Genomic DNA, 54,954 nt, shown 5'->3' with positions numbered 1-54,954 from the left:
GAGGGGCCATCTGCTGGGCCGGATCGGGCGCCGGCCAGCCCTGGCTGCCGTAGAAGTGATAGTGATAATGCACCCCGCCGTTATCCTTGCTCGACATGCTCACCCCTCCTGACCGGGCTTGTGAAAGACGTGCGAGACGACCTCGCGCAGTTCCGGCTTGCGGGCCAGGACCACCACGCCGGCGCCGATGGCCGCGCCGAGCCAGAATTTCGAGCCGCTGGCCCGCGCGATCCGGCCGAGGTTCGACAGGCTGAGCCCGTCCTGCATCACCCCCTCCAGCACGTCCAGCAGATCGACCCGGCGCGGACCCGGTCCCGGACCCAAACCATAGCCATAGGGCCCGCCCTGCGGCCCCTGGCCATAGCCCCAGCCGTGGGGCTGGCCGGGGCCGGATTGATAATCGTTGCTCATGGGATGCTCCTTTGCGACTGGTGCGGGGACGCGCCGTCCCCAAGCTGGCGGTTCAGGGCCGCGGCGATCTCCGCGGCCCCTCCGTTCAAGATGACCTGCCAATCCGCCGCGCCGATCACCTGCGGATCGTATTCCACCACCACCGACAGCGCCGCCGGGTTGAGCCGCGCGATCCGCACCGGCAGGCGGTGCAGCAGGTCGAGGAACGGCGCCGGATCGGCCGAGGGCATGTCCCTGAGCGCCGCGGGCGCCAGCTTCAGCCGGATGCGGCCGGCAACGTGATGGGCCACGGTGACATGGCGGCGCAGGTGCAGGAAAGGGGCCAGATCGGGCATGGGATCAGCCATGGGGCACCTCGCGCGGGATCCATTCCCAGACCTCGGGCAGCATCTCGGCCACCGGGCAGGTGCAGCATACCGGCCCCTTGCCGCAGGAACCGCAAGCATCGGCCACCAGCCGGGCACGGCCCTTGGCGGCCCAGATCTGCATCATCGCATGGGCGTTGTCGCGGCTGGTCTCCAGCGCGATGGACAGGTCGGTCAGGCTGGCGCGATGCGCGCGCTCCATATAGTCGCGAAGGGCGGTCAGCGTGGTCATGCAGCACCTCCGATCCGGCCCGGCAGCGGGGGGCGCTCGGGCAGCCGCCTGCGCGCGACCGAATGGCCCACCGCCCAAAGCGCGGCCATCGACCCGGCCAGCAGCGCCAGGCAAAAGGCGATCCAGAGCGTCGCCTGCGCCGGGTCGCGGCCGAAGCGCGCGCCCTGGTAGAACAGCGTCGCCGCCGTCCAGCCCAGACCCGTGGTCCAGCCGGCCGAGAACGCGGTCCAGCGCCAGCCGACCTCGTGCCAGATCGCGCCCACCGCGGCCACGCAGGGCATGTAGAGCAGGATCATCAGCAGATAGGCGAAGGCGCCGGCCTGCCCGTCGAAACGCGCCTCCATCGCGCGGAAGGCGGCGGGGGCGACCTCAAGCTCCTCGGCCACCGCATCCTCGCCCTCGGCCGTATAGGAGACGTCGATCCCCAGCGGATCGCCGGCCGAGCCGAAGGCATCGGCCAGGTTCGCGGGAATTGTGGCAAGGGCGGTCGCGATCTGTTCGCCGATGCCGGGCGCCTCTTCCTCGGCCGCCTCGCCGCCGGCTTCCGCGACGCCAAGCTGGGTGTAAAGCGCGTTCAGCGTGCCGATCACCGCCTCTTTCGCCAGGATGCCGGTAAAGACGCCCACGGCGGCGGGCCAGTTGTCGTCGGTCATGCCCATGGGGCGGAACACCGGCACGATGCCGCGCCCGATGGCGGACAGGACCGAATCCGTCTCGTCCTGGTGGCCGAAGCTGCCGTCGGTGCCGACCGAATTGAGGAAGTTCAGCACCACGACCACCGGCACGATCACCCGCCCGGCCTTGACGATGAAGGCCTTGAGCCGGTCCCAGGCGCGCAGGATCACCGTGGTGAAGGTCGGCAGGTGATAGGGCGGCAGTTCCATGATGAAGGGCGAGGCATCGCCTTTCAGCACCGTGTTCTTCAGCAGAAGCCCGGTCAGCACCGCCGCGGCGATGCCGATGACGTAAAGCAGGAAGACCAGATTCTGCCCGGTTTCGGGAAAGAAGGCGGCGGCGAACAGCGCATAGACCGGCAGCCGCGCCCCGCAGGACATGAAGGGCGCCATCATCACCGTCAGCAGCCGGTCGCGACGGCTTTCCAGCGTGCGCGTGGCCATGATCGCGGGCACGTTGCAGCCGAAGCCGACGATCAGCGGCACGAAGCTTTTTCCCGGCAGGCCGATGAAGCGCATCGCCCGGTCCATGACGAAGGCCGCCCGCGCCATGTAGCCCGAATCCTCCAGCACCGACAGGAACAGGTAGAGAAAGGCGATGATCGGGATGAAGGTCGCCACCGTCTGGATGCCGCCGCCCACCCCGTCGGCCAGCAGCACCACCAGCCATTCCGGCAGGCCGATCGAGGACAGAGCCCGGCCGAAGCCGTCGACCGCCACCGCGCCCACCGCGATGTCGAAGAAGTCGATGAAGGCGCCGCCGATGGAAATGGTGAAGAAGAACATCAGATACATCATCGCCAGGAAGATCGGGATCCCCAGCCAGCGGTTCAGCACCACCCGGTCGATCCGGTCCGACATGGTGCGCGAGACGTCATGCGGCCGGGTCAGCACCGCAGAGACGATCCCGGTCACGAAGCCGAAGCGGGCATCGGCGATCAGGATGTCGCTGTCCTCGCCCAGCGCGCGCTCCAGCCCGTCGCGGGCGGCGGCGATCTGGGCTTCCAGCTCGCCCCCGGTCCCGGCCAGCGTCGGCGGATCGCCCTCGATCAGCTTCAGCGCCCGCCAGCGGCTGCCGGCATGGGGCATCAGCGCGGCGACGGCGGCCTCGATCTCGGGCGCATAGCGCGGCTGGGTGCCGGGGCCGGGGGCGGCGGTGATCGCGCGCTTCAGCGCCTCGATGCCGGTCCCGCGCGAGGCCACGACCTCGATCACCGGGCAGCCGAGCGCGCGCTCCAGCCCCGCCCGGTCGATGGCCAGCCCCCGCCGCGCCGCGATGTCGACCATGTTCAGCGCGACCACGATGGGCACCTGCATCTCCAGCAGCTGTGTGGTGAGGTAGAGGTTGCGTTCAAGGTTCGAGGCATCGACGATATTGACGATCACCTGCGCCGCGCCCGACAGCACGAAGTCGCGCGCGACGCGCTCGTCCTCGGACACCTGCACGGTCGCGCCCAGCGAATAGACGCCGGGCAGGTCGACCAGCTCATAGACCCGGTTCTGGTGGCGGAAGCGGCCGGTCTTTTTCTCGACCGTCACGCCGGGCCAGTTGCCCACCTCCTGCCGCGCGCCGGTCAGGATGTTGAAAAGCGTGCTCTTGCCGCAATTGGGGTTGCCGACGACGCCGATGACGATGGTCATTGCAGCTTCTCCACCGACAGAAGGGCGGCCTCGGCCTTGCGCAGGCTCATGGCAAAGCCGCGCAGGCTGATCTCGACCGGATCGCCAAGGGGCGCGACGCGGGTGATGGCGAATTCGACGCCGGGCGTCAGGCCCATGGACATCAGCCGCTGGCGATAGCCTGCGGCGCCATGGCCCAGCCCGAGGATCCGCGCCCTGTCCCCCGGCACCAGGTCGGAAAGCGTCAGCGCCGGCATCGCCGGCTCCAGCAGCCGCACCTTGACCCGCCGCGCGGTGTCGAGGCCCAGCGTCAGCCGCGCATCCTCGTTGATGGACACCAGCAGCCCTGCCCCGCTGCGCTGCACCACGCGCAGGCGGCAGCCGACATGCAGGCCAAGATCGGACAGGCGAAGCTGTTCTTCGGGCGGGGCCTCGATGGCGCGCACCCCAAGCGCGCCGTCCGGGGCTTCGTCAAGGGATACCGCGCACATGGATGACCTCGTTGGCAAGGAGGAAACGAGCTGGCGGCGGCTTGCCCGGATCGTTTGATCCTAGCCCGATTCGCCCTTGCCGTCCTTGATCCGCATCAATCCAGGCGCGCCGTGCCCGGCCCGGCCGGGCCAAAGGGGTCTGTCCCGCGCCGCGCGGCTCAGCCGTTTCCGGGTGGCGGCGCCATGCCCATGCCGCGCCTGGCGGCGAAATCGACCGGGATCGCCAGCCTTCCCGCATAGCCGCCCGCGGGATTGCCGCTCGGCACCACGGTCTGCCGCCCGCGGCGAGCCGTTCCTCTGCACCCGTCCCCGCGCCTGAGCCGACGGATCGCATCGCCGAGACCGCGTTTCCCAACAGCCCCCAGATGCCGCCCCGCGCCGCAGGCGAGAAACCGCGACCGGCCTTTCCTCTGAACCCGTCCCGGTGCCGAAGCCGACGGATCGCCGCCAAGGCACCGTTTCCCAGCAGCCCCCTTGGGACACCGACCTCCGCCTCACGCACCGAGGCGAGATGCGGCTTCTCGTCAACGATCCGGCCGCCCTGCGCGAATAGCAGGACGATCGAGATCGTCGCAGGCAATCGCAAGCCGGCTTGGCCCGACACTCGACACCGACGGGGCCAAGGGCCCTGCCCGCCCTTATCCCGCGGTTCCCGCCTGGCTCGCCTGCAACTCCCCGATCAGCGCCTCGATCCTGCGCTTTCGCTGCCGCGCCTCGGCGATCAGCGCGTCCACCGCCTCGCGCTTTGCGCTCAGCAGGCGGATCGCCTCGGCACAGGAGATCGGATGCGGGCCAGGGCTGACCTCGACACTGGCGATCTCGCGCAGGGTGAAGCCCAGCCCCTGCGCCTGCTCGATGAAACGCAAAAGCGCAACCAGTTCCTCGGGGTAGTCCCGATAGCCGTTCGGCCCGCGTGCGGCAGGCGCGACGATGCCGCGCTTTTCGTAGAAGCGGATGTGCGAGGTCGTCACGCCTGCTGCTTTCGCGATCTCACCGATCTTCATTCTGGCCCCTTGACCTTAAACCTAGGTTCAAACCCTATATCCCGATGCGACACGACAAGAAAGGATCGCGCCGCATGCCGGATATGTCCCAATCCCCGCTGTTCCAGCCGCTTCAGCTGCCCAGCGGCCAGACCATCCCCAACCGCATCGCCAAAGCGGCGATGGAGGAGAACATGGCCGACCTGCGCCACCTGCCGGGGGAACGCCTGGGCCGGCTTTACCGGCAATGGGCCGAGGGTGGCGCCGGGCTGATCGTCACCGGCAATGTCATGGTCGCGCCCGATGCGGTGACGGGGCCTGCCGGGGTTATCCTCGACGCAAGCCAGCCGCTGGCGCCGTTCAAGGACTGGGCGGCGGCGGGGCGCGTGAACGGGGCGCGGCTCTGGATGCAGATCAACCATCCCGGCCGCCAGGTCTTTGCCCGCACCACGCCCGAGGCCATCGCGCCCTCAGCGGTGCCGATGCGGATGGAGGGCGCCTCGCGCCTGTTCGCCAAGCCCCGCGCCATGACCGGGGCCGAGATCGCCGAGGTGATCCGCCGCTTTGCCGAGACCGCCGCGCTGGCCGAACAGGCGGGCTTCGACGGGGTGCAGATCCATGCCGCACATGGCTATCTGCTGAGCCAGTTCCTGTCGCCGCTGGCCAACCTGCGGACCGACGAATGGGGCGGCAGCCTGGAGAACCGCGCCCGGCTGCTGGTCGAGATCGTCCGGGCGGTGCGCGCGCGGGTCTCGCCCGGCTTCGGACTGGGGGTCAAGCTGAACTCCTCGGATTTCCAGAAGGGCGGGTTCGGGGCCGAGGATGCGGTCGCCGTGGTGCGGATGCTGAACGACCTACCCGTTGACCTGGTCGAGCTGTCGGGCGGCAGCTACGAAAGCCCGGCCATGCATGGCCGGCCCGCCGCCGCCAGCACCGTGGCGCGCGAGGCCTATTTCGTCGATTTCGCCCGCGACGTGGTGGCGGTGGCGCATATGCCGGTGCTGGTCACGGGCGGGATCCGCCGCCGCGCCACGGCCGAGGCCGCGCTGGCCCCCGATGACAGCCGCCCCGGCGTGGCCATGGTCGGCCTTGCGCAGGCGCTGGCCTGGGCGCCCGACCTGCCGAACCGCTGGCGCGCGGGAGAGGCGGTGGCCGAGGTGCCAGGGGTGCGCTGGAAAAGCCGCCCGCTGGCGAGCCTCGCCACCATGGCGCTGGCCAAGCTGCAACTGCGCCGCATGGGTGCGGGCAAGGCACCGACGCCCCGCGCCTGGGCGCCCGGCGTGGCGGTCCTCGACCAGGTCAGGACCGCCTGGCGCAGCCGCCGCTATCGCGCCTGGTTGCAGGCCCGCCGTCAGGCGTGAGAGGATCGGCCATGAAACGCATCCTGCATGTCATGACCAATGTCGCGCATTACGACGACCCGAGCCACCCCACCGGGCTGTGGCTGTCGGAACTGACCCATGCCTGGGACATCTTTGCCGCCCAGGGCCATGCCCAGCACCTGGTCAGCCCGCAGGGCGGCCGCGCGCCGCTGGAACCGCGGGCGCTGAGATGGCCGCTGCTGGACGCCTCGGCACGGGCCTGGCGGGACGATCCGACCCGGATGGCGCTGCTGGAAGAGACCGCCGCGCCCGACCGGATCGACCCGGCCGATTACGACGCCATCTATTTCACCGGCGGGCATGGCGTGATGTGGGATTTCCCCGACAGCGCCGGATTGCAGCGCATCACCCGCGAAATCTGGGAGCGGGGCGGCATCGTCGGCGCGGTCTGCCACGGCTATTGCGGGCTCTTGAACACCCGGCTTTCGGACGGCCGGCTTCTGGTGGCGGGCCGCCGCGTCACCGGGTTTTCATGGCGCGAGGAGATCCTCGCCGGGGTGGCCAAGGCGATGCCCTTCGATGCCGAGGCCGAGATGGCCCGGCGGGGCGCGCTCTACCGCAAGGCACTGCTGCCCTTCGTCCCGCATGTCGTCGCCGACGGGCAGCTGGTGACGGGCCAGAACCCCGCCTCGGCCAAGGCCACTGCCCGGCACATCGCTCGGCTGCTGCGGGAATGATTGGGGAAGCGCCACGCTATGCCGCTGGGCCGGTGGGTCATGGCGAATGTCCTGCGGCCTTCATTCCGCCGCAGCGGCGTGGCGAGGCTGTCCTGCGGAAGCCAGGCGCTTCAGCGCCTCGGCCAAGGCCATGGCGAAACGGATCGCCCGGATGCTGCGCGGCTGATTGGGGAAGCGCCACACCATGCCGCTGGGTCGGTCATGGCGAATGTCCCGCGACCCTCATTCCGCCGCGGCGGCGCGGCGGGGCTGTCCTGCAAAAGCCAGGCGCTTCAGCGCCTCGGCCAAGGCCATGGCGAAACGGATCGCCCGGATGCTGCGCGGCTGATTGGGGAGGCGTCACACCATGCCGCTGGGCCGGTGGGTCATGGCGAATGTCCTGCGGCCCTCATTCCGCCGCAGCGGCGTGGCGGGGCTGTCCTGCGGAAGCCAGGCGCTTCAGCGCCTCGGCCAAGGCCATGGCGAAACGGATCGCCCGGATGCTGCGCGGCTGATTGGGGAAGCGCCACACCATGCCGCTGGGTCGGTCATGGCGAATGTCCCGCGACCCTCATTCCGCCGCGGCGGCGCGGCGGGGCTGTCCTGCAAAAGCCAGGCGCTTCAGCGCCTCGGACACCTCCACCCGGCGATAGGTCTCGGTCGCCAGCCCCTCGGGCGAGCGCAGGGCCTGCCGGGTCTGCAGCGCCCTTTCCCGCTCTTCGGGGGCGATCTCGGCGTCGCAGGCGACCAGCCAATGCGCATAATCGTCATCGGCTTCCTTGATCGGGATGCCGCTGCTCGAGACCGCGCCGGGCGCACGGCGCATCGCGACGATCTCGGAAACCGGGCGCAGCACCTGCGCAGGATTGAACTCGGTGCGCCTGTCGGTTCCCGCGATCTCGACATCGCCACCCGTCACCCGCCCCGAGGCGTCATAGACGAAGGCAGAGGCGATGCGGTCGAGCGCCGCCTCGACCTCTTTCGGGCGATGCACCACCTCGCGCAAGGGGCGGTCGGGAACGGCGAGGCGGGTGATGCCGCGGTCGTTGATCGCATCCAGCACCTCGCGGTGATCGTCGGTACGCAGGATCACCTCGCGCCGGGCGGGCCAGAAATCATAGGGCGCATGGGCGCCGTGGCACTTGCCGATATGGAAGGCATAGATCTCGGGATAGACGGCACGGCTGCTGCGACGCGAGGGCTTCGCGTCGTAATAGGCCATCATCGCGGATTGCAGCAGGTGGGTGGCGCCGACCCCGCCCACGGGCTCGTCGATCACCAGGCCGAAACGGTCAAGCTCGGTCCAGCCGGGGAAAAGCTCGTCCAGCCCTGCGGGCCTGCCGCCGATGCGGATCGCGAACATGTCGGTGCGAAGCAGCGATACAACATGCATGATTCATCCTCCTGCATTGCGCTGGACCACTATAGGCGGCGCGAGCGGCCTGTCATCGGGCAATGAGGTTGCACGGGGCAAGACCGCGAGAGCCAGCTCAGCCCGCGAAACCGCCAGCGGGAGCGGATCGCATGGTCCCGATCGGCGCTCGCGCGGTTCACGGTCCCCGTCTGGGCGACCTGTCACCGGGCGATGAGGCCGCACGGGGCACGAGCGCGACCGGCCCGCGAAACCGCCAGCGGGAGCCGGATCGCTATCCCGATCCTGCACTCGCGCAGCTTGCGGCCGGGCGGCCGGTCATTCCTCCAGATGGCCGCGCAGGGTGTCGGCCGAGTATCGCGGCCGAAACAGCCCCTCCTGCACCAGCCGCGGGATCAGCGCCTCCAGCAGCAGGTCCAGCGAGCGGATCGAGCCGCCCGGCACGGCGATGAAGCCGTCGATGGCGCCGGCGCGGAACCAGGCGGCGATCTCCTGGACCGCATCCTCGACCGTGCCGATCACCTGCCAATGCACCGAGGCCAGGATCTCGGGCCGGGCCAGCAGGTCGGCGGGCGTCGGACGCTGGTCGCGCACGATGCGGCGCAGCGCCTCGCAATGGCTGGCGCAGCGGGACGAGCGGTGGTCGGCCGGCAGGTCCGCCGGGGTGATCGGCCGGTCCTCGGGCCAGTCCCGCAGGTCGAGGCCCAGGAATTCCTGGGCCAGCCGCATGCGCTGGCGGCGGTCGATCCGGGCATGGGTGGCCAGGAACAGCGCCCGCGCCTCGTCCCGCGTCTCGCCCAGGTAAAGGCTCAGGCCCGGCAGCAGCCGCACGTCGCGCGGCTGGCGGCCATGGGCCAGCGCGCGTTCGGACAATTGCCGCCGCATCTCCAGCGCGGTCGGCATGTCGGGCGTCATGCCGAAGACCATGTCGGCGACCTGCCCGGCGAAATCCACCCCCAGGCTTGATCCGCCGGCCTGCATCAGCGGAATGTCCGGGCCGGGATATTGCGGCAGGTTCATCGGCCCGCTGACCTGGAACTGCGGGCCGTGGTGGTCGATGGGCAGGATCAGGTCGGTATCGGCATAGCGGCCGTTCTCGCGGTCGACCAGCAGCGCCTCGGCCGGGAAGCTGGCCCAGAGCCGGCGCACCACCTCGGTGAACTCGGCCGCGCGGGCATAGCGCGCCTCGGACGAGGGCATCTCGGGCAGGCCGAAATTCTCGTTGCCCTGCAAGGCGGTGACGACGTTCCACCCCGCCCGGCCCCGGCTGAGCCAATGCAGCGACATCAGCTGGCGCGCGGCGTGATAGGGATGGCCGAAGGTGGTCGAGATGGTCGTGACCAGCCCGATCCGGCGGGTTTCGCGCGCGATCGAGGCCAGAAGCAAGGTCGGGTCCAGGCTGGAAAAGCCGAAGGACTGCGCCATCACCGGCAGGGGCAGGAAACTGGCGTCGGGGCGAAAGACGAAATCCATATGCGCCGCCTCGGCCCGCCGGGCCACGTCCAGCGCCAGGTCACTGGAATAAAGCCCCTCGATGCCGCTGTCCCTGTGCCGCCAGCCTTCGCCGCTGAGCCATGTGGGCGCAACGGACATGCCGATGCAAAGTCTTGGTCGGAGCATCATTCGCCCTGCCTGCCTGTCAAAGAAGACCGGCGCCACGGGGGCGCCGGCCGGAATTGCGCGGTGCAGCCGCCTAGAAGGTGCCGCGGATGCCGATGCCGACCATGCGCGGCGAGGTCATGCTGCCCTGGGTAAAGACCACATTCCCCCGCGCCGCTTCAAGCAGCGTCGGCGTGCGTTCGTCCAGAAGGTTGTTGACATAGCCGTAAAGCTCGACCCGGTCGTTGACGCGGTAGCTGGCATTGACGTCGACCAGGGTAAAGCCGTCCACCGCATAGGCCGGGGTGTTGGCGGTGTTGGAATAATAGCCGTCGATATAGCGCAGCTGCCCGCCCAGGTTCAGCCGGTCGGTCGCATCCCAGCTGGCGCCCAGCGTCAGCATCTTGCCGGGGGCGCGGGCGAATTCGTTGCCCTCGTAGGCGGGCATCTGGTCAAAGCGCTCGAACTTGGTATGCAGCAGGCCCATGCTGCCGCGCAGGGTCAGCGCATCGGTCGCGCGCCAGTCCGCGGCCAGCTCCAGCCCGTAGGCGCGGGCATCCTGGGCGTTCACGGTCTGCAGATAGGTCACGCCATTGACCAGATGCGCGATATTGTGCTGCGCATCGCTGTAATCCATGTAGAACAGGTTGCCGGTCAGCATCAGCCGCCCTTCCAGCAGTTCGGCGCGGGTGAACAGCTCGTAGTTCCAGACGGTCTCGGCGTCGAACTCGGTCCATTCCTTGGAATAGCCGAAGTCCAGCGAGATGCCGCCGGGGTTGTAGCCCTTGCTGACCAGCGCGCCGACGCTCCAGTCCGGCGTCGCCTGATAGGCCAGCGTCAGCCTGGGCAGCAGCGCGTCGAAGGTGTGGTCGTAATCCACGTCGCTGTTGGCGAACAGCGGCGAGACGTCGCCCTGCCGGCGGATGTGGTCGCGCTGATAGCGCAGGCCCGCCGACAGCGTCCAACGCTCGTCCATGCGCCAGTTCACCTCGCTGTAAAGGCCCAGGTTCGACTTCTCGTCGCGGAAGGTCGAGATGCCGCCCTGGTTCAGCCATTCGTCCTGGTCGGTGAAGGCGACATAGATGCCGGCCACGCCGCTAAGCCCGTCGGCCGGCGTGCCGAAGGTCAGCTTGCTTTCGTTCGAGTAGTTGTCCTGCGCGACATTCGCGTCGCCCATGGTCGGCGTGCCGACGCGGCGCTCGACATCCGAGGTCGAATATTGCGTCCTGCTGCTCAGCACCATACCGTTGCCGATGTCGTAATCCACGTCGAGGATCGCGGTGTCGGTGGTCTGGTCCCAGCCCGGCATCCAGGTGGCGATCGATTCCAGCTCGTCATAGGGTTCCGAGGCGCCCTCGGCGCTGGGGCGCTTCATCCGGCTGTGGCTGTAGGTCAGCTTGGCGGACAGGCCCGGCAGTTCGGCCGGCTGCCACAGCAGCTTCAGCCGCGCATTGGCGTTCAGGAAGTCCTGCCCGATCTCGTTCTGGATGAAGTTCGAGCCGACATAGTCGATGAAGGTGTCGCGGGCCGAATAGTCCAGCGAGACCCGCGCGGCCAGTTCCTCGGTGATCGGCCCCGACCACATGAAGGATGCGGCGCGCTGGTTGTAGTTGCCGCCTTCCAGCCGATACGCGCCCTCGGGGGTGAAGCTGGGATCCTTGGTGTTGACGATGATCGCGCCGGCGATGGCGTTCGCGCCCTGCGCGGTGGTCTGCGGGCCGCGGAACACCTCGACGCCGTCCACGTCCCAGGTCGAGGTCGCGCCGAAGTAAAGCTCGTTATAGCTGAGATAATGGCCGTCGAGGTTGATGGTCGCGCGCGGCACCGATCCGGCGAAGAAGGCGTTGGCGCCGGTATGCGGCCCCTGCGCGTCCTGGCCGCGGATGACCGGCGTGCTGACGTTGTCGGTATAGAGCACGTTCGGCGTGCCGGCGATGACGCCGCGGACCTCGGCCTTGCCGGGCTTTTCCTTTTCCAGCTCCTCGGCCGTCACCACGGAAACCGAACTGGGGGTCTCCATCAGGTCGCGGGTGATGGTGTCGCCGGTGATGATGACCGTCTCCAGCGTGATGGCTTCGGCGGGGGCTTCCTGCGCCTGCAGCGGCGCTGCGACCAGAAGCGTGACCAGGCTGACCCCTTGCGTCAGCCGCCTGCGATGATTCTTGGGCATGGGTTCCTCGGGCTTGTCGGCAAAAGCGCGGGCTGGCAGGGGAACCTTGCTGGCGGCATGCGTGCCACATTGCGCAATGCATTCCGCATGTCAATCACATAGCGCGCCCGCCCCTTTGCCATCGCCGCCGCGCCGCGCTAGTGTTGCGCCGCTGCCGCACGCCCGATCCGCGGGCCAGCCGCAAGCGCAGGAGAAACCGCCCATGATGGAGTTCGAGCCCTTCCTTGACGAGGATGCGAAGCTCTCGGGGCAAAAGCGGTCGGGGACGATCCAGTCCATCACCATCGCCATGCGTTTCCTCAACATCCTGGCCGGGGCCGAACGCGCCCTGCCGCTGGCCGAGATCGCGCAGCTGTCGCGCACCGGCCGCTCGACCGCGCATCGCTACATGCAGAGCCTGGTGAAAGAGGGGCTGGCGGTGCAGGATCCCGCCTCCAGCCGCTATGACCTTGGCCCGGCGGCGCTGAGCCTGGGCGTCGCCGCGCTGCGCCGGGTCGATGCGGTCGAGATCTCGGGCACGCAGATGAAGCAGCTGACCGAGAATCACGGGCTCAGCTCCGGCGTCTGCATCTGGACCGAGCGCGGCCCGACCATCGTGCGCTGGTATCGCAGCGCGCATTTCGCCATCACCGCCGTCAGCCTTGGCGACGTGCTGCCGGTGGACAACACCGCCTGCGGCCTGGTCTTCCAGGCCTTCCTGCCCCGCGCGCAGATCGAGGCCGCGCGCCGCCTGCAACCGGCCAGCTTCCGCGGCACGCCACCCGGCAAGGCGGCGATCGACCGCATCCGCGCCGAGGGCTGGGCGGAACTGACCAGCCACCTTCTGTCCAACGTCACCGGCCAGGCCGCGCCGGTCCTGGATGCGCAGGGCGAGCTGGTCTGCGTCGTGACCACGGCCGGCAACCTGGGCAAGCTGGATTCGCCGCAGGCGGGGCTGGCGCTGCGCGACGCGGCGCGGCTGATCAACCGCGCGACCGGCGGGCAAAGCACCTTCGACTGATCAGCCGCCGCCCAATTCGCCGCGCGGACGCGGGATCACCATCGGCCGCCCGGTCAGCGGATCGGGCTGCACCAGCGCATCGAGGCCAAAGACCTGCCGCATCAGCGCATCGGTGACGATCTGGTCGGGCGCGCCCTCGGCCACCACGGCGCCATCGTTCATCGCCACCAGATGCGAGGCATAGCGAAAGGCCAGGTTCAGCTCGTGCAGCACCGCGACCACGGTGCGGCCCTGCGCGTTCAACCCGGACAGAAGCTCAAGCAATTCGACCTGATGCACGATGTCCAGGAAGGTCGTCGGCTCGTCCAGCAGCAGGATGCCGGTTTCCTGCGCCAGCGCCATGGCGATCCAGACGCGCTGGCGCTGGCCGCCCGACAGCTCGGCCACCGGGCGCCCGGCCAGGGACAGCGTGCCGGTGGTTTCCAGCGCCGCGCGCACGGCCCGCTCGTCCTCGGGCGACCATTGCTGCAGGAAGCTTTGGTGCGGAAAGCGGCCGCGGGCCACCAGCTCGGCCACGGTCAGCCCGTCCGGCGCCACCGGCGACTGCGGCAGCAGCCCCAGCCGCCGCGCCACCTCGCGCGAGGGCAGGCCCAGGATCGCCTTGCCGTCCAGCACCACCTGCCCCGCATCGGGCACCAGCAGCCGCGCCAGGGCGCGCAGCAGCGTCGACTTGCCGCAGGCGTTGGGCCCGACGATGGCGGTGAACGACCCGTCCGGTATCGCCAGCGACAGGTTTTCCGACACCACCCGCGCCTGGTAGCGCAGCGTCACCGCATCGGCATGCAGGCGATGGGACATTCCCGTTCCTTCCCTTGGGCCGCCTTTTTCCGGCGGCATGTGTATTGCATTGCGGAATGCGCTCTGCAATATGGTTTCAGCCATTGCGCCGGAGCCCGGTCCGGCGATCAGCCATCCCTGCTTTTCAGACCAGCGCCCGCGACATGCTGCAGGCGGAAAGGATGCCATGGCCAGCCCGAACACGGAATCCGTCGAAGATCCTGACGACCTGCTGTCGCAGCAGGATCACATGCGCGACATGGATCGCGTCCAGCTGGAGGTGGCCGAGATCCGCCGCCCCTTTCCCTCGGTCGCGCAGGTGGTCGGCCGCATCGACGCGGCGGACCCCGCCGCCTGGCTGCCCGCGAACCTGGCCGTCCGCATCGAGGTCGAGACGCCCCAGGGCCAGCGGCCGGTCTCGCGCATCTACACGATCCGCAGCTTCGAGCCCGCCAGCGGCACGGTCGAGATCGACTTCGTGCTCCATGACGACGACAGCCCGGCGATGCGCTGGCTGAAGGCCGCCCGCGCCGGCACCCGCGCCTGGATGATCGGGCCGCGCCAGCACCTGGTCCCCGGCCACGCCCCCGGCAAGCGCGCGGCGATCTTTGCCGACGAAACCGCGATCCCCGCCGTCCACGCCATCCTGGGCGCATGGCCGCAGGACACCCCCGGCAGCCTGTGGATCGAGACCGCCGAGCCCGGCGCATTCGAGGAACTGCCGCGCCTGCCCGGCATTGACTATCACCTGATCCGGCGGGACCGGCCCGCGGGCACCACCGGCGCGCTGCTGGCCGCCGCGCGCAATGCCATCACCACGCCCAAGGGCTGGACGCTCTGGGCCGCCGGCGAGCGCCAGGAAATGCGGGATCTGCGCAGCCATTTCCGCGCCCTCGGCCTGGCCCGAGAGGACGTGCGCGTCTTCGGCTACTGGAAGCACGGCGCCAGCAGCTCCGAGATCGACCGCATCCGGCTGCGCGAATATGCCGAGATCCGCAAGCGCGGGCTGCGGCTGGAAGACCTTGACGACGCCGAACTGCCGATCTGAGGAATGCCCATGCCCACACGCCTCGCTCCGCTGCTCCTTGCGCTGATCCTGCCCGCCGCGGCGCTTGCCGACGAAGGCTGGCCGCGCAGCATTCCCGACGCCCTGGGCGAGGCGAAGGTGGCAGCGCCTCCGCAGCGCATCGTCTCGACCTCGCCCAGCCTGACCGGCATCCTGCTGGCCATCGACGCGCCGCTTGCGGCCACCGCCTCGGCCATGGTCGGGCCGCTGACCGACGACAAGGGCTTCTTCACGCAATGGGCCGCCACCGCCGACCAACGCGGGGTCGAGGTGCTGTATCCGAACCTGAATTTCGACATCGAGGCGCTGATCGTGCAGGAGCCCGACCTCGTCGTCGCCTCCTCCGTCGGCGGCGACAGCATCCTGCCCTATCTCGACCAGCTGCGCGCGCAGGAGGTGCCGGTGATCGTGCTGGACTACGCCAACGACGGCTGGGAGGAACTGGCCCACAGCCTGGGCCGCGCCACCGGGCACGAGGCCGACGCCGCCCGCATGACCCAGGATTTCGCCCGGCGGGCGGCCGAGGCGAAGGCGGGGCTGTCCCTGCCGCCGGGCGATGTCAGCATCGTGTCCTACAATTTCTCGGGCACCTATTCGGTCGGCAAGCCCGAAAGCCCGCAGGCGCGGGTGCTGGCGGCGCTGGGGTTCTCGGTCGCGGGCCTTCCCGACGAGATGCGGGGCGAGGTCTCGCGCTCGGCCGATTTCGATTTCGTCTCGCATGAGAACCTGCCCGCCGCGATCACCGGCGACAGCGTCTTCCTGCTGAACGGGACCGAGCAGACGGTGCGCGAATTCAGCGCCGATCCGGTGCTGGCCAACCTGCCCGCGGTGCGCGAGGGCCGGGTCTATCCGCTGGGGCCGAACTCGTTCCGGGTGGATTACTACTCGGGCCTGCAGATCATCGAGACGGTCGCGCCCTATTTCGCCAAATGACGCCGCTGTTGCGCCCGGCGCCGGCAGGGCGGCAATACGCGGCCGGCGCGGCGGTGCTGGCGCTTCTGGCGCTGGCAAGCCTGGCCGTCGGCTCGCGCCCGGTGCCGCCCTCGCAGGTGCTTTCGGCGCTGTTCGGCTTCGACCCGGCGAACGACCTGCATCTGGTGGTGCGCGCGCTGCGGCTGCCGCGCACGCTGCTGGCGATCTTTGCCGGCGCGGCGCTGGGGCTGGCCGGGGCGGTGATGCAATCGGTGACACGCAACCCGCTGGCCGAACCGGGCCTGCTGGGGGTGAATTCGGGCGCGGCCATCGCGGTCGTCTTGGGGGCCTCGGCCTTCGGGCTGACGCAGATGGCGCAATATGTCTGGTTCGGCTTTCTGGGCGCCGGGCTGGCGGGGGTCGCGGTCTTCCTGCTGGGCCGGGCGCATGAAAGCGGCACCGACCCGGTCCGGCTGGTGCTGGCGGGGGCCGGGATCTCAGTCCTGCTGGGCGCGGCGGCGAGCCTGGTGATCCTGAACTCGGGGCTCGAGGTGCTGGACCTGTTCCGCAACTGGGGCTCGGGCGCGCTCGAGGGGCGCGGGCGGGCCGTGGCGGCGACCATGGGCGTGGCGCTGGCGCTTGGCGGCGGGCTGGCGCTGGCGCTGGCGCCGGGGCTGAACGCCATGGCGCTGGGGCATGACAGCGGCCGGGCGCTGGGGCTGCGGCCGCAGCGGTTCTGGGCGCTCGCCTGCCTGTCGGTGATGATCCTGGCCGGCGCCGCGACGGCCGCGGCCGGGCCGATCGGCTTTGTCGGGCTGGTCGCGCCGCATCTGGCGCGCGCCGTCACCGGGCCGGACAACCGCCGGGTGCTGCCGCTTTCGGCGCTGTTCGCGGCCTCGGTCCTCTTGGGCGCGGACATCATCGGCCGCGTCGTCGCGCCGCCGGCCGAGGTCGCGGCCGGCATCGTCGCGGCGATCCTGGGCGGGCCGTTCTTCGTCCATGTCGTGCGCCGCTTCCGGCTGGCGCGGCTATGATTCTGCCCGAGACCCGCGTCCTGCGACTGGGCCGCGCCTCGCTGCTGTGGCGGCCGCGCGCGCTGGCGGTCTGCCTGGCGCTGCTGCTGCTGTGCCTGGTCCTGGCGCTGCTGCTTCTGGGCACCGGCACGGTGCGGCTGTCGCCGGCGCAGGTGGTCGAGGGGCTGGCCGGCACCTCGGGCGAGACCACGGTGACGCGGGTGCTGCGCGGCATCCGCCTGCCGCGGGTGCTGACGGCGGCGCTGGTCGGCGCCTCGCTGGGCATGGCCGGGGCGGTGTTCCAGTCGCTGTCGCGCAATGCGCTGGGTTCGCCCGACGTGATCGGCTTCACCACCGGGGCGGCGACCGGGGCCATCGTGCAGATCGTCCTGTTCAACGCCGGCACCTTCCAGGTCGCCTCGGCGGCGGTGGTCTCGGGCCTGGCGACGGCGGTGGTGGTGCTGGCGCTGGCGCGACGCCGGGGGACCGAGGGCGGCTATCGCCTGATCCTGGTCGGCATCGGCGTGGGCGCGGTGCTGACCGGGGTCAACAACATGCTGATGGTGATGGGCAACCTCGACCGCGCCATGTCGGCGCAGATCTGGCTGGCCGGATCGCTGAACGCGCGCAGCTGGTCGCATGTCTGGCCGGCCCTGGCGGGGCTGGCGCTGTTCGCGCCGCTGCTGGTGCTGAACGCGCGCCGCCTGGCCGTCCTTGAGCTGGGCGAGGGCATGGCGGCCCAGCTGGGCCTGAACATCGCCCGCACCCGCGTGCTGCTGGTCATCGCCGCCGTCGGGCTGACCGCCGTGGCCACCGCCAGCGCCGGCCCCATCGCCTTCATCGCGCTGGCCGGGCCGCAGATCGCCCGGCGCCTGACCCGCGCGCCGGGGGTGCCGCTGCTTTCCGGCGCATGGACCGGCGCGGCGCTGCTGCTGGCGGCGGACCTGATCTCGCAGCGCGCGCCGCTTGGCCTGCTCTTGCCCATCGGCAGCATGACCGGATTGTGCGGCGGGCTCTACCTGGTCTGGCTGCTGGGACAGGGTGGCGCGGGGGCCGGCAAGCGGTGAACCTTTGTCCGGCCATCCGCAGAAACAGGGGATCTCCTCATGCACGAGGCGCGGGCAACGCGCGCGGCCGTTGCAGCAAGGCTTGACCCTTTCTCGATGATGGACAAGCCTGTGGCGGGCGCCTTGCGCGCCGTTCGATACCGGGAATTTCATGCAAGTTGCTGTTTCCATGGCCGAGTGCCGGCAGACCCTGCTGTCATTTGGCTGGCTGGCGCAAAAGCCGGGCGCGTTCCAGTCCGCCCTTCTCGACGAGGCGAGGCTGCGCCATTACGAGGCCGGCCAGTATACCCATCACATCGGCGACGGCCTGGGCGGATTCTACGGGATCGTCCGGGGCAGCTTTGCCGGGCTTGGCCCGACCCCGGATGCCGGCATCGCCATGGGGCATATCTTCCGGCGCGGCGACTGGGTGGGGGAAGGGCCGATGGTCTCTCGCCAGCCGCGGACCCTATCCTTTCGCGCCATGGAGCCGGCCGCGGTGCTTTACGTCTCGCTTGCGGCCGTGGACAGGATTTGCCGGCGCCTGCCCGAGGCGGCGCTGCATTTCGGCTCTCTTTCGGAATACAACCTCGACATAGCGGTCCGCTGCATGGCCGACCTGCTGATCCGGCGGGCGGATCGCCGGACGGCGGCGGTGCTTTTGCGCGTGGCCGGCACGGGCCCCTGCGAGGACGCGCCCGAGACCTGCCGGCTGACGCAGAACGACCTGGCCGAAATGGCGAACGCCTCGCGCCATATCGTGAACGAGACGCTGAAGAAGCTGGAGGCCCTCGGCTGCATCGAGGTCGGCTATGGCCGGATAACCGTGCTGAGGCCACAGGGCCTGCGCGCCTATGTCACCGGGACCGAGGGCTGATACCCCCGGCCATCCGCTCTCGGGCCGGGCCTTCTCAGGCCCTGTCCTTTCAGGCCACGTCGCGCATTCGCCCGCGCTCCAGGCCCTCGGTGCCGGAAAGGGCGTCCTTGGCCATCTCGGGCGTCACCCGGCCTTCGGCGCGGCCCGCAGCGATCTGGCGCAGCCTTCCCTTGATGGTCTTGATGTCGGCGGGCAGGTCGTCGTGGATAAGCTGCAGCACGACCCATCCGATGGTAAAGGCGATCATGTCGGGATTCCGGGTATGGCGAAGGTTTTTGCTCATAATCGCGCCTGTGCAAATCTGGTGGGGACAAGGGGCGCCCGTGGGCGCCGTCTCCGGGTATAAGCGGACGGCCGATGGCCGGAATGTTGAGAATTCGACATTTCGGAAAATATGCGGCCGCCGCCCTGCCCGGTTCCTGCCCGGCTCCTGCCCCGGCCGCGGGGGATGCGGCCCGCGGAAGCCCGTCCAAACATTGGGGAAAACGCCGCGGCTCATGCAACTGCATGTTGAAAAGGCCGAACGCTCGGGCCATGGTGGTCCCATCTTCCTGCTCCCGGCGATCCTGCGAGGCGTCCATGACCGGCAAGGCCAATCCCGACCTGATAGATTCGCTGGACCGGATCGCGCGGGAGGGGACGGGGCTGTTGGGCGCGGCCGGGGTCGCGCGGGCGGGCGCGCTGCCAGCATGGTTCCTTGGCCCCAAGGCCGAGAACGAAGCGGTGCTGCGCGAACTGGTCGGGATGGCGATTTCCGGCCATGTCGCCGCCCGGCGGGACTATGCGCCGCAGGATCCCCGGCTTGGGCCGGACCGCGTCTTCGAAAGCGACGCCTATCGCGCCACGGTCGAGCGCATGCGCGCCTGTCTTGCCGAGATGATCGGCAAGCTGGCCGGGTCCACGCCGCTTTCCAGCTATCGCAACCAGTCGCACATGTATTGGGACATCACCCTGCCGGGGGTCGCGGGCTATATCGCGGCGCTGCTTTTCAACCAGAACAATGTCGCGGCCGAGGCCTCGCCCGTCACCACCTTGCTGGAGATCACCGTCGGGCGCGAGTTGTGCCGGATGGCCGGCTTTGACGATGCGCAGCGCCCGCCCTGGGGCCATGTCACCTGCGACGGCAGCGTGGCCAATGCCGAGGCGATCTGGGCGGCGCGCAACCTGAAATACCTGCCCTTCGCCGTGGCGGAGGCGCTGCGCGAAGTGCCGGCCCTGGCCGCGGCCCGCGAGCTGGAGGTGCGGACCGGACAGGGGCAGGCCCGGCTGCTGGAGCTGGACGCCTGGGGGCTGATGAACCTGCCGGTGCGGACGGTGCTGGACCTGACCGGCGATCTTGCCCGGTCGGCCGGGGTCGAGCCCGAGGCGGCGGTCGCCGCGCTGGCAGGCCACACCGTGCAGGATCTGGGCCTGGCCGAGATGCACCGCCGCCATGCCCCCGACCTGCCGGTGCCGCTGGTCCTTGCCCCGGCGACGGCGCATTATTCCTGGCCCAAGGGCGCGGCGCTGCTGGGCCTGGGGCGCGCCGCGCTGCGCAGCGTGCCGGTGGACGACAACGGCCGCATGGAGATCCGCGCGCTGGAGCGGATGCTGGCGGAATGCCTGGACCAGCGCCGGCCGGTCATGCTGGCGGTCGCCGTGCTGGGCACCACCGAGGAGGGCGCGGTCGATCCGCTGGACCGCATCGTCTCCCTGCGCGAGGCGTTCGGCGGCCGCGGCCTGGGCTTTGCGCTGCATGCCGACGCCGCCTGGGGCGGCTATTTCATGTCCATGCTGCGCCAGCCGCCGCTGGGCAGTTCAGACCCCAACCACATGCTGGACATCGACGACGACGACGCGCCGCCCGGCATGCACCTGAACCCGCGGGTCGAGGCGCGCCTCGAGGCGGCGCGGCATTGCGAGACGCTGACCGTGGACCCGCACAAGGCGGGGTTCATCCCCTACCCCGCCGGCGCGCTTTGCTATCGCGACGGCGCGATGCGCGATCTGGTCAGCTTTGCCGCGCCGGTGGTCTTTCACGACGGCGTGGTGCCGACGGTCGGCATCTATGGCATCGAGGGCTCGAAGCCCGGCGCCGCGGCGGCCTCGGTCTGGCTGTCGCATCGGGTGATCCCGCCCGACCAGTCGGGCTATGGCCGGTTGCTGGCGAAATGCATCTTTGCCAGCCGCCGCTTCTATGCCGCGCTGCGGGTCGGGTTCCCGGCCGACGGGCCGGTCGCCGTCACCCCCTTCCAGCGCCTGCCGGCCGAGCGCCGCGGCCTCGACCCCCAGGCCGTGGCCGAGCAGGAGCGGCGGCTGCACGACGAGATCGCCTGCCTCGACAACGATGCGCTGGTCGACCGGCTGCTGGCCGATCCGACGCTGATGGCGTTGTTTCGCAGCATCGGCTCGGACACCAGCATCGTGCCCTATGCCTTCAACTTCCGCAGCGAGCGCGGGCTCAACACGGACCTGGGGCTGATGAACCGGCTCAACGACGCCATCTTCCGCGCGCTGAGCCTGGAAGAGGCGCCCGTTTCGGGACCGCCGCCGAAGCCGATGTTCGTCACCGCCTCGGAATTCGATCCCGCCGTCTATGGCGAGGGGTTCGTCGCGCGCTTCGCCCGGCGGGCCGGGGTCGAGCCGCAGCCGGGCATGGGCGTGCGCTTCCTGATCTCGACCCAGCAGAACCCGTTCCTGACCGCGACCGAGGACGGGGATTTCATTCCGCGGCTGATCGCGATCCTGCGCGAAACCGCCACCGAGGCTGCCGGGGAAATCTGCCGGGCCGCCGGATTGCGTCTGAAGAAAGGATGAAGATGGATCATTGCCCCGAACACGATCCGGCCGGGCCGCCGATCAGCAACATGGCGCATCAGCACGCCTTCACCATCGTCGGCGCCCAGACGCTGTTCGGCGTCCACATGACGCAATACCATACCGAGATGCACAAGTATCAGCTGGTGCTGCGCTTTTCGGTCCCGGTCGAGGTCGCCGCCGCCCTGCGCGAGATCCGGGCGCGTTATCCGCGCGACATCTTCGTGCTGGCCAACGACGAAAGCGACGAGTTCAACATCCCCTCGGTCGCGGCCGGGCTGAAGCCCACCTTCACCGGCAACATCTTCCAGGGCATCCCGCCCTTCGGTCCCGAGGACGAGAAGGACCCGCATTTCTTTCCCTGGCAGCTGACGCGGGTGCGCCCGGTCTTCGGCAAGATCCCGGTCACGGTCGAGCGCGTGGTGTATTTCCGGCCCTTCTCCCATGCAGAGCCCCTGCCCGAGGTCGCGCATTACCTGATGTTCGGCCGCGGCGCCGAGGCGCATATGACCGACCTGCAGACCGCGCCCGTCGCCCTGGCCGCGGACGGCGGCATGCTTTTCGGCCCCGGCTACGACCATGTGCTGAGCCTGGCGGGGACGCCCGGCTGGATCGCGCCGGACATGCTGGAGGCGGGGATCGTCGTCACCGTGCCCTCGATCCCCTTGCGCGGCCCGGCCGGCCGGCCGCATATCCCCTGCGCCATCCCCATGGCCGAGGGCGAGGCGGTGGTGCTGGATTATCGCGGCCTGCCGCGCGACCCGCCCCTGACCGCCGTCGCCGGCCCCTCGTTCTTCTGCGCCACCGCGGTCTGCAACAGCGAGGGGCTGGACGTCTGCCCCGAGGATCAGTCGATGCACGCCTCCGAAACCCCCGACGAATACCTGGTCAGGCCCGATGTCCGATAGCGCCTCGCAGCCCGAATTCGGCAACGAGCAGCTTTGGCTGCAGATCTTTCGCGACGGCCACCCGGTGCTGATGGGCAAGCAGCGGCGCTACCGGCGGCTGCCGGGCCTGCCGCGCTGCAAGCTGTGCTTCGCGCCCTTCGGCGGCTGGGGCGGCTGGGTGGCCCGGCGGATCGGCCTGCGCCCGTCGAACCGCAACCCGCGTTTCTGCAACGCCTGCGACAGGTTCATCGAGCAGTTCCCCGGCGGCGCCGAGGTGCCGATCAGCATCCTGTTCTGCGACCTGCGCGGCTCGGTCGCATTGGGCGAAAGGCTGGGCGCGGCCGCCTATGCCGCGACGGTGGCGCGGATGCGCGACACGGTGGTCGCGGCGCTGTGGCAGCATGACGGCTTCGTGCTGGAGTTCCAGGGCGATTCCGTGATCGGCGTCTGGCCGCCCGGCTTTTCCGGCAAGGACCATGCGCTCAAGGCCGTCGCCGCCGCCCGCAGCATGGCCCGGACGCTGGCGCGGCAGGAGGATGCCGGCGACGACCCGATCCGCGCCGGCATCGGCCTGCATACCGGCACGGCCTTCCTGTGCACCTTTTCGGCGGCCAGCGGCCTGCTGCAAGAGGTCGGCGCCTTCGGCCAGGCGATGAACATCGCCGCGCGCCTTTCGGCCCTGGCCGAGCCGGGGCAGATCCTGGCCACCAGGGCCGTCTGCGACGCCGCGCGGCAGGCGCCCCCGCCGCTGCGCCAGGTCACGCTGAAGGGCATCGACGAGCCGGTGGAGATCACGGCTCTGGCCTGATCTGCTCGCCCGTGTCCAGCGCGGCGGCCAGCCTGGCGCGCGAGGGCACGTGCAGGCTGCGGCCCCGCCTTTCCAGCACCCCCAGCCGGGCAAGCCGGCTCATCTCGCGCGAGACCGCCTCGCGATGGGTGGCGATGCGGGCGGCCAGCTCCATATGGCTTGGCGCCGGGTCCAGCAGATGCGGCCCGTCGCCCGGCGCGGCCAGCAGGCGCAGCAATTCGCGCACCAGCCTTTCGCGCACCAGGAGCGTGCCGAATTCATAGACCCGCTCGGACAGGCCGCGGATGAGGCCGACGAAATGCAGGTGGATCGCACCGGCAAAATCCGGCTCTCGCATCAGCCGCTGGAAATCCTGGGGCGAGACCCATGCCGTGCGCCCCGCATCCCGCGCCACCACGCTGGTCGAGCGCGCGCCGCCGTCGATGGCGGCCAGGATGCCGACCAGGTCGCCGGGCACGACGCGGGAAAACAGGACCATGCGCCCCTCGGGCGAATGGGCCAGAACGTCGGCCTCGCCCGCCAGCATCAGGAAGACGCGCCGGTCCCGGTCGGCCTCGCGGATCAGTTCGGCGCCGGCCGGGTGGCTGCGCTGATGCGCGGACGCCATGAACATCGCCCGCGCCTCGCCGCTCAATTGCATCGCCTCTCTCCCATCGCGCGAATGATCCACAACCGGCGCGATTATTCCCCGGCGCTGTGGCAAATGCCACTGCGTCGATTCGCGGAATGCGCGAAACAGGTCTTACCCAAGGCGGCAACGCCGCGGACCATTTCAGACCCGCGATTTCGGAGGAAAATCATGTCTCTGCAGAAAGTCGGCAATTTCAGCCTGCACAATGGCGGCGGCTTCGTCGCCCGGATGAAGTTCGCCTATATCGACGACGAGGGCCAGAAGAAGAGCACGCGGGAAACCGGCGACATCCTTCTGGGCCAGACCAAGACCGCGAAACTGGAAGAGTTCGACATCCCGGACGGCGCGCTCGTCTATCTGCATGTCGACGTGGTCTGGGGCAAGGACAACGAGGCCGCGCGCGCCTTCACCTACGAGCGCGGCAATACCTGCACGGCGGCCTATACGATCACCGGCACGACGCTGTCGAACACGCTGGGGCTGATCGACGTGAACTGCTGAGCCCTTCCTTCAGGAAGATTTTCCATGACGCTGCAATATCTCGACACGCTTGGGCTTGGCGCCATCATCGTGGATGCCTGGCAAAATCACCTTGAAACCGAGAAGGACCCGGCCGGCGGCCAATGGTTCGCCAACGGTCCCGGCAACAACGGCGGGCTGTTCGGCAAGCTGACGGACACGCTGGCATCCGAACTGGTCTTCGACGTGCCGGCGCAGACCTTCAGCGTCTACCAGTCGGCGGCGGCGACCGGGATCGTGGACAACCGCAACGGCCTGACGCCCGAGCAGACGGTCGGCCTGTCCTGCACCTTCCAGGACACGGTGACGACGACGCATTCGGTCAGCAAGGCGGTCAAGACGGGCACCACGGTCTCGATCAAGGGCACCATCGACGCCAAGGTGGTGAAGAAGGAATTCGGCATCAGCTTCACCGCCGAATATTCACATTCCTGGACGGATGCGACCGCCGTGTCGAAATCCGAGTCGCGCAGCTTCAGCGTCTCGGTGCCGGTGCGCAACGTGCCCGCCGGCCGGGTCTGGCAGGTCGTGCTGATGGCCAACAAGAAGGAACTCAGCATGCCCTATCGCGCCGACATCATCCTGAAGGGCAGCACGGTGGCGAATTTCCTGTCGCCGATCCGTGGCCAGAAGATCTGGCAGGCCGATGCCGGCACGCTGTGCGAATGGATCAACCGCCATGGCTCGGCGGGCGACGAGTCCTGGAGCTATGGCCGCGATCCCGCCGATCCCACGCAGGGGCGCATTTCCCTGCTGGGGACGCTGAAGGCGGTCCATACGGTCAATTTCACCGTGCGGACGCTGGATGTGACCGAAAGCTTCCGACCCGATGGCGACGGTGGTCTGGTCCTTGCGACCAACGCCGGGTCGGAAGCGCCTGTTGTTGACGAGGTTCTGGTTACCGAGCTTGCCGCTGCCTGAATCTCCTGGCAGGTTGCGGCGGCCCCGCCCCTTTCCGCAGATGGCAGCTGCGGAAGAGGCGGGGCTTTCCCCTTTCGCCGGGCTCGGGTTTCCCGGCCCGCCGCCTTGCCGCCGGTCACGGTTCGAGCGGAAAGAACATCGGCAGGACGACGATCCCGACCAGCAGAAGCGCCCAGCAGGCGCGCGGGAACCATATGGCCAGCAAGACCCTGCGCCGCGCATCCCTTGCCGGGACCAGGGTCAGCCAAAGCAGGGCCGCGCCAAGCGCATAGGCGGCATGGACCACCCAGTCGCGCACATGGACGACCCGCCCCGCGGGCCAGTTCGCCTCCTGATAGGCGGTCGTATGCGCGACCAGCAGGATGAAGGCCAGCGACCCGAGGCTGTTCATTGCGGCGGCAAGGGGCAAGGCGTCGTCTCCGTTGCAAGGCGATGAGAACCCGGAGCCTTACGGCCTGTGCGCCTGGGGCGCAATCCGCCCGCAGCCGTCGCCGCCTGCGATGCCGATGTAAAGCATACTTGACATCCGCAGCCTGCGGCCCGACTGTAAAGCGTGCTTTACATCGAGGACATGAAATGAGCCGGATAGCCCCATCCTTCATCCTGGGCATGCTGGCCTATATGGTCACGCTGGCAGTCTCGTTGCGCCTTTTGAACGGCAACGACCGGGGCCAGACGATGCAGATCGTCGTTTCGATGGCGCCCATGGTTCCGGCCGTCCTTCTGTGCTGGTCGGTCGTTCGCGCCATCCGCGCACTGGACGAATTGCAAAGGCGCATCCAGTTCGAGGCATTCGCGCTGGCCTTTGCCGGCACGGCATTGCTGACCTTCAGCTACGGGTTCCTGGAAAATGCCGGCATGCCTCGGCTGTCCATGTTCGCGGTCTGGCCGCTGATGTGCGCGCTCTGGATCCTCGGGCTGGTCATCGGCCGGCTGCGCTACAAATGAACAACCGCGTGCAGCAGCTGCGCCAGGAAAAGAGCTGGTCGCAGGCCGAACTTGCCGCGAAACTGAATGTCTCGCGCCAGACCGTCAATGCGATCGAGCGCGAGAGATACGATCCCAGCCTCGAACTTGCCTTCAGGATCGCACGTCTCTTCGACCGGAAGATCGAGGAGATCTTTCTGCCCTGATCCCGGTTCGGCAGGCCACGCGGCCTGATCCAACCGGGCCTGGTGCCTGACCGGATGCCTGGCGGAGCAGGCCGGGGGCGCTGCCGGTCGGCACGCCGCGATGCAGCGGATCACGCGCCCGCCATCCGGTGCCGCCCGATGGGCAGCATCATCGGGCGCCCCGAGGTCGGGTCCGCGATGATCCGGCTGTCCAGCCCGAACACCGCCCGCACATTCGCCGCCGTCAGCACCTCCTCCGGGCTGCCCGACACATGCAGCCGCCCCGCCGCCATCGCCACCAGGTGATCGGCATAGCGCGCGGCAAGGTTGAGGTCGTGCAGAACCATCACGATGGTCGTGCCGCGGCGCTGGTTCAGGTCGCACAGCAGGTCCAGCACCTCGACCTGATGGGCGATGTCCAGGAATGTCGTCGGCTCGTCCAAGAGCAGCAGGTCGGTTTCCTGCGCCAGCGCCATCGCGATCCAGACGCGCTGGCGCTGCCCGCCCGACAGCTCGTCCACGGCGCGCTCGGCCAGGTCGGCGGTGCGCGTGGCCTCCAGCGCGGCGGCGACGGCCTGGTCGTCGCTGCGGCTCCAGCGGGACAGGATGCCGTGATGCGGATGGCGGCCCCGGCTGACCAGATCGGCCACGGTGATCCCCTCGGGCGCCGTGGGCGATTGCGGCAGAAGGCCCAGCACCTGCGCCAGCTTGCGCGGCGCCATGCGATGCACCGCCTTGCCGTCCAGCAGCACCTGCCCGCCACGCGGCGCAAGCAGCCGCGACATCGACCGCAGCAACGTCGATTTCCCGCAGGCATTGGCCCCGACGATCGCCGTCATCCGGCCCGGCAGCACGTCGAGGTCCAGCCCCTCAAGGATCAGCCGGTCGCCATAGCCGGCCGACAGCTGCTGCACGCAAAGGGTATGGGCGGTCACAGCGAGCCTCCGGTGCGGTTGACGCGGATGATGAGATAGATGAGGTAAGGCGCGCCCAGGGCCCCGGTCACGACGCCCACGGGATAGCGCCCCGGCAGCAGGAACTGCCCGGCGTAATCGCCGGCCAGCACCAGCGCCGCGCCCACCAGCGCGGCGGGCAGCAGGGCCGAACCGTTCGGCCCGACGATCCGCGCCGCAATCGGCCCGGCAAGGAAGGCGACGAAGGAGATCGGCCCGACCACCGCCGTCGCCACCGCGATCAGCCCGACCGCCGTGACCACCACGAGGGCGCGTGTCCGTCCGACATCGGTGCCCAGCGCCGAGGCCGCATCATCGCCCAGCCGCAGCGCCTCGAGATCGCGCGTGCGCAAGACCAGCAGCCCGCCGAAGACCAGCAGCGACAGCAGCACCGGCACGGCCTGCGCCAGCTGCGCGCCGTTGAGACTGCCCGCCAGCCAGCGGATCGCCTCTTGCAGATCCCACGAGGGCGCGCGCGACAGCGTGTAGGAGATGAAGCTTTGCATCATCGCCTGCACGCCGATGCCGACCAGGATCAGCCGCGTGCCGGCGACGCCGCCGCGAAAGGACAGCGCATAGATCGCGATCGCCACGCCCAGCCCGGCAAGGACGGCAAAGACCGACACCGCCGCGCCGTCGAGGCCCATCACGACGATGGCAAAGACCGCCGCGGCGCTGGCGCCCGAGCTGATGCCGATGATGTCGGGGCTGGCCAGCGGGTTGCGCAGCATGATCTGGAACGCCGCGCCGCCAAGGCCGAAGGACAGGCCCGCCAGGATCGCCATGACCGCGCGCGGCAGGCGCAACTGCCCGACGGTGAAGGAGGCGCCAGGCACCTCGTGCCCGGCCAGCACCCGCAGCACGTCCTGCGGCGGGGTGAAGCTTTGGCCCAGCATCAGCGTGACGGCGAACCCCGCCGCCAGCAGCACGAGCGCCGTCCAGATCACCCGGCTGCGGTAACGCGCGCGGCGCAGGCGCCCGGCGGTGACGGCATCGGCGATCATAGCTCGCGGACCCTCTGGCGGCGGACGATCCAGATGAAGAAGGGCGCGCCGATGAAGGCGGTGACGATGCCGACGTCCAGCTCTCCGGGGCGGGCGATGATGCGGCCGACCACGTCGGACGCGACCAGCAGCGCCGCCCCGGTCAGGGCCGAGAACGGCAGAAGCCAGCGATGATCGACGCCCACCAGCAGGCGGCACAGATGCGGCACGATCAGCCCGACGAAGCCGATGGGGCCGCAGACCGCGGTTGTCGCCCCGCAAAGCAGGATCGCCGACAGCGCAGCCGTTGCGCGCGCAACCGCGACACGCTCGCCCAGTCCCGCCGCCATCTCATCCCCCAGCGCCAGCGAGTTCAGCTTGCGCGCGGATGCCATCGCCAGCAGCAGCCCGACGGCAAGGAAAGGCAGCACCGGCTGCATCCGCGCGAATGTCGCCCCGCCGACGCCGCCGATCTGCCAGGCCTGCAAGCCCCCGGCGATGTCGCCGCGCGTCAGCATCACCGCCACCACCAGCGAGTAGAAGGCGATCGAGGTCGCCGTCCCCGCCAGCGCCAGCTTCAGCGGCGTCGCGCCGCCTCGGCCGAGCGAGCCGATGGCATAGACGAAGACCGCCGTCGCGCCGGCGCCGCAGATCGCGACCCAGATGAAGCTGTGCGCGGCGCTGATCTGGAACCAGGCGACCGCGATGACCACGGCCAGCGCCGCCCCGGTATTCACCCCCAGGATGCCCGGATCGGCCAGCGGATTGCGCGTCACCCCCTGCATCAACGCGCCCGAAAGCCCAAGCGAGGCCCCGGCCAGCGCCGCAAGCACCGTGCGCGGAATGCGGGCCGAGACGGCGGCCTGGGCAATCGTTCCGACCTCTCCGCGCAGCCCGGCCAGGATGTCGTCAAGCCCCACCTGCCGGGTGCCGATGGCCACCGACAGCGCGCCAAGCAGCAGCAGCGCGGCCAGGACCACCGCCAGCCACAGCAGCCGCGCCCGCGCGGCGCGCCGCGGCAAGATGGTCGCGGGTTCGGTCATTCGGCTTTCTGCGCGGCCTCGGCCAGCATGGCGACGTAATCGTCCAGCACCCATGCGATGCCCAGGGGCGTCGGATTCGCCGCGTTCCCGACCGGATCGTTCTTCAGCATGACGATGCTGCCATGGGCGACGGCGGGCATGTGGCTGACCAGAGGATCGGCCTTCATCGCGGCCAGCAAAAGCAGGTTGCCATAGGTCACGACGATGTCCACATCTTCGAACGCGTCGATATTCTCGGCACTGACCGAGCCCGCGAACTTGCCCGGCTGCGTCGCATCCACGACGCTTTTCGGCATCGACAGGCCAAGATCCTGGAAGAACTTCACCCGCGTATCGTTGGCCGTGTAGAAATTCACGACGCTGAGGTTCGTGGTGTCCAGATGGGTCACGAACATCGCGGTCTTGCCCTGCAGGGCGGGATGCGCGGCAAGCGTGTCGGCGATCTGCGCCTCCATCCTGGCGATCAGCGCATCGCCTTCGGCCCCCATGCCCATGCCGGCGCTGTTCATCTGGATCATCCGCCGCCAATCGGTCGTCCAGGGCGAATCCGGGTAGGCGACGACCGGCGCGATTTGGCTCAGCGTGTCGTAATCGGACTGCGTCAGCCCGGAATAGGCGGCAAGGATCACGTCGGGGTCCACCGCCGCGACGGCCTCGAAATCGATACCGTCGCCTTCGTCGAACAAGGCCGGCGTGTCCGCGCCCAGTTCGGCCAGCTTTTCCTCGACCCAGGGCAGCACGCCGTCGCCGTCGTCGTCGCCGTAATTCGCCGCCGCCATGCCCACCGGCACGACCCCCAGCGCAAGCGGCACCTCGTGATTGCCCGAGGCGACCGTCGCCACGCGGAGCGGCTTTTCCGTGATCGTCGTGGTGCCGAACGCGTGCGGGATGCTGACGGGAAACCCGGCCTCATCCGCAAGGGCGGGGGCGGCGGCCGTCATCAGGACCAGCATCGCAGGGCGCAGAATCCGCATCGTCATGGCCTTTCCTGGCAGGTTCGCCTGCGGATTTCCCGCGCAAGCGGGCATGCGTCAACCCGTGCCGACCAAGGTATCCGCTTTTTCCCAAAGATTCCGACAAAAAAAGTGGGATTCTACAAGACAGGTTCGCGCCATCGGCCCTAGAAGCCCCGCCAGCATGACCGCCACGCCGTCCCTGCCCCAGCCTCGGGCACCGGGGGGCTGCCGTCATTCCAAGACCAGCCAGCCTCGGCCCCTCCTCTGATCCGCAGGCAGCCAGCAGCAACGACAACATCCATGCGGGACCTTGAACCATGGCACATGACATCCGGCGCGGCCCCCGCCGCCACCTTACAGCCCTTCTGCTGGGCTGCACCGCCCTGATCGCATCCCCGGCCCTGGCCCAGGATCCCGCCCCGCCGGATTCCGGGGCGGGAACCGAGGAATCGCCCTATCGCCTTTCCCCGATCATCATCAACGCCAGCGGCCCGTTCGATGACGACGCGAACACGATCGTCGCCAGCGAATTGTGGGTCGGCGGCAAGGTAGCGACCAGCATCCTCGACACCCCGGCCTCGGTTTCGGTGATCACCGAAAAGGAGATGCGCGACCGCAGGGCCACCACGCTGGAAGAGGTGCTGAGCTATTCGGCGGGCATCCACACCGACTATTGGGGGACGGACGACCGCAACGACTATGTTCTGGTCCGCGGATTCCAGGCGACCAGCTATCGGGACGGGCTGACGCTCGGCTCGATGCGCGGGGTGCGCGAGGATCCCTTCATCTACGAGCGCGTCGAGGTGATCCGGGGCGGCAACTCGACCCTGTTCGGCACGGCCGATCCCGGCGGCACGATCAACTTCGTGACCAAGACCCCGAAATTCGAACGCATCGCCGACACGTCGCTGTCCTACGATTCGAACAACACCGCCACCCTCGGGCTGGATTTCGGCAATGCCCTGAATACCGAGCAGACCCTGGCCTGGCGCTTTGCCGCCAAGGTGCAGGACGGCGAGCGCGAGTATTCGCCCTCCAAGGACGATGCGCAGATCTACATCGGCGGCCTGACCTGGGAGCCGGACGACGCCACCCGGCTCAGCGTCGTGGTGGACTATCTAAACCGCGATGCCAGCCCCAACAGCGGCGGCTATCCGAAGGATCGCGAATACGATCGCGCGGATTTCTTCGGCGTCGCCGACTATAACTACCAGGATGTCGAACGCAGCAGCATCACCGGCCTCTTCTCGCATGATTTCGGCGGCGGGCTGCGGCTGAGCGCGAATTTGCGCTACAGCGACCTCAAGGACAATTACGGCTATATCTATCTGAACGACTCGGTGGACCGGGTCGGCACCGTCGTCGGCCGCAGCTATATTCAAAGCGAGGGCACTGCGAAGGAACTGATCGGCAACGTCATCCTGCAATATGACGCGAGATTCGGCCGCTTCGACAGCAGCACCCTTGCCGGGCTGGAGTTCCGCGACGCCGAGACGACGACGCTTTCGGCGTTCGACGCGGATGCCGGCACCATCGACCTGAGCAATCTGGATCTGGGCGGCGCGCCGACGAACCTGTCCTATTACAATGACAGTTCGGCCGAATACACGACCAAGTCGGTATTCCTGCAGCAGAACCTTGCCTTCGACGACCGTATCGTCGCGACCATCGGCCTGCGGCAAGATTGGCTGGATCTGTCGGAGACGAACAAGCTTTCGGGCACCCCGATCGAGACCAGCGACGATTTCTCGGAAAGCTCGGTCCGGGGCGCGCTGACCTGGCCTGACCCCATAGGGTGGTCCGGTTTCAATCTTAGTTCATGATCGGCCTTGGGGCTATTGCCTGGGCAGATGACGGTGCTGCTCCGCTTGCTGGCGCAGGCCAGATGATGGCCTCGGGTGCCGGTGGCTTGTATCCAAGCGACGAGTGTGGCCTCTTGGTGTTGTAGTATCGCCGCCAGGCTTCGATGATGATCTTGGCCTCGGCGAGGCTGTAGAAGATCTCACCGTCAAGCAGTTCGTCGCGGAGCTTCGAGTTGAAGCTCTCGCAGTAGCCGTTCTCCCAAGGGCTTCCTGGTTCGATGAACGCTGTCTTTGCGCCGACGGCTACGATCCACTCCCGTACAGCCTTGGCGATGAACTCCGGGCCGTTGTCGGAACGGACATGGCCCGGCACGCCGCGCAGGATGAACAGGTCCGACAGGGCGTCGATGACGTCGGTCGAGTTGAGCTTGCGATCGATGCGGATTGCAAGGCATTCCCTGGTGAACTCGTCGATGATGTTGAGCATGCGGAATCTCCTGCCATCGTGGGTCCGACCCTCGACGAAGTCATAGGACCAGACATGGTTAGGGTGCTCGGGCCGCAGCCGGACGCACGATCCGTCATTCAGCCAGAGGCGACCCCTCTTCGGTTGCTTGTGGGGAACCTTGAGCCCCTCCCGCCGCCAGATTCGTTCGACACGCTTGGCGTTCACCCTCCAGCCCTCGGACCGCAGCATCGCCGTGATCCTGCGGTAGCCGTAGCGCCCATACCGGGAAGCAAGCCGGATGATATCAGCCGTCAACGCATCCTCATCGGCTCGGCCATGCGGCTTCTTGCGCTGGGTCGAGCGGTGTTGGCCGAGAACCTTGCAGGCAAAGCGCTCCGACACGGAGAACTTCGCCATGACATGATCGACGCAACGGCGACGGCGAGCGGGGCTCAGAAGTTTCCCGAGGCAGCCTCTTTCAGGATCAGCTTCTCGAGTGTCAGGTCCGACACCGCCTTGCGCAGCCGGTCATTCTCTTTCTCAAGCTCTTTTAGGCGCTTTACCTGGTCACCCTTCAGGCCGCCGAACTCCTTGCGCCACCGATAGTATGTAAACTGCGTCACGCCGATCGAACGAACCGCTTCTCCGACCGATCGGCCTTGCGACAACAACACGTCGACCTGGCGCAGCTTCGCCACGATCTCTTCAGGTCTATGCTTCTTCTGGGGCATTCAAACGTCCTCCTACGGCTCAATAGCCTACTTCAGGGAGGACCACTTTTCAGGGGGCAGACCACCACCGGCTGCGCGCCCGAGCCGGCGACCAGCACATGCACCGGCCCGCCGATCCTGGCCGCGGCCGTCAGCGCCTTGGCGGTGGCATCGGACAGGGTGGAATTGTCGTGATCCGCGATCAGAAGAATGGCCATCAGAGAACCCCCGCTTCCTTGAGTTTGCCGACCAGCTCGGGCACCGAGCCGAGTTTGATCCCCGCCTGCCGCTGCGCCGGCTCGCTGGTCCTGACCACCCTGAGGCGCGGCGAGATGTCCGCGCCAAGCGCCTCGGGCGTCGTCTCCTCGACCGGCTTCTTCTTGGCCTTCATGATGTTCGGCAGGCTGGCATAGCGCGGCTCGTTCAGCCGCAGGTCGGTGGTGACGATGGCGGGGGTCTTCAGCCGCACGGTCTGAAGCCCGCCGTCGACCTCGCGCGTGACGGTCACTTCGCCGTCCCCGATCTCGACCCTGGACGCGAAAGTGCCCTGCGCCCAGCCCAGCAGGGCGGCCAGCATCTGGCCGGTCTGGTTGTTGTCGCCGTCGATGGCCTGCTTGCCCAGGATGACCAGGCCGGGGCCCTCCTTCTCGGCCAGCGCCTTCAGCACGCGGGCGACGCCCAGCGGCTCGACCGCCTCGTCGGTCCTGACCAGGATCCCGCGATCGGCACCCATGGCCAGCGCGGTGCGGATGGTTTCCATCGCCTGCGCGGGGCCGACGGAGACGGCGATGACCTCATCGGCCTTGCCGGCTTCCTTCAGGCGGATAGCTTCCTCGACGGCGATCTCGTCGAAGGGGTTCATCGACATCTTGACGCTGGCGGTATCGACGCCCGAGCCGTCCGCCTTGACGCGGACCTTGACGTTGAAATCGACGACACGTTTGACGGGGACAAGGATTTTCATGTCCGGGATTGTCTCCATGACGGGCACCGGCGAACGCCGGCGCGGGTTGCAATGGGATGCGCCTGGCCTAGCCGTCGCGGGCGACGACCTGCTTGATCAGTTCATGGCGCTGGAACTTGCCGGTGGGCGTCATCGGGAATTCCTCGAAGATCTCCAGCCGTTCGGGCAGCTTGTAGATCGCCACCTCGTTCTTGAGGAAATCCACGAACTCCTGCAGCGTGGCGCTCTCGCCAGGACGCGGCACCAGGCAAAGGCAGTTCGACTCGCCCAGGCGTTCGTCGGGCAGGCCGATCACCGCGCAATGCAGCACCTTGGGGTGGGTGTAGAGGATCTCCTCGACCTCGCGCGGATAGTATTTCTTGCCGCCACGGTTGATCATCTCCTTCAGCCGCCCGACGATGCGCAGGTTGCCGTCCGCGTCGATCATGCCCAGGTCGCCGCTGCGGAACCAGCCGTCCTCGGTAAAGGCCTCGGCATTGGCCTCGGGGCGCTTGTAATAGCCCATCTGCGTGGCCGGGCCCTGGCTCTGGATCTCGCCCGGCTCGCCCTGCGGCACCGCGCCGGTGCCGCCGATGGGCGAGATGCGCAGCCGCATCTCGGTGCCGCATTTGCCGACCGAGCCCGCAACCTTTTCCGGGTCGTCGCTGCGCCGGGTATAGGTGTGATAGCCGCCGCATTCCAGCATGCCGTAAAGCTCGATCAGGTCGCCCTGGATGCGGGCGCGGAAGGCGCGGATGGTTTCCAGCGGGCAGGAGGTGCCGCCCGAGATCACCGTCTTCAGCGAGGAGAGGTCATATCGCTCCTGCCCCGGCACGTTCAGCATGGCCACGATGGACGCCGGGGCGGTGGCGACATAGGTCACGCGCTCGGCCTCGATCACCTGAAGCGCGGGCTCGGCGGCGAATTTCTCCATGATGACCAGCTTGCAGCCCGCCAGCACGGTCTGCAGCACCGAGAGATAGCCCCAGTTCAGCGCCAGCGGCAGGTAGAGGAGCATCACGTCGTCCTCGCCCACCTCCATGTCCATGTTCAGCATCCGCGCCGGCCACAGCGAGGTGTTGTGGTTATGCGTCACCCCCTTGGGGCTGCCGGTGGTGCCCGAGGTGAACATCATCCGCATCATCGCGTTCGGGTCGGTCCCGACCTCGGCAAAGCCCTGGGGCCGCCCCGAGGCGGAGATCACCGGGTCCAGCGCCACCGCGTCCCCGGTCGGCTGCCCCCGCACCACGCCCACGAATGCCAGCTCGGGCAGATCCTTGCGCAGGGCGTGGACCATCGCCTGGTGGTCGAACTTCTTGTATTCGGCGCAGGTGATGATGCCGCGCGCCCCGGTGGTGCGCAGGACGTAATCGACCTCGCGGGCGCGGAACTCGATGCTGACCGGCACGCCGATGGCGCCGATGCGCTCGATGGCGAAATAGGCCGGGATGAACTCGATCCAGTTGGGCAGTTGCACCGCCACGATGTCGCCGGGACGGATGCCGCTGCGGGCCAGTAGGTCGGCGACGCGGATGATCGCATCCTCCAGCTGGCGATAGGTCAGCCGGGCCTTGCCGTCCGTCACCGCCTCGCGGTCGGGATGGGCGGCGGTGCGGGCGCGCAGCACGTCGGCGAAGGTCTCGTCGGGCCAGACGCCGGTCGCGCGGTAATGCTGCTGGTCGGCAGGGCTCTGCCTCAGAATGACGTCCTGCATCCAAATCCTCCCTCTACAGGCTTCGTAGGGCCTTGGACGCGGCCCCGGCAGGTCATTTCACGGCCTTCGCGCAAGGTGTCAGCCGGGCATCCCCAGCAGGGTCTTGGCCAGGATGTTGCGCTGGATCTCGCTGGCGCCGCCGTAGATCGTGGTCGGCCGCGACAGGAAGTAATAGCCCAGCGGGTCCACCTCGGCCCCGCCGAACCGGGTCGGGCCAAGGGCCGAGCCGTTTTCCTGCGCCACGTCCAGCATGAATTCCGAGATGCGCTGGTAGAGGTCCGGCCCCCAGAGCTTGAGGATCGAGATCTCGGGCCCCAGCGCGCCGCCGCCCTTCAGCGTCTCGGCAAAGCGGGCATAGGTGGCGGTCAGGTCGGCAACGTCCAGCGCGAGTTGCGTATATGTGGCGGCAAAGGACGGGTCGTCGAAAATGCCCAGCTCGCGGCCCATCGTCTCGAGCCGCAAGAGTGCCATCTGCGCGAATTTCGGGCTGCCATGGGTCAGGCGTTCGAAACCCAGCAGCGCCTTGGCCATGGTCCAGCCGTCATTGACCGCGCCGACGATATTGTCCCTGGGCACCCGCACGTCGTCGAGGAAGACCTCGCAGAACTCGGCATCGCCGGCCAGGGTCTTGATCGGGCGCACGGTGATGCCGGGCGTGTCCATCCGCGCCAGGAAGAAGCTGATGCCCTGCTGCTTCTTGGCCGCGGGATCGGTGCGCGCCAGGATGAAGATGTCGGTCGAATCCTGCGCCAGCGTGGTCCAGATCTTTTGCCCGTTGATGACCCAGTGATCACCGTCCAGCACCGCCGAGGTCCGCAAGCTGGCAAGATCCGAGCCGGCGCCCGGTTCGGAATAGCCCTGGCACCAGACATCCTCGCCCGCCAGGATGCGCGGCAGGTAATGCGCCTTTTGCGCCTCGGTGCCGAAGCGGACCAGCAGCATCCCCAGCATGACGATGCCGATGTCGGGATGGCGGGCGACGCCGGCGCTGTCGAATTCGTCGTGATAGGCCAGCATCTTCTCGACGTTCAGGCCCATGCAGCCATGCTCGACCGGCCAGGCAGGCGCCAGCCAGCCCTTGGCCGACAGCTTCAGGAACCAGTCCCTCGCCTCGTGCCAGTTGACGCGGCGGGCCTGGTTGATCAGGTGCGGCGGGCATTCGGCGGCGATGAAATCCCGCAGCATCCTGCGGAAATCCTGCTCGTCCATCGCATTGTAATCAATGGCCATTGGCTTGCCCCCCGGCGTTGTGCAATTCGAACCAGCGCGCGCGATGGGCGCGCGGATTGCCGAGCCATGCCGCCAGCGCCAGCGCCCGGTTGACGTAAAGGCTGAGGTCGCATTCCTCGGTATAGCCGATGGCGCCATGCAGCTGGATGCATTCCTTGACCACCAGCTGCGCGGCATCGCCCGCCCGGCTTTTCGCGGCCGAGACATGGGCGGCCCGGCTGGCCGCATCGGCATGAGGATCGTCCATCGCCGCCGCGGCCCGCAGCAAGGCCGAACGCGCCATCTCGATATGGACGTAAAGGTTCACCGCCCGGTGCTGGATCGCCTGGAACGAGGCGATGGGCTTGCCGAACTGCACCCGCTGCTTCATGTAGTCCAGCGTCATCTGGAACGCCGCCTCCATCACCCCCTGCAACTGGGCCGAGACGGCCAGCCGGGCGATGTCGAGCAACTGGTCGAGGATCGCCGCCCCGCGGTCGGGAAAGGCGATGACTGCGCCGGGATCGACCTTGACCCCGTCGAGATCGACCGTCGATTGCCGCGATCCGTCGGTGTGGGCGGTGGTCTGCACCACCTTGGGCGACTGGTCGATCCAGGCCAGCAGGATGCCCGCGCCGGTATCGGCAGCCACGGCATAGCCGCCGGCCTCTTGCGCCAGGGGCACGAACAGCGCCTGGCCCGACAGGGTCCAGCCCTCGCCCTCGGGCGCGGCCTTGGGCCCCACGGCGCCCGAACCCATCGCCCCGGCGCGGCCCTGCCAGGCCAGCGTCGCCAGCAGGTCGCCGCCCATCAGGCCGGGCAGAAGCCTGTCCTTCAGCGCCTGATTGCCGCCCAGGACCAGCGCCTGCATCGCAAGAATGCCAACGCAAACAAGCGGCTCCGGCAGGGCCGCGCGCCCGGCCTCGTGATGCAGCGCCGCCAGATCCGCATGTTCCATCGCCAGGCCGCCGTCATCCTCGGGGACCAGGATGCCGGTCCAGCCCAGCTCGGCCATGGTCTTCCAGCGTTCATGCGAAAAGCCCGCCTGCGTGGCCAGCCCCGCCCGAGTCGCGGCAAGCGTGGCCTCTCGATTGGCGAAATCCGCAACGCTTTCCCGAAGCTGTTGCCTGTGGTCGGGTTCCTCCGGCCTGCTGAACAAATCGCGCCTCCCGCAGCATGGGTTGATGTTGACAGGCTGTTTAAACCAACCAATCTGGTTTTGCAATGCAGAATTACATTTTGCATACTGGCGCAGCCCGCGGCCCCCGGCTGCGTCTTTCGCCTGGCAGAAGCTTGTTTCTGGCAGAAAACCGACTAACGTGGGACAGAAGCCCGCAACAAAGCAGGAGTTCAGCTTGGCCAGGTCTTTCAAAACCCTCTTGTCCCTGCCCGGTCCCGACGAGGAAAAGACCGACCGCCAGTTCATCACCGCGCTGGCGCGCGGGCTGGAAGTCCTGCGCGCCTTCGAACCGGGCGACGGCTTCCTGGGCAACCTCGAGATCGCGCAGCGCACCGGCCTGCCCAAGCCGACCGTCGCCCGCATCGCCCATACGCTGACCACGCTGGGCTATCTGGAATACAACGCCCGGCTGGAGAAATATTCGCTGGGCACCCCGGTCCTGTCGCTGGGCTACGCCTATCTCGGCAGCATGAGCCTGACCCGCGTCGCCCGCCCGCACATGCAGGAGCTGGCGAATCACGCCAATATCTCGGTGGCGCTCGGCAACCGGGACCGGCTGAACCTGGCCTATCTGGAACTGGCGCATGGCAGCGCGACGGTGTCGCTGCGGCTCGAGGTCGGCGCCCGCATCCCGATCGCGCGGTCCGCCATGGGCATGGCCTATCTGCACGCCCTGCCGGAAAGCGAGCGGGATTTCCTGGTCGAGGCCATCGAGAAACACGACAAGGCCGACTTCCCCAAGTTCAAGAAACGCCTCGCCACCGCGTTCAAGGAACTCGACGCGCATGGCTATTGCGTCTCGCTGGGCACTTACGAGCGGACGGTGAACGGCGTCGGCGCGGCGCTGAAGACGCGCGACGGCGGGGTCTATGCCTTCAACTGCTCGGGCCCGTCCTTCCACCTGACGGAAGAGATGATTCGCAGCGACGTCGGCCCGCGCCTGGCCGTCATGGTCAGCCGGATCGAGGCGGAACTGCTGGTGCATCCGGTCCGGGTCTGAGCCCGGCCCTGGGCCCTCGTCCCTTCGGCGCGGCGAGGGCGCATTCATAAGGCCAGCTAATCACGGCATCCCGATTGAGCGGTCTAATTGCGACTCGTCGCCGGCGCTATCTTCGTCCCCATCGCATGACAGAGGAGACGAAGATGAAATCCGTGACCTTCAGGAACGGCGCGCTCGAGATGGCCGCGCATCTGCACCTTCCCGCCGGCTTCGACGAAAGCAAGACCTATCCCGCCATCGTCGTCACCCACCCCGCCGGCGGCGTGAAGGAGCAGACGGCGGGCATCTATGCCGGCAAGCTTGCGGCCGAGGGCTTCGTCGCCATCGCCTTCGACGCCTCCTGTCAGGGCGAAAGCACCGGCGAGCCGCGCCAGCTTGAAAACCCCCATGCGCGGGTCGAGGACATCAGCGCCGCGGTGGATTACCTGACGACGCTGCCCTATGTCGACCGCGACCGCATCGGCGCCATGGGCATCTGCGCCGGCGGCGCCTATACCGTGACGGCGGCGATGAGCGACCGCCGCATCAAGGCGGTGGGCGCGGTCAGCGCCACCAATTACGGCGCGATCCTGCGCAATGGCTGGGAAGGCCGCGACGACCTGACCGGCGCCTTCGCCATGCTGGAAAACGCCGCCAACGCCCGCACCGCCGAGGCGAACGGCGCCGAGACCGGCTATTATCCGATCGTGCCGCAGAAGCCGGAGGACGCCCCGAACGCCGACCTGGCCGAGGCGGTCGAGTATTACCGCACCCCGCGCGCGCAATGTGCCAGCTCGCCCAGCATCGCGCCGGTGCGCAGCCTGGCGCAGCTCGTCACCTTCGACGCCTTCCACCTGGTCGACCTGTTCCTGACCCAGCCGATCCAGATCGTCGCCGGCGAGGATGCGGGCACGCGCTGGATCAGCGAAGACCTGTTCCGCCGCGCCGCCAGCAAGGACAAGCACCTGCACATCGTTCCGGGCGCGTCGCACCTGGGCCTCTATGACAAGCCCGACCTGGTGGGCGAGGCGATGGCGAAGCTCGGCCCCTTCTTCAGGGCCAGGCTCTGAAACACCGGCGCCGCCCTGGCATCATGCCTGGGCGGCCTTTCCATGCGGGGCCGAAAGCCCCGGAACCTGCCGCCGAGGCGGCGCGCCCCGACCGGCATCGCCGCCTCGTGCCGAACCGGCTTGCCTGTGCCGCGCCGCCGGAATGGTTCGACCAGGCAGCCCAGGCATCCGCGGCCGGTCGCGAACACATGCGCGCCACGGCAGAACCCGGACGATCTCGCGGGGCTGCCGACCCTGCCGACCCTGCCGACCCTGCCGACCCTGCCGACCCTGCCGACCCTGCCGACCCTGCCGACCCTGCCGACCCTGCCGACCCTGCCCGGAAGGTCGCGGCCCGCGGCCCAAGGCACAAGAGCAGCCATCGGCGCCGGGCATGGGGCCCCGCAGCCGCAGCCCCATGCGGAACGCCGGCCGGCCGAACGCGTCAATTCGGCTCTGCCGAAGCGGCGGTTGGGAAAATGTCAATTGGCTTCGCACCGCCCCGATCCTAACGTCAAAAGCAGAATCTAATTTTGCATACCGGAATAATGGCCCGCCTTACTGTGGATTTAGGAGGATGGAATGGACAGGAATTTTCTGGACGAGGGGCAGGCGCTTTGGCTTGAGACGGTGAACCGTTTCATGGATGACGAGGTGACTGTCGAATATATCCGCAAATGCGACATGAACCGCGACTATCCCTATGAAGCCTATGACAAGATCGCCAGGCAGGGCTGGCTGGGGCTGCTGTTCAAGGAAGAGGACGGTGGCGCCGGCGGCGACATCTTCGACTACACGCTGATGGCCGAGGGCCTGGGCAAATACGGCTTCGACTTCGCCGCCGCCATCCTGGTGCCGACCTTCACCGCGATGAACATCCAGAAATACGGCAGCGAAGAACAGAAGGCGCAATACATCAAGCCCTTCATCGACGGCAAGATCCGCTTCTCGGTCTCGATCTCGGAACCGGGCGCGGGGTCGGACGCCTCGAACACCGCCACGCGGGCGCGGCGCGACGAGAACGGCGACTGGATCGTCACCGGCTCGAAGCTGTGGTGCTCGGGCGCCGCGGCCAGGGACACGGTCATCGCCATGCTGGTGCGCACCGATGCCGACGACAAGCATGGCGGGCTGTCGATCCTGCTGATCCCGAACGACACGCCGGGCATGGTCATCAACAAGCTGCCGACGCTGTCGCGCCACGCCACCGGCACCACCGAGATCTTCCTCGACGAAGTCAAGGTGCCCGGCAACGCCCTCCTGGGCAAGGAAGGCCAGGGCTGGGAAATCATCCTGGCGCATCTGGAGCTGGAACGCTGCTCGGTCGCCGCCGCCTATGTCGGCAACGCCCAGACCGCGGTGAACAAGGCCACGCAATACGCCCATGAACGCATCCAGTTCGGCCGCCCGATCTGGGACTTCCAGGTGCTGCGCCACATGCTGGCCGAGCGCCAGACCGAAGTCGATGCCGCACGCCTGCTGTGCTATCGCGCCGCCCGCATGGCGGCCGCCAAGATCCCCTGCTCGCGCGAGGTGTCGATGGCCAAGCTTTATGGCTCCGAGACGCTGAAGCAATGCGCGCTGACCGGGATGCAGGTGCTGGGCGGCCACGCCAACCTGCCCGAGGCCGACATGGAGCGCTACCTGCGCGAAAGCGTGCAATCCACGATCGGCGGCGGCACCTCGCAGATCCAGAAGACGATCATCTCGAAGTCGATGCGGCTCTGACCCGCGTCGCGCGGCGCCGCCGGTCGCCTCCCCGCCGCGGCGCCGCCTCCCCCAAGGAGGATGCAACCCATTGAAAGGATGAAGCCATGATTGCGGACAATCGCGTCAACACCCCGCTGGACGAGCTGGAAATCGGCCATGTCTTCCGCTCGCCCGGCCGCACCGTGACCGAAACGGATGTGGTCAATTTCTGCATGCTGACCGGCAACTGGATCGAGATCCACTCGAACACCGAATATTCGTCCAAGACCCGCTGGGGCGAACGCATCGTGCAGGGCCAGCTGACCTTCTCGCTGATCTCGGGGCTCCTGCAGTTCGGCCCGGCGATCCAGGCCAATTACGGCGTGGACAAGCTGCGTTTCCTGCACCCGGTCAAGATCGGCGACACGGTCTATGCCACCGGCGAGGTCATCGCCAAGAAGGACAAGGACGACAAGTTCGGTGTCGGCACCTTCCTGATCAAGGCCTATAATCAGAACGGCGACGTGCTTCAGCGCAGCGAATGGTCGATCCTGATGCTGCGCAAGCGTGCCGACCTGGAAGAACTGATGGCCCAGGCCACGCCGATCTTCAAGGACTGACGCCATGAGCCCCAGCCCCGCCACCGGCCCTGTCGCCGCCATCGTCGGCATGGGCGATGCCTATGCCAGCCGCGACAACCGCAAGGATCCGATGCGGCTGGCGGTCGAGGCCGCCCGCGCCGCGCTGAAGGACGCCGGCATCGGCCGGCAGCAGGTCGACGCGGTCTTCACCGGCCGCTCGCCCTGGGCCGACAAGCGCTCGCAATGGTCCAACATCTTCATCTCGCACATGCAGATGCCGGTGACGATCAACAGCGAGCTGACGATGCACGGCGCGGGCCTGACCGCCAGCCTGGGCATGGCCGCGCAGATGATCGCCGCCGGCAAGGCCGAATACGTGCTCTGCCTGCAAAGCGACGCCACCGAGCTTTTCGTCGACGCGGTGGCCATGGGCGCCGAGGCCGATGCCGACCCGCAGTTCGAGATCCCCTACGGCCCCACCATCCCCTCGCTCTATGCCCAGGCGGCCTGCCGCTACATGCACGAGTTCGGCGTGACCGAGGAGGATTTCGCCCAGGTCGCCATCGCCAACCAGGCATGGGGCGTGAAGCATCCCCATGCCGCCAAGGCCCGCTTCGGCGAGATCGACGCGGAGAAGGTGCTGGCCTCGCCCTATGTCTCGAGCCCGCTGCGGCGCTGGATGTGCTCGACCTGGGGCGGCGGCACCGGCGGGGCGCTGGTGGTGACCTCGGCCGGGAACGCCCGCAACTTCGCGGCGCCGGTCTACCTGCTGGGCTACGGCTCGGCCTCGACCCATGAATACCTGGGCGACCGGATGAACATGCGCCGGGCGCGCTTCGACACGCTGGGCCCGCTGCCCAACATCACCCATACCGCGACGGCCGAGGCGGCGCGCCAGGCCTTCGCCCAGGCCGGCATCGGCCGCGACGACATCGACATGGCGCAGATCTCGGTCAATTTCGCGCATATGGGGCCGATCCTCCTCGAGGACCTGGGCTTTGCCGAAAAGGGCAAGGGCGCGCGGCTCTACCGCGAGGGGCGCACCGGCATCGACGGCGACCTGCCGCTGGACACCAACGGCGGCTGGCTGTCCTTTGGCCAGCCGGGGATTTCGTGCAACATGGACAGCTATGTCGAGGCCATCCGCCAGCTGCGCGGCACCGCGCTGGGGGCGGCGCCGTCGAAGCGGCCGCAGACGGTGCTGGTGCAGGGCTCGGGCGGCATGCTGGCGGCCGGCGCCGTCGCCATCCTCGGCAACCGGACCTAAGGGGAAAAATGCCATGGAAATCGAATATGTCGACGGCTTTCCGCAGCCTTATGCGCAGATGGACGCCGCGCCCTACTGGCAGGCCTGCGCGCGGGGCGAGCTGACCTACCAGCATTGCACCGGCTGCGGCGCGGTGGTGTGGCCGGCGCGGTCCTTCTGCCCGGAATGCGACGGCGAGGCCTTGGAATGGCGGCGCTCCTCGGGCAAGGGGCGGATCTATTCCCACAGCACGGTGGGCCGCGGCCCGACCCCGGCCTGGCAGGCGATCGCGCCCTACACCGTCGGCTTCGTGGTGCTGGAGGAGGGCTATCACCTCTTCACCCAGATCGAGGGCAAGCCCGAGGACATGCGCATCGGCCGCCCCGTCGAGGTCGCCTTCATCAAGCGCGGCAGACAAACCCTGCCCGTCTTCCGATGCGCAGAATGAACAAGGCACACCACACCACAGGGGGCGCCGCAGGAATGGGAGGAGGAAATCATGATCTGGGAAGGAAGGCACGACCGGCTTTTCATCGGCGGGGAATGGGTGCGGCCGCATTCGACGGCATTCGTCGATGTGATCTCGCCCTTCACTGAGGAAAGGCTGACCAGCGTCGTCACCGCCGATCGCGCCGATGTCGACAGGGCGGTGGCGGCGGCGCGCAACGCCTTTGACCAGGGCCCCTGGCCGCGCATGCCGCTGGCCGAGCGGCGCGAGATCCTGCGCCGCCTGAGCGACGGGCTCAAGGCGCAGGAAGACCTGATCGCCCAGCTCGTGACCGAAGAGATGGGCAGCCCGATCACGCTGTCGAGATGGATGCAGTCGGCGGGCGCGCGGGCGATGCTGGACATCGCGCTGGATGTCGTGGACCGCTATCCGTTCGAGGAACTGCGCCAGTCGCCCTCGGGCTACGGGCTGGTCCTGCGCGAGCCGCTGGGCGTAGTCGCGGCGGTGGCGCCGTGGAACGGCCCGCTGGTGGTGGCGATGCTCAAGCTGGCGCCGGCGCTGCTGGCGGGGAACACCGCCGTCTTCAAGCCGGCGCCGGAAACCCCGGTCGACGCCTATCTGCTGGCCGAGCTGTTCGAGCGGGCGGGCCTGCCCAAGGGGGTGGTGAACGTCGTCCCCGCCGACCGCGAGACCAGCGAATACCTGTGCCTGCATCCGGGCGTGGACAAGGTCAGCTTCACCGGCTCGACCGCGGCCGGGCAGCGCCTGGGCGGGCTTTGCGGCGCCGAGATCCGCCGCATCACGCTGGAGCTGGGCGGTAAGTCGGCGGCGATCATCCTGGACGGCGCCGACATTCCCAAGGCGGTGGAATCGCTGCGCGTCGCCTCGCTGCGCAATTCGGGCCAGATCTGCAGCAACAAGACCCGCGTGCTGGTCGCGGCCAACCGCAAGGCCGAGTTCCTGGACGCCTTTTCCGCCATGGTCGCCTCGATGCCGGTGGGCGATCCGATGGACCCGGCGACCGAGATCGGCCCCATGGTCAGCGCCCGCCAGCGCGACCGGGTCGAAGGCTATATCGCCAAGGGCAAGGCCGAGGGCGCGCGCCTGGTCCTGGGCGGCGGCCGGCCGGGCCACCTGAACCACGGCTGGTTTGTCGAGCCGACGATCTTTTCGGACGTGGCGCCGGGGGCGGCCATCGCGCAGGAGGAGATCTTCGGCCCCGTCATCGCCGTGATCCCCTTCGACGGCGAGGACGAGGCGGTCGAGATCGCCAACGGCACCCAATACGGGCTGCATGGCGCGATCTTCGCCGCCGAGGATGAACACGCCCTGCGCCTCGCCCGCCGCATCAGGACCGGGGCCACGGACATCAACGGCGTGGGGCCGGGATATTACTGCCCGGTGGGCGGCTTCAAGAAATCCGGCATCGGGCGCGAGGCGGGGCTGGAGGCCTTCGATTCCTATGTCGAGGTCAAGTCGGTGGGCATCCCCGCCGGGCTGGCCGGAAAGCTGGAGGTTCCGCTGCGGGACTTCCGGCCTGCGGGGTGACGGCGCACTCGGTCCGGCCGCTTCCCCCGACGCATCGCGAAAGACCAGAACTCTCGGAGAGGAGACGAGAATGGCACGGTTTGAAGGAAAGACGGCATTCATCACCGGCGGCGGCAGCGGGATCGGCGCGGCCACGGTCCGCAGGCTGTTCGACGAGGGTGCCAATGTCGTCGTCGCCGACCTGCAACAGGAAAACGCGAACCGGGTGGTGGCGGAACTGGGCGGCGGCGACCGGCTGCTGGCGGTGGCGGTGGATGTCTCGGACGACGGCCAGGTGGTCGCGGCCTTCGAGGCGGCAAGGCAGCGCTTCGGCGCGGTGGACTATCTGGTCAATGCCGCCGGCATCAAGGGCTGGGGCAGCGCCTCGGACACCACGGACGAGTTGTGGCGCAGCAACATGGCAGCGAACCTGGACGGCTCCTTCCATACCTGCCGGGCCTATGCCCAGGCCAGCGAGGGGCGCGACAGCGGCGCGGTGGTCAATATCTCGTCCCAGGCCGGGCTCGAGGGGCTGCCCGCCCGCCTGCCCTATGTGACCTCGAAACATGGGGTCATCGGCCTGACGCGGGCCGCGGCGATGGACCTGGCGCCGCGCGGCATCCGGGTGAACTGCGTCGCGCCCGGCATCATCAACTCGCCCTTTACCGAGGCGATGTTCGCCGACCCCGAACGCGCCCGCAAGATGCGCGCCGCCCATCCGATCGGGCGCGAGGGGCGCCCCGAGGAGGTCGCCTCGGTCATCGCCTTCCTGCTGTCGGAGGATGCGAGCTTCATGACCGGGGCCGTCGTTCCCGTCGATGGCGGGATCACCGCCGGCGCCGCCTCGTTCTAAGCGCGCCCCAGCGAATGCGGGCGGCGTCCAGCCGCCCTGCCCTGAACACGCACCGCGACGCCACCGGAGCCGAGCTTCGGAAAAGCGCCTGATCGGCACCAGGACCGGCTTGCGCCATCCTTGTGAGACGGCATCGCATGGCGTGATGCGAAATGCCTGCCGTTTCCTCGTATCGCAGCCGGGAATGACCGCGACGCCGCCCCCTGGGGACGGCGGGCAACAGACAGACCGTTGAGCGAAAACGGCTTCATCCCAGCATATTGGAGGAGAAATGCTGCACAAGACGACGAAAATGGCCGCTGTCGCGATGGCGGGCGTCCTGGCGCTGGGGCAACCGCTGCAGGCGCAGGAAGAGGTGAAGCTGCGCTTTGCGCATCCGCTTTCCTCGACCCATTACGCCTGGGTCGAGGGGCTGGGGCGCATGGCGGATGCCGTGGTCAAGGCCAGCGACGGCACGGTGTCCTATGAGGTCTATCCCGCCGGTCAGCTTGGCAAGGACTATGTCTCGGTCCTCAACAGCAAGCTGGCGGATATCGTGGTCCTGATCCCGTCCTATGCATCCGACAAGATGCCGCTGACGACCGTGGCGGAACTGCCGGTGAAATACGAGGACGCCTGCGATGCGACACGCAAGCTTTGGGAAATCGCCAGGCCCGGCGGCGTGCTTTCCGAAGCGGAATACAAGCCCCAGGGTATGCGCGCGCTGTTCGTGACCATCCTTCCCGGCTACAAGGTTCCCACCACCACCAAGCCGGTCCGGTCGCTGGCCGACCTTCAGGGCCTGAAGATCCGGGCCTCGGGTGCCGCCATGGAGCAGACGGTCCGTGCCCTGGGTGCGGTTCCGATCCAGCTGACGGCCAGCGAGATCAACGATTCCCTGCGCCGCGGCACCATCGACGGCGCGATCTGGCCCTATCACGCCGCGCCGCCCTATGAGCTTGAATCGCTGTTCAAATACGGCGCCGAGGGGCCGAACCTGGGTTCCGCGACCATCGTCTTCGCCATGGCGGAAAGCAAATGGCAATCCCTGCCCGAAAACATCCGGCAAGAGATCACCGCCGCCGCCGCCGAGGCGCAGGAGAACCTGTGCCGATGGACCGAGGGCGAAGAGGCCAGGGTCCGCCAGGACATGATCGACAAATACGGCTATCAGCCGACGGTCCTGAGCGACGAGGAGATCGCGTTGTGGAACGAAAAGACCGCGACGGTGGCCGAGGGTTGGGCGGCGCGCATGAACGACAACCGCAAGCCGGGCACCGAGATCCTCGAGGCGTTCCGGCAGGCTGAATGAATGCGCTCCGGGACGCGCATCCCGTCCCGGAACCGCCGGGAAAAAGGAAGGCGCGGCATGCTCGAAGTCGATCTGGCCACGGGTTGGGAGCCGGTCGCCGGCACCGCCGGCATATTCGTCAAGCCGCTCAGCGGCGCCTGGGACGAGGCGGAAGCCGAGGGGTTTCGCACCCGCCATGTCCGCTTCGAACCGGGCGGCGAGACCTTCGCGGCCTTCACCCATCCGCATTGGGAAGAGGCCCTGCTGATCGAGGGCGCGCTGACGCAGAAGGAAAGCAGCATCACCTTGCGCGCCCCGGCCTATGTCATCCGCCCGCCGGGAACGCCGCACGGGCCGCTGGTCTCGGCGTCAGGCTGCCTGATGATCGAGATGCAGTATTTCGCCCGGCGCCGCCTGGGCCTGGCGGATTATCTCGACGCCAGGGCGCCCCAGGGTCCGGCCGGCTGAACCCGGCGATCCGGCCGCTGCGACAACCCCTTGTCGGGCCGGCTTGTCCTGGCCCGGCGAATTCGTAACCAGCGGGAGGAAAAGGCGATGAAAAGACCGGCGAAGCTTGCCGCCCTGGGCCTCTTGCCGCTCATGACCGCCGGAAATGCGGCGGCGCAAGCGCTCGAGGTCTCCGATCCGTGGCCGGCAAGCAACTCCATGCGGCAGGAGGGTGGCCAGGTTCTTGTCGATGCCGTGGCCGAAGCGACCGGCGGCCGGGCCGGGTTCCATGCCGGGCAGCTGGGCAAGGGCCAGCTTTCGGTGCTGTCGTCGGGCATGGCCGACGTCGCCCTGGCTCCCGCGCCCTCCAGCCCGGACAGGATGCCGCCGAGCGGCGGCCTCGACCGGCCGCGGATCACCAGGGACACCTGCGACAGGCTCGGCCGGCCGCGGTCGCCGGCGCAGGAAGGCGGCCTGCTGGGCATGCATGCGCTGTTCGCGACCGCGCCGCCGGGCGTGAAGGGGCGCCGGAACGCGCGCATCGCGTCGATCGAGCCCGACGGGGCCGCCTCCGGCAGCCAGAGGCTCGAGACCCATATCGCCGCCGGCGAAACCAACTGACGGGACGAAACAGGACAGCCCGGACGCATCCCCATGCGTCCGCCATTCCGGGAGGGGATTGATATGGAACCATACGATTATCTCGTTGTCGGCGCCGGTTCCGCCGGTTGCGTCATGGCGAGCCGCCTGTCCGAGGATTCCAGGAAAAGCGTCCTGCTGATCGAGGCGGGACCGTCGGCGGATTATTTCTGGATCAACACCCCCGCCGGCATGGGCCCGCTTTTCCTCAACAAGCGCTACAACTGGGCCTTTACCACCGAAACCGTTCCGACCCTTGGCGGGCGCACGGTCTATTGGCCCCGCGGCAAGACGCTGGGCGGATCGAGTTCCGTCAACGGCATGGTCTATTCGCGCGGCCATCCGATGGATTACGACCATTGGGTCAGCCTCGGCAACGAGGGCTGGAGCTACCGCGATGTCCTGCCCTATTTCAGGAAATCCGAGTGCAACGAGCGGGGCGCAGACGCGTTTTTCGGCGGCGACGGCCCGCTGGCGGTCAGCGACCCGGTGATCCGCCACCCCTCGACCGAGGATTTCGTCGCCGCCGCCGTCAGGAACGGCATCCCCGAGATCCGCGGCCTGAACGCGCCGCCCTACGAAGGCGTCTCGTATCAGCAATTCACCATTCGCGGCGGCCGCCGGGAATCCGCCTATACCGCCTTCGTCAAGCCGGTCCTGCATCGCCGCAACCTGACCGTGCTGACCGGGGTCCGGGTTCTGCGCATCGTCCTCCGAAACGGCGAGGCGACCGGCGTCGAGGTGATCCAGGACGGCGCCAGGCGGATCATCCACGCCGCGCGCGAGGTCATCCTGTCCGCCGGCGCGCTGGCCTCGCCGCATCTGCTGATGCATTCAGGGATCGGCGATGCCGGGCAGCTTCGCAAGTTCGGCATCCAGGCGGCAAGGCACCTGCCCGGCGTCGGGCAGAACCTGCAGGACCATTGGTTCGCCCCCTTCCTGATGCGGGTGACGCCCGACAGCTCCTATAACGGCCACCTCGTCGGATGGCGCAAATATGTCGAGGGGATGCGCTACCTGCTGACCCGTCGCGGCTACCTGGCGATGGGATCCTCGGCGGTCAGCGCCTATGTCCGGTCCACGCCCGACCAGCCGCAGCCCGACCTGCAACTGGCGATCCGGCCGATGACCTCGAACTTCCTGCCCAGCGGCCAGGTCGTCGTCGACCCCGAGCCGGGGATGAGCGGGGCGACGGTGCTGGTCGGCCCGAAATCGACCGGCCATATGGCGCTGAAATCCGCGGACCCGCTGGCGGCCCCGGCCTTTCACCCGAACTATCTGGGCGACGAGGACGACATCCGCCGCACCCTGATCGGCATGAGGTTGTTTCGCAGGATCCTCGCCACCGAGCCACTGTCGCGGCGGATCGTCAGCGAACTGGCGCCCGGACCCGATGCCGTCACCGACGACCAGCTGCTGGACCATCTGAAACAGGCCGGCAGCACGGGCTGGCACCAGACCAGCACCTGCAAGATGGGCAGGGACGAGATGGCGGTGGTCGATCCGCAGCTGCGCGTTCACGGCATCGGCCGGCTGCGCGTGGTGGACGCCTCGGTCATGCCGCGGATCACCCGCGGCAACACCAGCGCCCCGACCATCATGATCGCCGAGAAGGCCGCGGACATGATCCGCAAGTCGCCGTTGCCGCCTTGGCAGGCTGCGCCGCGCTGAGGCGCATCGGATCGCGGCCCGGCCGGCCAGGCGGGCCCGCCCGAAGCCCGGCGACGCAAAGCAAGGCGCGGGCCGCAAGCGCATCCCCTGCGCGGCGGATCAGGCATGGAAACGGGGAACCGATCAGAGGCAGAATGGAAGCCGGGCGTCTAGCGCCTGATATTCAAAGCATTTCTTGATAGGATGGCGACCCCGCCAGGACTTGAACCCGGAACCTAGCGCTTAGAAGGCGCTTGCTCTATCCAGTTGAGCTACGGGGCCGCATGGCGGCAGTCATGGCGCAGGACGGCGGCTGAATCAACCGTTCAATCCGAACCGCGCAGCGCAATCGTCATGAAGACGCTGTTCGGATCGGGGTGGTAGTCGCCAAAGGGCGGGCATTCGACGAAACCCGCCCGCGCATAAAGCCCGCGCGCGGCGATGAAGGTCGGCTGCACCCCGGTTTCCAGGCTCAGCCGCGCCATGCCCTCGGCCCGCGCATGGGCGACCAGCGCCTCGAGCATACGGCGGGAATGGCCGCGCCCGCGGGCCTCGGCCAGCACATGCATGGACTTGATCTCGCCATGATCGGGGGCGATGCGCTTGACCGCGCCCATGCCGACCGGCACGCCGCCCTCGCGCAGCACGAAAAAGGCGATCTCGGGGCCCTCCAGCGCGGCGCGCGGCAGCATGTGGATCGATTCCGGCGGCGTGTCGGCATGCATGTCGGCGGTATGGCGCCGGAACAGCAGCGCCAGATCCTCGCCCAGGGGGCTTTCCCGCCCGATCACCAGATCCCCGCCACCCATCGCGCCATCCCTTTGCTGCTGCGCGCCGGACCCTAGCAGCGGCCGGCGCGATTGCGAAGCCCCGCGCGGCCCGGCGGCATGAAAAATAAGGAAGAATGCGCGCGCCAGCCCCTTGCGGCCCGGACGCTTTCCGCGCCGGGCCGGCGGCAGGGGAACAGCGGTCCGCCGCCCGGCCAGCCTTGGGAAAACATTCGCCGCCCGCCAAGGCGGCCGGGGCCCGCCCGGCTTGCCCGGCCCCGGCCCGCCCGCTACCTCTGGCGCGGAAACGGAGGCGCCCATGTCCATCGTCATCGAGCACATGACCAAAAGCTTCGACGGCACCGCTGTCCTGCGCGGCATCGACCTGACCATCGAATCGGGCGAGCTGGTGGCACTGCTCGGACCCTCGGGCTCGGGCAAGACCACGCTTCTCAAGATCATCGCCGGGCTGGAATGGCCGAATTCCGGCAGGCTGGCGGTGCATGGCGCCGACTGGCTGCACCTGGCGGCGCAGGACCGCCGCATCGGCTTCGTCTTTCAGCATTACGCACTGTTCCCGCATATGAGCGTGCGCGACAACATCGCCTTCGGCCTGAGCGTGCGCCCGCGCGTCCAGCGGCCGGGCAAGGCGGTCATCGCCGCCAAGGTGGACCAGCTGCTGGAGTTCCTGCAGATCGCGCATCTGGGCGACCGCTACCCGGCGCAGCTTTCGGGCGGCCAGCGCCAGCGGGTGGCGCTGGGGCGCGCGCTGGCCATCGAGCCCACGGTGCTGTTGCTGGACGAGCCCTTCGGCGCGCTCGACGCCGCCGTGCGCCGCGACCTGCGCGCCTGGCTGCGCCAGGTGCATGACGAGACCGGCTCGACCACGATCTTCGTCACCCACGACCAGGAGGAAGCCTTCGAACTGGCCGACCGCGTCGTGGTGATGGGCGAGGGCCGGATCGAGCAGATCGGCAATGCCGACCAGATCCACGATCATCCCGCCAGCCCCTTCGTCGCCCGCTTCATGGGCGCGACCATCGAATTGCCGGTGATGCTGCAGGCCGGCCGGGCCGAGGCGCAGGGGCTGGACCCGAGCCGCCTGCCGCGCCGCGCCCTGCCCGACGGGCCGGCCACGCTGTTCCTGCGCCCCGCCGACGTGACGCCCCTGGCCGATCCCGCCGGGCGCTGGCAGGTCGCCCATCGCACCAGCAACGGCGCCCTGCTGCGGCTGGAGCTGACCGACGGCACCGGCCAGTTCGGCATCGACCTGCCCCGCCGCGCGCCCGAGGCGCAGGGGCTGGTCCCCGGCGCCCGCGTCAACCTGCGCCCCGAGGCGGGCACGATCTTTCCCGGCCCGCGCGCCCTGGCTTCGCAGGCCGCCACCGCCGTATTCCCCCGCAAGGAGAAAAGCCTATGACGATCCGCAAGCTTCACGTCGCCGCGCTGGCGCTGATGCTGGGCAGCAGCCCGGCGCTGGCCCAGGACAAGATCCTGAACGTCAGCTATGACATCGCCCGCGAGCTGTTCGAGGCGCTGAACCCCGAGTTCCAGGCGCATTGGAAGGAAAAGACCGGCCGCGACGTGACCATCGACCAAAGCCACGGCGGCTCGTCCAAGCAGGCGCGCGCCATCCTCGAAGGGCTGCCGGCCGATGTCGTCACCTTCAACCAGGAAACCGACGTGGACGTGCTGGCCCAGAACGGCCTGGTGGCCGAGAACTGGCGCGAGGCCCTGCCGAACGGCGCCTCGCCCTATTACTCGCTGCCCGCCTTCCTGGTGCGCAAGGGCAATCCCAAGGGGATCAAGGACTGGTCGGACCTGGCGCGCGACGACGTGCAGGCGGTGTTCCCCAACCCCAAGACCAGCGGCAACGGCCGCTATACCTATCTGGCCGCCTATGCCTATGCCCTGACGCAAGCGGGCGGCACGCCCGAGACGGCGCAGGAATTCGTCGGCAAGATCTTTGCCAACGTGCCGGTCTTCGACACCGGCGGCCGCGCCGCCACCCAGACCTTCGCCGAGCGCAATATCGGCGACGTGCTGATCACCTTCGAGGCCGAGACCAAGGGCATCGCCAGGCAATACGAGGCCCAGGGCTTCGAGGCCGTGACCCCGGCGACCAGCCTTTTCGCCGCCTTCCCGGTCGCCGTGGTGGCCGAGAACGCCGAAAAGAACGGCTCGACCGAGGTTTCGACGGAATATCTCAACTGGCTCTACTCGCCCGAGGCACAGGACACCCTGGCCGAGAACCACTATCGCACCACCGACGAGGCGGTGACGGCGAAATACGCCGCCGAGTTCCCCGAGGTGAAACTGCTGACCGTGGACGAGGTCTTTGGCGGCTGGCAGAAGGTGCAGGATGAGCACCTGGCCGAGGGCGGCATCCTCGACAAGGTCTTCGTCAACCAATGAGCGCCGCCGCCGCGCCCATCCGCGCGAAACGCGTATTGCCGGGGTTCTCGCTGAGCCTCGGCACGACGTTGCTTTACGTCGGGCTGGTGATCCTGATCCCGGTGGTGGCGCTGGTGCTGAAGGGGGCCGAGATCGGGCCGGCGCGGTTCTGGGCCATCGTCACCGCGCCGCGCACGCTGGCGGCGCTGCGGGTGACGCTGACCGCCGCCGCCGCGGCCACCGTCTTCAACGCCTTCTACGGCCTGCTGATGGCCTGGGTGCTGACGCGCTACGACTTTCCCGGCAAGCGCATCCTGGACGCGCTGATGGACATTCCCTTCGCCCTGCCGACCGCCGTCGCCGGCATCTCGCTGACCGCGCTTTATTCGGCGAACGGCTGGTTCGGCGCGCCGCTGGCCGGCGCCGGGATCGAGCTGGTCTATACGCTGGGCGGCGTGATCCTGGCGATGACCTTCACCTCGATCCCCTTCGTGGTGCGCGCGATCCAGCCGGTGCTGGAGGATCTGGACCCGGCGCTGGAGCAGGCGGCGATGACGCTGGGCGCCCGGCCCTTTGCCATCTTCCGCCGCGTGGTGCTGCCGGCGATCCTGCCGGCCTGGCTGGCGGGTTCGACCGTGGCCTTCGCCCGCTCGCTGGGCGAGTTCGGCGCGGTGGTGTTCATCGCCGGCAACCTGCCCTTCAAGACCGAGATCGCGGCGCTGCTGGCCTTCATCCGGCTGGAGGAATACGACTACCAGGGCGCCGCCGCCATCGCGCTGGTGCTGCTGCTGTTCGCGCTGATCCTGCTGGTGGTCTCGAACCTGATCCAGTTCCGCGCCGCCCGCCACCTGGAGGCCCGCTGATGAGCACCGTCGCGCTGACCCACGCCCCCGGCCAAAGCCGCGCGGTGCCGCGGCTGCTGATCGGGCTGGCCTTCGCGCTGACCGCGATCTTCGTGGTGGCGCCCCTGGCCTTCATCTTCTGGCGCGCCTTTGCCGAGGGCTGGGCGGTCTATCTGAAGAACATCGCCGATCCGCTGGTCCTGCATGCGATCTGGCTGACGACGCTGGTCGCGGTGATCGTGGTGCCGGTCAACATCGCCTTCGGCATCGCCGCCGCCTGGGCTATCGCCCGCTTTCGCTTTCCGGGGCGCA

At 68.5% G+C, this 54,954-nt stretch carries 57 protein-coding genes and 1 tRNA gene (2 of these 58 only partly in view); 32 read left to right on the top strand and 26 right to left on the bottom strand.

From position 1 onward, the window contains the following. From E3U26_RS01675 to E3U26_RS01645, 7 genes are all read right to left on the bottom strand, one after another. Positions 1-97 carry the start of a hypothetical protein gene (locus E3U26_RS01675; RefSeq protein ID WP_499105256.1) on the bottom strand. Its footprint begins 377 nt before the window's first position, so 97 of the gene's 474 nt are visible here — the first part of the coding sequence; its start codon is at positions 95-97; the stop codon falls past the left edge of the window. Positions 98-99: 2 nt separating this feature from the next. Further along, the gene (locus E3U26_RS01670) at positions 100-411 is read right to left on the bottom strand and encodes a hypothetical protein (RefSeq protein WP_499105254.1); all 312 of its coding nucleotides are present in this window, start codon (positions 409-411) and stop codon (positions 100-102) included. Continuing rightward, positions 408-758 carry a hypothetical protein gene (locus E3U26_RS01665; protein ID WP_499105253.1) on the bottom strand — a complete coding sequence of 117 codons (351 nt, stop codon included), beginning with the start codon at positions 756-758 and terminating at the stop codon, positions 408-410. The genes E3U26_RS01670 and E3U26_RS01665 overlap by 4 nt, the downstream gene beginning before the upstream one ends. After that, positions 751-1,008: a FeoC-like transcriptional regulator gene (locus tag E3U26_RS01660; RefSeq protein ID WP_072462561.1), complete on the bottom strand. Its 258-nt coding sequence runs from the start codon at positions 1,006-1,008 to the stop codon at positions 751-753. Before E3U26_RS01660 ends, E3U26_RS01665 begins: the two co-directional genes overlap by 8 nt. Further along, positions 1,005-3,323, bottom strand: a complete 2,319-nt coding sequence (gene feoB / locus E3U26_RS01655; RefSeq protein ID WP_499105251.1) for a ferrous iron transporter B — start codon at positions 3,321-3,323, stop codon at positions 1,005-1,007. The genes E3U26_RS01660 and feoB overlap by 4 nt, the downstream gene beginning before the upstream one ends. Then, positions 3,320-3,793, bottom strand: a complete 474-nt coding sequence (locus tag E3U26_RS01650; protein WP_499105250.1) for a FeoA family protein — start codon at positions 3,791-3,793, stop codon at positions 3,320-3,322. Before E3U26_RS01650 ends, feoB begins: the two co-directional genes overlap by 4 nt. 638 nt (positions 3,794-4,431) lie before the next feature. Further along, entirely contained in the window at positions 4,432-4,797 is a 366-nt protein-coding gene (locus E3U26_RS01645) for a MerR family transcriptional regulator (protein ID WP_499105249.1), read from the bottom strand. 74 nt (positions 4,798-4,871) lie between these two features. On the opposite strand from E3U26_RS01645, the gene E3U26_RS01640 reads away from it, so the two are divergent. Both E3U26_RS01640 and E3U26_RS01635 read left to right on the top strand, forming a co-directional pair. Next, positions 4,872-6,137: an NADH:flavin oxidoreductase/NADH oxidase family protein gene (locus E3U26_RS01640; protein WP_499105247.1), complete on the top strand. Its 1,266-nt coding sequence runs from the start codon at positions 4,872-4,874 to the stop codon at positions 6,135-6,137. An 11-nt stretch (positions 6,138-6,148) separates the two neighbouring features. Continuing rightward, positions 6,149-6,835 (top strand): type 1 glutamine amidotransferase domain-containing protein, encoded by a 687-nt coding sequence (locus E3U26_RS01635; RefSeq protein ID WP_499105246.1) that lies wholly within the window; start codon positions 6,149-6,151, stop codon positions 6,833-6,835. Between the two features lie 550 nt (positions 6,836-7,385). On the opposite strand, the gene E3U26_RS01630 is transcribed toward E3U26_RS01635, so the two are convergent. The 3 genes from E3U26_RS01630 to E3U26_RS01620 all read right to left on the bottom strand — a co-directional run bounded on the left by E3U26_RS01630 (position 7,386) and on the right by E3U26_RS01620 (position 11,955). Beyond that, positions 7,386-8,207, bottom strand: coding sequence for a hypothetical protein (locus E3U26_RS01630; RefSeq protein WP_243784624.1), 822 nt, complete (start codon positions 8,205-8,207; stop codon positions 7,386-7,388). A 297-nt stretch (positions 8,208-8,504) separates the two neighbouring features. Continuing rightward, positions 8,505-9,779: an NtaA/DmoA family FMN-dependent monooxygenase gene (locus E3U26_RS01625; RefSeq protein WP_243784625.1), complete on the bottom strand. Its 1,275-nt coding sequence runs from the start codon at positions 9,777-9,779 to the stop codon at positions 8,505-8,507. 100 nt (positions 9,780-9,879) lie between these two features. Next, entirely contained in the window at positions 9,880-11,955 is a 2,076-nt protein-coding gene (locus E3U26_RS01620; protein ID WP_499105244.1) for a TonB-dependent receptor, read from the bottom strand. 202 nt (positions 11,956-12,157) lie between these two features. On the opposite strand from E3U26_RS01620, the gene E3U26_RS01615 reads away from it, so the two are divergent. After that, entirely contained in the window at positions 12,158-12,955 is a 798-nt protein-coding gene (locus E3U26_RS01615; protein ID WP_072462555.1) for an IclR family transcriptional regulator, read from the top strand. On the opposite strand, the gene E3U26_RS01610 is transcribed toward E3U26_RS01615, so the two are convergent. Then, positions 12,956-13,753 (bottom strand): ABC transporter ATP-binding protein, encoded by a 798-nt coding sequence (locus E3U26_RS01610; protein WP_499105242.1) that lies wholly within the window; start codon positions 13,751-13,753, stop codon positions 12,956-12,958. A gap of 166 nt (positions 13,754-13,919) precedes the next feature. Here E3U26_RS01610 and E3U26_RS01605 point away from each other — a divergent pair, with 166 nt between their 5' ends. The 5 genes from E3U26_RS01605 (at position 13,920) to E3U26_RS01585 (ending at position 18,646) form a co-directional block, all read left to right on the top strand. After that, entirely contained in the window at positions 13,920-14,780 is an 861-nt protein-coding gene (locus E3U26_RS01605; protein ID WP_499105241.1) for a siderophore-interacting protein, read from the top strand. Between the two features lie 9 nt (positions 14,781-14,789). Further along, positions 14,790-15,731, top strand: coding sequence for a Fe2+-enterobactin ABC transporter substrate-binding protein (gene fepB, locus E3U26_RS01600; RefSeq protein ID WP_114537884.1), 942 nt, complete (start codon positions 14,790-14,792; stop codon positions 15,729-15,731). Then, positions 15,728-16,744 carry a FecCD family ABC transporter permease gene (locus tag E3U26_RS01595; protein ID WP_116222685.1) on the top strand — a complete coding sequence of 339 codons (1,017 nt, stop codon included), beginning with the start codon at positions 15,728-15,730 and terminating at the stop codon, positions 16,742-16,744. The genes fepB and E3U26_RS01595 overlap by 4 nt, the downstream gene beginning before the upstream one ends. Continuing rightward, the gene (locus E3U26_RS01590; RefSeq protein ID WP_072462550.1) at positions 16,741-17,790 is read left to right on the top strand and encodes a FecCD family ABC transporter permease; all 1,050 of its coding nucleotides are present in this window, start codon (positions 16,741-16,743) and stop codon (positions 17,788-17,790) included. Before E3U26_RS01595 ends, E3U26_RS01590 begins: the two co-directional genes overlap by 4 nt. 151 nt (positions 17,791-17,941) lie before the next feature. Next, positions 17,942-18,646, top strand: coding sequence for a Crp/Fnr family transcriptional regulator (locus tag E3U26_RS01585; protein WP_083539140.1), 705 nt, complete (start codon positions 17,942-17,944; stop codon positions 18,644-18,646). Between the two features lie 49 nt (positions 18,647-18,695). On the opposite strand, the gene E3U26_RS01580 is transcribed toward E3U26_RS01585, so the two are convergent. Next, positions 18,696-18,929, bottom strand: a complete 234-nt coding sequence (locus tag E3U26_RS01580; protein WP_243784632.1) for a hypothetical protein — start codon at positions 18,927-18,929, stop codon at positions 18,696-18,698. A gap of 296 nt (positions 18,930-19,225) precedes the next feature. On the opposite strand from E3U26_RS01580, the gene E3U26_RS01575 reads away from it, so the two are divergent. From E3U26_RS01575 to E3U26_RS01565, 3 genes are read left to right on the top strand one after another with little or no spacing between them, the layout of a single operon-like run. Beyond that, on the top strand, positions 19,226-21,442 hold the full coding sequence (locus E3U26_RS01575; protein WP_499105239.1) for a pyridoxal phosphate-dependent decarboxylase family protein: 2,217 nt from the start codon (positions 19,226-19,228) through the stop codon (positions 21,440-21,442). After that, positions 21,439-22,350, top strand: coding sequence for a hypothetical protein (locus tag E3U26_RS01570; RefSeq protein ID WP_499105237.1), 912 nt, complete (start codon positions 21,439-21,441; stop codon positions 22,348-22,350). Before E3U26_RS01575 ends, E3U26_RS01570 begins: the two co-directional genes overlap by 4 nt. Continuing rightward, positions 22,340-23,137, top strand: a complete 798-nt coding sequence (locus E3U26_RS01565; RefSeq protein WP_036755059.1) for an adenylate/guanylate cyclase domain-containing protein — start codon at positions 22,340-22,342, stop codon at positions 23,135-23,137. Before E3U26_RS01570 ends, E3U26_RS01565 begins: the two co-directional genes overlap by 11 nt. Here the strand turns inward: E3U26_RS01565 and E3U26_RS01560 are convergent. Then, positions 23,121-23,777, bottom strand: coding sequence for a Crp/Fnr family transcriptional regulator (locus tag E3U26_RS01560; RefSeq protein ID WP_114537869.1), 657 nt, complete (start codon positions 23,775-23,777; stop codon positions 23,121-23,123). The genes E3U26_RS01565 and E3U26_RS01560 overlap by 17 nt on opposite strands. A gap of 159 nt (positions 23,778-23,936) precedes the next feature. On the opposite strand from E3U26_RS01560, the gene E3U26_RS01555 reads away from it, so the two are divergent. Together E3U26_RS01555 and E3U26_RS01550 are read left to right on the top strand one after the other, a co-directional pair. Then, on the top strand, positions 23,937-24,269 hold the full coding sequence (locus tag E3U26_RS01555) for a hypothetical protein (RefSeq protein ID WP_036755057.1): 333 nt from the start codon (positions 23,937-23,939) through the stop codon (positions 24,267-24,269). 24 nt (positions 24,270-24,293) lie between these two features. Then, complete coding sequence (locus E3U26_RS01550; protein WP_499105235.1) at positions 24,294-25,208, top strand: ETX/MTX2 family pore-forming toxin; 915 nt, start codon at positions 24,294-24,296, stop codon at positions 25,206-25,208. A gap of 115 nt (positions 25,209-25,323) precedes the next feature. Here the strand turns inward: E3U26_RS01550 and E3U26_RS01545 are convergent, their stop codons facing one another. Next, positions 25,324-25,617, bottom strand: a complete 294-nt coding sequence (locus tag E3U26_RS01545) for a hypothetical protein (RefSeq protein ID WP_208861648.1) — start codon at positions 25,615-25,617, stop codon at positions 25,324-25,326. A gap of 167 nt (positions 25,618-25,784) precedes the next feature. Between E3U26_RS01545 and E3U26_RS01540 the strand changes: the two genes are divergently transcribed. Both E3U26_RS01540 and E3U26_RS01535 read left to right on the top strand, forming a co-directional pair. Then, the gene (locus E3U26_RS01540; RefSeq protein WP_499105233.1) at positions 25,785-26,156 is read left to right on the top strand and encodes a hypothetical protein; all 372 of its coding nucleotides are present in this window, start codon (positions 25,785-25,787) and stop codon (positions 26,154-26,156) included. A gap of 8 nt (positions 26,157-26,164) precedes the next feature. Further along, positions 26,165-26,341, top strand: a complete 177-nt coding sequence (locus tag E3U26_RS01535; RefSeq protein WP_275600360.1) for a helix-turn-helix transcriptional regulator — start codon at positions 26,165-26,167, stop codon at positions 26,339-26,341. A gap of 110 nt (positions 26,342-26,451) precedes the next feature. Here the strand turns inward: E3U26_RS01535 and E3U26_RS01530 are convergent, their stop codons facing one another. From E3U26_RS01530 to E3U26_RS01515, 4 genes are read right to left on the bottom strand one after another with little or no spacing between them, the layout of a single operon-like run. Then, positions 26,452-27,255, bottom strand: coding sequence for an ABC transporter ATP-binding protein (locus E3U26_RS01530; protein ID WP_499105232.1), 804 nt, complete (start codon positions 27,253-27,255; stop codon positions 26,452-26,454). After that, positions 27,252-28,277, bottom strand: coding sequence for a FecCD family ABC transporter permease (locus E3U26_RS01525; RefSeq protein ID WP_499105231.1), 1,026 nt, complete (start codon positions 28,275-28,277; stop codon positions 27,252-27,254). The genes E3U26_RS01530 and E3U26_RS01525 overlap by 4 nt, the downstream gene beginning before the upstream one ends. Then, a complete protein-coding gene (locus E3U26_RS01520; RefSeq protein ID WP_499105230.1) occupies positions 28,274-29,299 on the bottom strand; it encodes a FecCD family ABC transporter permease in 1,026 nt (341 codons plus the stop codon). Before E3U26_RS01520 ends, E3U26_RS01525 begins: the two co-directional genes overlap by 4 nt. Beyond that, positions 29,296-30,279, bottom strand: a complete 984-nt coding sequence (locus E3U26_RS01515) for an iron-siderophore ABC transporter substrate-binding protein (protein WP_036755034.1) — start codon at positions 30,277-30,279, stop codon at positions 29,296-29,298. Before E3U26_RS01515 ends, E3U26_RS01520 begins: the two co-directional genes overlap by 4 nt. 293 nt (positions 30,280-30,572) lie before the next feature. Between E3U26_RS01515 and E3U26_RS01510 the strand changes: the two genes are divergently transcribed. Beyond that, entirely contained in the window at positions 30,573-32,078 is a 1,506-nt protein-coding gene (locus E3U26_RS01510) for a TonB-dependent siderophore receptor (RefSeq protein ID WP_499105228.1), read from the top strand. On the opposite strand, the gene E3U26_RS01505 is transcribed toward E3U26_RS01510, so the two are convergent. From E3U26_RS01505 to E3U26_RS01480, 6 genes are all read right to left on the bottom strand, one after another. Next, positions 32,068-33,236 (bottom strand): IS3 family transposase gene (locus E3U26_RS01505; protein ID WP_499105226.1). Its coding sequence is split into 2 segments (ribosomal slippage): positions 32,068-32,972 and positions 32,972-33,236, totalling 1,170 coding nucleotides; the frame shifts between segments, so codons are not numbered across the junction. The genes E3U26_RS01510 and E3U26_RS01505 overlap by 11 nt on opposite strands. 32 nt (positions 33,237-33,268) lie before the next feature. Further along, positions 33,269-33,433, bottom strand: a complete 165-nt coding sequence (locus tag E3U26_RS01500) for a hypothetical protein (RefSeq protein ID WP_499105224.1) — start codon at positions 33,431-33,433, stop codon at positions 33,269-33,271. Next, positions 33,433-34,179 (bottom strand): electron transfer flavoprotein subunit beta/FixA family protein, encoded by a 747-nt coding sequence (locus tag E3U26_RS01495; RefSeq protein ID WP_072464241.1) that lies wholly within the window; start codon positions 34,177-34,179, stop codon positions 33,433-33,435. The genes E3U26_RS01500 and E3U26_RS01495 overlap by 1 nt, the downstream gene beginning before the upstream one ends. Positions 34,180-34,246: 67 nt before the next feature. After that, on the bottom strand, positions 34,247-35,872 hold the full coding sequence (locus E3U26_RS01490) for a (2,3-dihydroxybenzoyl)adenylate synthase (protein WP_499105223.1): 1,626 nt from the start codon (positions 35,870-35,872) through the stop codon (positions 34,247-34,249). A 78-nt stretch (positions 35,873-35,950) separates the two neighbouring features. Beyond that, complete coding sequence (locus E3U26_RS01485; RefSeq protein WP_499105222.1) at positions 35,951-37,102, bottom strand: acyl-CoA dehydrogenase family protein; 1,152 nt, start codon at positions 37,100-37,102, stop codon at positions 35,951-35,953. Further along, on the bottom strand, positions 37,092-38,240 hold the full coding sequence (locus E3U26_RS01480) for an acyl-CoA dehydrogenase family protein (protein ID WP_499105221.1): 1,149 nt from the start codon (positions 38,238-38,240) through the stop codon (positions 37,092-37,094). The genes E3U26_RS01485 and E3U26_RS01480 overlap by 11 nt, the downstream gene beginning before the upstream one ends. A gap of 196 nt (positions 38,241-38,436) precedes the next feature. On the opposite strand from E3U26_RS01480, the gene E3U26_RS01475 reads away from it, so the two are divergent. The 12 genes from E3U26_RS01475 to E3U26_RS01420 all read left to right on the top strand — a co-directional run bounded on the left by E3U26_RS01475 (position 38,437) and on the right by E3U26_RS01420 (position 50,660). Then, positions 38,437-39,261: an IclR family transcriptional regulator gene (locus tag E3U26_RS01475; protein ID WP_052096306.1), complete on the top strand. Its 825-nt coding sequence runs from the start codon at positions 38,437-38,439 to the stop codon at positions 39,259-39,261. A 143-nt stretch (positions 39,262-39,404) separates the two neighbouring features. Then, entirely contained in the window at positions 39,405-40,310 is a 906-nt protein-coding gene (locus tag E3U26_RS01470) for an alpha/beta hydrolase (protein ID WP_072464246.1), read from the top strand. Between the two features lie 561 nt (positions 40,311-40,871). Next, positions 40,872-42,017 carry an acyl-CoA dehydrogenase family protein gene (locus E3U26_RS01465; protein WP_114537205.1) on the top strand — a complete coding sequence of 382 codons (1,146 nt, stop codon included), beginning with the start codon at positions 40,872-40,874 and terminating at the stop codon, positions 42,015-42,017. 86 nt (positions 42,018-42,103) lie between these two features. Continuing rightward, a complete protein-coding gene (locus E3U26_RS01460; protein ID WP_036761367.1) occupies positions 42,104-42,598 on the top strand; it encodes a MaoC family dehydratase in 495 nt (164 codons plus the stop codon). A 4-nt stretch (positions 42,599-42,602) separates the two neighbouring features. Next, entirely contained in the window at positions 42,603-43,826 is a 1,224-nt protein-coding gene (locus E3U26_RS01455) for a thiolase family protein (RefSeq protein ID WP_114537206.1), read from the top strand. Positions 43,827-43,839: 13 nt separating this feature from the next. After that, the gene (locus E3U26_RS01450; protein WP_036761365.1) at positions 43,840-44,253 is read left to right on the top strand and encodes a Zn-ribbon domain-containing OB-fold protein; all 414 of its coding nucleotides are present in this window, start codon (positions 43,840-43,842) and stop codon (positions 44,251-44,253) included. Positions 44,254-44,304: 51 nt separating this feature from the next. Then, entirely contained in the window at positions 44,305-45,801 is a 1,497-nt protein-coding gene (locus tag E3U26_RS01445; protein WP_499105219.1) for an aldehyde dehydrogenase, read from the top strand. Between the two features lie 70 nt (positions 45,802-45,871). Next, a complete protein-coding gene (locus tag E3U26_RS01440; protein WP_499105218.1) occupies positions 45,872-46,633 on the top strand; it encodes an SDR family NAD(P)-dependent oxidoreductase in 762 nt (253 codons plus the stop codon). A gap of 292 nt (positions 46,634-46,925) precedes the next feature. Continuing rightward, positions 46,926-47,924, top strand: a complete 999-nt coding sequence (dctP, locus tag E3U26_RS01435; protein ID WP_214272641.1) for a TRAP transporter substrate-binding protein DctP — start codon at positions 46,926-46,928, stop codon at positions 47,922-47,924. Positions 47,925-47,981: 57 nt separating this feature from the next. Beyond that, positions 47,982-48,371 (top strand): cupin domain-containing protein, encoded by a 390-nt coding sequence (locus tag E3U26_RS01430; RefSeq protein WP_499105217.1) that lies wholly within the window; start codon positions 47,982-47,984, stop codon positions 48,369-48,371. 87 nt (positions 48,372-48,458) lie between these two features. Beyond that, on the top strand, positions 48,459-48,971 hold the full coding sequence (locus E3U26_RS01425; protein ID WP_499105216.1) for a type 2 periplasmic-binding domain-containing protein: 513 nt from the start codon (positions 48,459-48,461) through the stop codon (positions 48,969-48,971). 63 nt (positions 48,972-49,034) lie between these two features. Then, the gene (locus E3U26_RS01420; protein WP_499105215.1) at positions 49,035-50,660 is read left to right on the top strand and encodes a GMC family oxidoreductase; all 1,626 of its coding nucleotides are present in this window, start codon (positions 49,035-49,037) and stop codon (positions 50,658-50,660) included. 184 nt (positions 50,661-50,844) lie between these two features. On the opposite strand, the gene E3U26_RS01415 is transcribed toward E3U26_RS01420, so the two are convergent. Then, positions 50,845-50,921 (bottom strand) — tRNA-Arg (locus tag E3U26_RS01415). Between the two features lie 44 nt (positions 50,922-50,965). Beyond that, positions 50,966-51,448, bottom strand: coding sequence for a GNAT family N-acetyltransferase (locus E3U26_RS01410; protein WP_036757624.1), 483 nt, complete (start codon positions 51,446-51,448; stop codon positions 50,966-50,968). Positions 51,449-51,725: 277 nt separating this feature from the next. Between E3U26_RS01410 and E3U26_RS01405 the strand changes: the two genes are divergently transcribed. The 4 genes in view from E3U26_RS01405 to cysW are tightly spaced (each overlapping or abutting the next) and all read left to right on the top strand, a layout consistent with a single transcriptional unit that may run on beyond the window. Continuing rightward, entirely contained in the window at positions 51,726-52,826 is a 1,101-nt protein-coding gene (locus E3U26_RS01405) for a sulfate/molybdate ABC transporter ATP-binding protein (RefSeq protein ID WP_499105214.1), read from the top strand. Then, complete coding sequence (locus tag E3U26_RS01400) at positions 52,823-53,821, top strand: sulfate ABC transporter substrate-binding protein (protein ID WP_114536215.1); 999 nt, start codon at positions 52,823-52,825, stop codon at positions 53,819-53,821. Before E3U26_RS01405 ends, E3U26_RS01400 begins: the two co-directional genes overlap by 4 nt. After that, positions 53,818-54,663, top strand: coding sequence for a sulfate ABC transporter permease subunit CysT (gene cysT, locus E3U26_RS01395; RefSeq protein ID WP_036757627.1), 846 nt, complete (start codon positions 53,818-53,820; stop codon positions 54,661-54,663). The genes E3U26_RS01400 and cysT overlap by 4 nt, the downstream gene beginning before the upstream one ends. Next, positions 54,663-54,954, top strand: the start of a protein-coding gene (cysW, locus tag E3U26_RS01390; RefSeq protein WP_072463167.1) for a sulfate ABC transporter permease subunit CysW. It continues 533 nt past the right edge of the window; only the first 292 of its 825 coding nucleotides appear in the window; it begins with the start codon at positions 54,663-54,665; its stop codon lies beyond the right edge, outside the window. Before cysT ends, cysW begins: the two co-directional genes overlap by 1 nt.

Origin of the sequence: Paracoccus ferrooxidans (assembly GCF_029909815.1) — a bacterium.
Classification (GTDB): domain Bacteria; phylum Pseudomonadota; class Alphaproteobacteria; order Rhodobacterales; family Rhodobacteraceae; genus Paracoccus; species Paracoccus versutus.
This window is presented reverse-complemented; position numbering and strand designations above follow the sequence as displayed.

Coding starts and splice junctions, on each gene's coding strand:
- E3U26_RS01430 (WP_499105217.1), top strand. CDS start 47,982: ATGCTCGAAGTCGATCTGGCCACGGGTTGGGAGCCGGTCGCCGGCACC.
- E3U26_RS01410 (WP_036757624.1), bottom strand. CDS start 51,448: ATGGGTGGCGGGGATCTGGTGATCGGGCGGGAAAGCCCCCTGGGCGAG.
- E3U26_RS01640 (WP_499105247.1), top strand. CDS start 4,872: ATGCCGGATATGTCCCAATCCCCGCTGTTCCAGCCGCTTCAGCTGCCC.
- E3U26_RS01510 (WP_499105228.1), top strand. CDS start 30,573: ATGGCACATGACATCCGGCGCGGCCCCCGCCGCCACCTTACAGCCCTT.
- E3U26_RS01440 (WP_499105218.1), top strand. CDS start 45,872: ATGGCACGGTTTGAAGGAAAGACGGCATTCATCACCGGCGGCGGCAGC.
- E3U26_RS01560 (WP_114537869.1), bottom strand. CDS start 23,777: ATGCAATTGAGCGGCGAGGCGCGGGCGATGTTCATGGCGTCCGCGCAT.
- E3U26_RS01520 (WP_499105230.1), bottom strand. CDS start 29,299: ATGACCGAACCCGCGACCATCTTGCCGCGGCGCGCCGCGCGGGCGCGG.
- E3U26_RS01635 (WP_499105246.1), top strand. CDS start 6,149: ATGAAACGCATCCTGCATGTCATGACCAATGTCGCGCATTACGACGAC.
- E3U26_RS01570 (WP_499105237.1), top strand. CDS start 21,439: ATGAAGATGGATCATTGCCCCGAACACGATCCGGCCGGGCCGCCGATC.
- cysT (WP_036757627.1), top strand. CDS start 53,818: ATGAGCGCCGCCGCCGCGCCCATCCGCGCGAAACGCGTATTGCCGGGG.
- E3U26_RS01455 (WP_114537206.1), top strand. CDS start 42,603: ATGAGCCCCAGCCCCGCCACCGGCCCTGTCGCCGCCATCGTCGGCATG.
- E3U26_RS01515 (WP_036755034.1), bottom strand. CDS start 30,279: ATGACGATGCGGATTCTGCGCCCTGCGATGCTGGTCCTGATGACGGCC.
- E3U26_RS01625 (WP_243784625.1), bottom strand. CDS start 9,779: ATGTCCGTTGCGCCCACATGGCTCAGCGGCGAAGGCTGGCGGCACAGG.
- E3U26_RS01580 (WP_243784632.1), bottom strand. CDS start 18,929: ATGAGCAAAAACCTTCGCCATACCCGGAATCCCGACATGATCGCCTTT.
- E3U26_RS01615 (WP_072462555.1), top strand. CDS start 12,158: ATGATGGAGTTCGAGCCCTTCCTTGACGAGGATGCGAAGCTCTCGGGG.
- E3U26_RS01490 (WP_499105223.1), bottom strand. CDS start 35,872: ATGCAGGACGTCATTCTGAGGCAGAGCCCTGCCGACCAGCAGCATTAC.
- E3U26_RS01500 (WP_499105224.1), bottom strand. CDS start 33,433: ATGGCCATTCTTCTGATCGCGGATCACGACAATTCCACCCTGTCCGAT.
- E3U26_RS01460 (WP_036761367.1), top strand. CDS start 42,104: ATGATTGCGGACAATCGCGTCAACACCCCGCTGGACGAGCTGGAAATC.
- E3U26_RS01470 (WP_072464246.1), top strand. CDS start 39,405: ATGAAATCCGTGACCTTCAGGAACGGCGCGCTCGAGATGGCCGCGCAT.
- E3U26_RS01595 (WP_116222685.1), top strand. CDS start 15,728: ATGACGCCGCTGTTGCGCCCGGCGCCGGCAGGGCGGCAATACGCGGCC.
- E3U26_RS01495 (WP_072464241.1), bottom strand. CDS start 34,179: ATGAAAATCCTTGTCCCCGTCAAACGTGTCGTCGATTTCAACGTCAAG.
- E3U26_RS01405 (WP_499105214.1), top strand. CDS start 51,726: ATGTCCATCGTCATCGAGCACATGACCAAAAGCTTCGACGGCACCGCT.
- E3U26_RS01565 (WP_036755059.1), top strand. CDS start 22,340: ATGTCCGATAGCGCCTCGCAGCCCGAATTCGGCAACGAGCAGCTTTGG.
- E3U26_RS01650 (WP_499105250.1), bottom strand. CDS start 3,793: ATGTGCGCGGTATCCCTTGACGAAGCCCCGGACGGCGCGCTTGGGGTG.
- E3U26_RS01585 (WP_083539140.1), top strand. CDS start 17,942: ATGCAAGTTGCTGTTTCCATGGCCGAGTGCCGGCAGACCCTGCTGTCA.
- E3U26_RS01610 (WP_499105242.1), bottom strand. CDS start 13,753: ATGTCCCATCGCCTGCATGCCGATGCGGTGACGCTGCGCTACCAGGCG.
- dctP (WP_214272641.1), top strand. CDS start 46,926: ATGGCCGCTGTCGCGATGGCGGGCGTCCTGGCGCTGGGGCAACCGCTG.
- feoB (WP_499105251.1), bottom strand. CDS start 3,323: ATGACCATCGTCATCGGCGTCGTCGGCAACCCCAATTGCGGCAAGAGC.
- E3U26_RS01450 (WP_036761365.1), top strand. CDS start 43,840: ATGGAAATCGAATATGTCGACGGCTTTCCGCAGCCTTATGCGCAGATG.
- E3U26_RS01465 (WP_114537205.1), top strand. CDS start 40,872: ATGGACAGGAATTTTCTGGACGAGGGGCAGGCGCTTTGGCTTGAGACG.
- E3U26_RS01400 (WP_114536215.1), top strand. CDS start 52,823: ATGACGATCCGCAAGCTTCACGTCGCCGCGCTGGCGCTGATGCTGGGC.
- E3U26_RS01665 (WP_499105253.1), bottom strand. CDS start 758: ATGGCTGATCCCATGCCCGATCTGGCCCCTTTCCTGCACCTGCGCCGC.
- E3U26_RS01525 (WP_499105231.1), bottom strand. CDS start 28,277: ATGATCGCCGATGCCGTCACCGCCGGGCGCCTGCGCCGCGCGCGTTAC.
- E3U26_RS01555 (WP_036755057.1), top strand. CDS start 23,937: ATGTCTCTGCAGAAAGTCGGCAATTTCAGCCTGCACAATGGCGGCGGC.
- E3U26_RS01425 (WP_499105216.1), top strand. CDS start 48,459: ATGAAAAGACCGGCGAAGCTTGCCGCCCTGGGCCTCTTGCCGCTCATG.
- E3U26_RS01660 (WP_072462561.1), bottom strand. CDS start 1,008: ATGACCACGCTGACCGCCCTTCGCGACTATATGGAGCGCGCGCATCGC.
- fepB (WP_114537884.1), top strand. CDS start 14,790: ATGCCCACACGCCTCGCTCCGCTGCTCCTTGCGCTGATCCTGCCCGCC.
- E3U26_RS01575 (WP_499105239.1), top strand. CDS start 19,226: ATGACCGGCAAGGCCAATCCCGACCTGATAGATTCGCTGGACCGGATC.
- E3U26_RS01420 (WP_499105215.1), top strand. CDS start 49,035: ATGGAACCATACGATTATCTCGTTGTCGGCGCCGGTTCCGCCGGTTGC.
- E3U26_RS01540 (WP_499105233.1), top strand. CDS start 25,785: ATGAGCCGGATAGCCCCATCCTTCATCCTGGGCATGCTGGCCTATATG.
- E3U26_RS01630 (WP_243784624.1), bottom strand. CDS start 8,207: ATGCATGTTGTATCGCTGCTTCGCACCGACATGTTCGCGATCCGCATC.
- E3U26_RS01620 (WP_499105244.1), bottom strand. CDS start 11,955: ATGCCCAAGAATCATCGCAGGCGGCTGACGCAAGGGGTCAGCCTGGTC.
- E3U26_RS01645 (WP_499105249.1), bottom strand. CDS start 4,797: ATGAAGATCGGTGAGATCGCGAAAGCAGCAGGCGTGACGACCTCGCAC.
- E3U26_RS01590 (WP_072462550.1), top strand. CDS start 16,741: ATGATTCTGCCCGAGACCCGCGTCCTGCGACTGGGCCGCGCCTCGCTG.
- E3U26_RS01605 (WP_499105241.1), top strand. CDS start 13,920: ATGGCCAGCCCGAACACGGAATCCGTCGAAGATCCTGACGACCTGCTG.
- E3U26_RS01550 (WP_499105235.1), top strand. CDS start 24,294: ATGACGCTGCAATATCTCGACACGCTTGGGCTTGGCGCCATCATCGTG.
- E3U26_RS01445 (WP_499105219.1), top strand. CDS start 44,305: ATGATCTGGGAAGGAAGGCACGACCGGCTTTTCATCGGCGGGGAATGG.
- E3U26_RS01485 (WP_499105222.1), bottom strand. CDS start 37,102: ATGGCCATTGATTACAATGCGATGGACGAGCAGGATTTCCGCAGGATG.
- E3U26_RS01670 (WP_499105254.1), bottom strand. CDS start 411: ATGAGCAACGATTATCAATCCGGCCCCGGCCAGCCCCACGGCTGGGGC.